The organism is Streptomyces sp. XY006 (genome assembly GCF_002237655.1).
Lineage (GTDB): Bacteria > Actinomycetota > Actinomycetes > Streptomycetales > Streptomycetaceae > Streptomyces > Streptomyces levis.
In genome coordinates, this window is record NZ_NOKT01000005.1 from 229,113 (window position 1) to 285,118 (window position 56,006).

The following is a 56,006-nucleotide window of genomic DNA, read 5'->3' on the forward strand; positions in this document are numbered from 1 at the left end:
CGGCCGGGTCCTGCCGCACCTGGAGGTCAAGGTCGTCGACCCGGCGACCGGAGTGACACAACCCCGGGGCACGGCCGGCGAGTTGTGCACGCGCGGCTACAGCGTGATGCTCGGCTACTGGGAGGAGCCGGAGAAGACCGCCGAGGCGATCGACGCCGGGCGCTGGATGCACACCGGCGACCTCGCCGTGATGCGCGAGGACGGCTATGTCGAGATCGTCGGCCGCATCAAGGACATGATCATCCGGGGCGGGGAGAACATCTACCCCCGCGAGATCGAGGAGTTCCTCTACGCCCACCCCAAGATCCGGGACGTCCAGGTCGTGGGCGTCCCGCACGAGCACTACGGCGAGGAGGTCCTGGCCTGCGTCATCGCCAGGGACCCCGGCGACCCGCCGACCCTGGAGGAGCTGCGGGCCTTCTGCGCGGGGCGGCTCGCGCACTACAAGGTCCCCAGCCGGCTCCAGGTCCTGGACGCCTTCCCGATGACGGTGTCCGGAAAGGTGCGCAAGGTGGAACTGCGCGAGCGCTACACCGGCTGAACGACCGCGGGGGCGTTCGGTCGTGCGGGAACAGGGCCCGTAGGATCGACGCCCTTGGGGGGTGACACATGGTCAAGCGGCGGCCCGGTACGACGCCCACGCTGGAGCAGGTGGCCGCGCTCGCCGGCGTCGGACGGGGCACGGTCTCGCGCGTCGTCAACAACGAGGCGGGCGTCCGGGAGTCCACCCGCCGTGCCGTGCAGCGGGCCATCGCCGAACTCGGCTACGTGCCCAACCTGGCGGCGCGGTCGCTGGCCGGGCGGCGGGCCGACGCCGTGGCGCTGGTCATGACGGAACGCGACTGGCGGCTGTTCGGCGAGCCGTTCTTCTCGGAGACGGTCACCGCCGTCGGCGACGCGCTCGCCGAGACATCCGTGCAGCTGCTGCTCACCCTGGTCCGCACCGACGCCGAGCGGCAGCGGTTCGTCGAGTACGCGCGCGGCGGCCGGGTCGACGGCGTGCTGCTGATGTCGGTGCGCGCCGAGGACCGGCTGCCGGACATGCTCGCCGACGCGGGCCTGCCCACCGTGCTGCTGGGCCGCCGCTCGGGCGACGAGCAGATCACCTACGTCGACGCGGACAACGTCGGCGGCGCCCGTGAGGCGGTGGCCCATCTGGTGGCCGGCGGCCGGCGGGCGATCGCGGCGATCACCGGGCCGCTGGACATGTACGTGGCCCGCTGCCGGCTGCGCGGTTACCGGCAGGCCCTGGAGCAGGCGGGGCTGCCCGCGCCCGCCTCCCGGACCGTCGAGGGCGACTTCACCGAGGCGAGCGGACGCCGGGCCATGGCCGAACTCCTGGAGCGTCATCCGGAGGTGGACGCGGTCCTCGCCGCCTCCGACACCATGGCCTCCGGAGCCCTGGCCGTGCTGCGCGCGGCGGGGCGGCGGGTGCCCGACGACGTGGCGGTCATCGGCTTCGACGACTTCGAGCTCGCCCGGCACACCGACCCGCCGCTGACCACCGTCCGCCAGCCGCTGGAGCAGATCGGCCGGACGATGGTGCGGCTGCTGCTGGAGGAGATGGAGCAGCCGGAAGTGGCGTGGCGGCACGTGATCCTGCGGACGCAGCTGGTGGTCCGGGACTCGGCCTGAGGCCGTCCGGGAGCGCTCCCAACTCCTGGCTCTCATACAGCCGTTGAGTGCAGGAGTCGACACACCTCGCTGACCTGCGGCTTCGAAATACATTCGACGGATTCCCGTCTAACGGGTTGTCAGGGACATGGGGCGGCTCCTACAGTCGCGACCGAAACCGGTGAGGTGGGAGCGCTCCCATCAGTGGGGAGGTGGGAGCGCTCCCGAATCCCCCCAACCGCAGCACCCTCTGTCGAACCCGGTTACCCCCGCAGAGAGGCACCCGCATGCGATCGTCACCGCACCGCCTCCGCACCGTCCGCGCCCTGTTCGGCGCGCTGCTCACCACGCTCGTCACCGTCGCGGCGCTCCTCGCCGCCACCGCGCCCGCCCGGGCGGACACGGTCGTCTGCGAGCAGTTCGGATCGACCGTGATCCAGGGCCGCTACGTCGTCCAGAACAACCGCTGGGGCACCAGTGCCCCGCAGTGCGTCACCGCGACCGACACCGGCTTCCGGCTCACCCAGGCCGACGGCTCCGTGCCCACCAACGGCGCGCCGAAGTCGTACCCGTCGGTCTTCAACGGCTGCCACTACACCAACTGTTCGCCCGGGACCAACCTGCCGGCGCAGCTCAGCACCATCTCCAGCGCGCCCAGCAGCATCTCCTACGGCTACGTCTCCGGCGCGGTGTACAACGCCTCGTACGACATCTGGCTGGACCCGACGCCCCGCACCGACGGCGTCAACCGCACCGAGATCATGATCTGGTTCAACCGGGTCGGCCCCATCCAGCCGATCGGCTCCCAGGCCGGCACCGCCTCCGTCGGCGGACGCAGCTGGGAGGTGTGGACCGGCAGCAACGGGTCCAACGACGTGATCTCCTTCGTGGCCCCCTCGGCGATCTCCAGCTGGAGCTTCGACGTCATGGACTTCGTCGACCAGACCGTGGCCCGGGGCATGGCGCAGAGCAACTGGTATCTGACCAGCGTCCAGGCCGGCTTCGAGCCGTGGCAGAACGGCGCCGGGCTCGCCGTGAACTCCTTCTCCTCCACGGTCAACACCGGTGGCGGCGGCGACCCGGGCGGTCCCGGCAACCCGGCGGCGGCCTGCCAGGTGACGTACGGGACCAGCGTCTGGCAGGGCGGCTTCACCGCCGACGTGACCGTGAAGAACACCGGATCGGCCGCGGTCGACAACTGGCGGCTCGGCTTCACGCTGCCGTCCGGACAGCGGGTCACGAGCGCCTGGAACGCGACCCTGTCCGGCACCTCCGGCGCGGTCACGGCGAGCCCCGTCGCGCACAACGCCCGGATCGCGGCCGGCGGCACCCAGAGCTTCGGCTTCCAGGGCAGCTACAGCGGCACCTTCGCCGAGCCGGCCGGCTTCACCCTGAACGGCACCCCCTGCTCCGTCGCCTGACCCGCGGCGCACCGACCCGCTCCGGGCTCCGCCCTGCGCCGAACGGGCGGACCCCGGAGCGTTCCACCCCGTCCCGGGCCGTCGCCCGGGGCAGCACCACCCGGCCACCGGCGAGCCCCGTCCGGTGAACCGCCCTGCCCCGTCCCGGGCGGTCGCACGACCGGGCCGCCCGGAATCCCGCTCGCCTCACCCTGCCGGAGGCCCGCTCCACGGCCCACCGGCACGTCCCGTCCGCCGCACCTCCCCGTGTCCGGCACCGCGCCCCGTCCCCCCGGCCGCACCGCGCCGGCGGCGCCGCAGGACCCCGCCTCGCCCCGCCCCTCCGGCCCGCATCCGGAAAGGCTCCGTCATGACCCCGTCCCCGACCGAAGCCGCCGTCCCCCGTTCCGTGCGGCGGTGTGCCCGCCGGCCCGCGTTCGTAGCCGCCCTGTGCGCCGCCGTGCTCGCCGTGACCGGGCTCACCGCCGCCGCCCCGCCCGAGCAGGACGTCCCGGGGGCCGCCGCCGCGCTGCCCTACCAGGATCCGTCCCTGCCCGTGCCGCAGCGGGTCGAGGACCTGCTGGGCCGGATGACGCTCGACGACAAGCTCGGCCAGATGACCCAGGTCGAGAAGGACGCCCTGGTCCCGAGCTCCGACCTCGCCACCTACCGCATCGGCTCGGTGCTCTCCGGCGGCGACTCCACGGTCAGCCCCAACAACGCGCAGACCTGGGCCGACACCTACGACTCCCTCCAGCGCACCGCGCTGACCACCCCGCTCGGCATCCCGATGATCTACGGCATCGACGCGGTGCACGGCCACAACGCGGTGCGCGGCGCCACGCTCTTCCCGCACAACATCGGCCTGGGCGCCACCCGGGATCCCGCCCTGGTGCAGCGCGTGGGCCGCGCGGTTGCCGAGGAGGTCGCCGGCACCGGCATCGACTGGTCGTTCGCCCCGTGTCTGTGCGTGGCCCGCAACGACCGCTGGGGGCGCACCTACGAGTCGTTCGGCGAGACGCCCGAACTGCCCACGGCCATGACCTCGTTCATCACCGGCCTGCAGGGCGGCACCCTCGGCGGCGACCCGGCCTCCGTGCTCGCCACCGCCAAGCACTACCTCGGCGACGGCGGCACCACCGGCGGCGTCGACCAGGGCGACACCCGGCTCTCCGAGACGGAGTTGCGCGCCGTCCACCTGCCGCCGTTCAAGGAGGCGATCAAGCGGGGCGTGGGCTCGGTGATGCTCTCCTACAGCAGCTGGAACGGGGTGCGCTCGCACGCCCACAAGTACCTGGTCACCGACGTCCTCAAGGGCGAACTGGGCTTCACGGGCTTCGTCGTCTCCGACTGGGCGGCGGTCGACCAGCTCGACGGGCAGACCGGCTTCACCGGCGCCGAGATCGCCACCGCCGTCGAGGCGGGCGTCGACATGGTGATGGTCCCGCACGACTACAAGAGGTTCCTGAGCCTGTTGCGCGGCGAGGTCACCGCGGGCCGGATCCCTCAGGCCCGGATCGACGACGCCAACCGGCGCATCCTGACGAAGAAGTTCCAACTCGGGCTGTTCGAGCGGCCCTTGACCGACCGCGCGTACACCGCCACGGTCGGCTCGGCGGCCCATCGCACCCTCGCCCGGCAGGCGGTGCGCGCCTCACAGGTGCTGCTGAAGAACGACGGCGGCGTGCTGCCGCTGCCGAAGACCGGCCGCCTCTTCGTCGCCGGGAAGTCCGCCGACGACATCGGCAACCAGAGCGGCGGCTGGACCCTGGGCTGGCAGGGCCGCAGCGGCCCCGTCACCGAGGGCACCACCGTCCTCCAGGGCATCCGCGCCGCCGTCGCCGACCCCTCCAGGGTCACCTACGACCGCTACGGCAACGGCATCGACGGCGGCTACACGGCCGCCGTGGCCGTCGTCGGCGAGACCCCGTACGCCGAGATGCGCGGCGACCGGCCGGACGGCATGGGCCTCGACCAGGAGGACCTGCAGACCCTGGCCCGGCTGAAGGCGAGCGGCGTACCCGTCGTGGTGGTGCTGGTCTCCGGCCGTCCCCTGGACATCGCGGACCGGCTGCCCGACTGGAAGGCCCTGCTCGCGGCCTGGCTGCCCGGCACCGAGGGCGGCGGGGTCGCGGACGTGCTGTTCGGCGACCACGCGCCGACCGGCAAACTGCCCATGACCTGGATGCGCAGCGCCTCCCAGCAGCCGATCAACGACGGCGACGGCAAGAGCCCGCTCTTCCCCTACGGCCACGGCCTGACCTACGGCACGGACCCGGACCCCGATCCGGATCCCGACCCCGACCCCACCCCGGCCAAGGCCTGCACCGCCACCCACAAGCCGGTCAACTCCTGGCCGGGCGGCCACCAGGCGGAGGTCACCGTCAAGAACACCGGCACCGGCCCGATCACGGGCTGGACGGTCGACTGGGACCTGGGCGGCGCGACCGTCACCAGCCTCTGGAACGGCACCCACACGGTCGCGAACGGCCGGATCACGGTCCGCGGCACCGGCTCGGGCGGCACCCTCGCCGCCGGTGCCACCACCTCGTTCGGCTACACGGCGAACGGCCCCGCGGGCACCCCCGCCCCGCGCTGCACCCCCGCCTGACCGGACCCACGGTTCTCCCCACCGGTTGATCCCGCGGACGTCCCCACACCCGAAGCCCGCACCCCCGCACCGAGGAGAGCACATGACAGACCGGACCAGACGCGCGGACACCCGCCCGCGCAGGCCGCACCGCAGGCGGACGGCGGCCCTGGCCACGGCGGTGAGCACGCTGCTGCTGGGCGCGGCGGCCCAGCTGACCGCATCCGAGGCGTCCGCCGCGGAGGCGCACGTCGACAACCCGTTCGCGGACGCCTCGTTCTACGTCAACCCGGACTACGCACGCCTGGTCGACGGATCCATCGCCCAGACCAGCGACGCGACCCTCAAGGCCAGGATGGAGCAGGTCAAGACCTATCCGACGGCCGTCTGGCTGGACCGCATCGCCGCCATCCACGGCGGTGAGGCCAACGCGGGCCGCAAGAGCCTCGCCGACCACCTGGACCTGGCGCTCGCCCAGAAGAAGCCCGGCCGGCCGCTCGTCGCCACGTTCGTCGTGTACGACCTGCCGGGCCGCGACTGCTCCGCCCTGGCCTCCAACGGCGAACTGCCCCTCACCGCGGCGGGTCTGGCCCGCTACAAGAGCGAGTACATCGACGAGATCGCCGAGGTCTTCGCCAACCCGAAGTACCAGGACATCCGCATCACCACGGTCATCGAGCCGGACGGCCTGCCGAACCTGGTCACCAACCTCTCCGACCCCGAGTGCGCCCAGGCCAAGAGCAGCGGCATCCAGGTCGACGCCATCCGGTACGCCCTGAACAAGCTGCACGCCATCCCGAACGTGTACACGTACATGGACTTCGCCCACTCGGGCTGGCTCGGCTGGGACACCAACCTCACCCCGACCACCCAGCTGTACACGGACGTCGTCAAGGGCACCACGGACGGTCTGCGCAGCGTGGACGGCCTGATCACCAACGTCTCCAACTACACGCCGCTCGCCGAACCGTTCCTCCCCGACCCGAACAAGACGGTCGGCGGCAACCAGATCCGGTCCGGCAAGTACTACGAGTGGAACCCGAACTTCGACGAGTCGGACTTCACCAAGGCCGTGCACGCCGCGCTGGTGGCGCAGGGCTGGCCCGCCTCGACCGGCATGGTCGTCGACACCTCCCGCAACGGCTGGGGAGGCGCGGCCCGGCCGGCCGCCGAGTCCACCAGCACCGTCCTCGACACCTACGTCAGCCAGTCCAAGGTCGACCGCCGCACCCACCGCGGCCTGTGGTGCAACGTCGACGGCGCCGGCCTCGGAGCGCCCCCGCAGGCCTCACCCGCCGGCTACCCGGACTCGCACCTGGACGCCTTCCTGTGGATCAAGCCGCCGGGGGAGTCGGACGGGGCCAGCAAGGACATCCCGAACGACGAGGGCAAGCGTCCGGACCCGATGTGCAACCCGGACTACACGGCACCCAACGCGGGCGGCAACAAGACCGGCGCCCTGCCGGACGCGCCGCTGGCCGGCCACTGGTTCCACAACCAGTTCTCGATGCTGGTGCGCAACGCGTACCCGGCCGTGCCCACCGACGGCGGCGGCGGGCCCGACCCGGCCGACACCACCGCTCCCACCGCGCCGACCGGTCTGCGGTCCACCGCGAAGACCGCGACCAGTGTCTCCCTGTCGTGGACGGCGGCCACCGACAACGTGGGCGTCACCGGTTACGACGTGTACCGCGACGGCACCAAGGTCAACGCCTCGCCGGTCACCGGCACGTCCTTCACCGACTCCGGGCTGAGCGCGGCCACGGCGTACGGCTACACCGTCCGGGCCCGGGACGCCGCCGGGAACGTCTCCGCGGCCTCCACCGCGCTGAGCGTCACCACGGAGGCGGGCGGCGGCGGACCCGACCCGGCCGGAGGCCTGAAGGTCACGTACCGGAACAACGACTCCTCGGCCACCGACAACGCCATCCGTCCCGGCCTGCGGATCGCCAACACCGGCAGTACGTCCGTGGACCTGAGCCAGGTCACCGCCCGTTACTACTTCACCCGGGACGGCGGCGCGTCCACCGTGAACGCGTTCTGCGACCACGCGGCCGTCGGCTGCTCGAAGGTGACCCTGCGGGTCGTGCCGCTGAGCACCCCGGTCGCGGGCGCCGACGCCTACCTGGAGGTCGGCTTCACAAGCGGCACCCTGGCCGCCGGCCAGGACACCGGCGACCTCCAGCTGCGCCTGGCCAAGTCCGACTGGTCCGCCTTCGACGAGAGCGGCGACTACAGCCGTACCACCGCCGCCTCCTACGCCGAGGCCCCGAGGATCCCCGCCTACCGGAGCGGCGCCCTCGCGTGGGGCGCCCCGCCGGCCTGATCCGCCCCAAAACCCCGGGGAGACACCCGACCCCACAACCCCCATGGAGAAACGATGGCTCGAAGCACCAGACGCCCCCTGTCCTTACTGGCGGTCCTGGCCACCCTGCTCGGCGGGCTCGGTCTGGTCCTGGTCGGCCAGAACAGCGCCCAGGCGCACGGCGTGACGATGACGCCCGGCTCGCGGACCTACCTGTGCTGGCTGGACGCCAAGACCGGCACCGGCGCCTTGGACCCGACGAACCCCGCGTGCAAGGCCGCGCTCGCCGAGAGCGGCGCGTCGTCGCTGTACAACTGGTTCGCCGTACTGGACTCCACCGCGGGCGGACGCGGCCCGGGTTACGTCCCGGACGGCAAGCTGTGCAGTGCCGGCGACCGCTCCCCGTACAACTTCACCGGCTACAACGCCGCCCGCGCCGACTGGCCCCGCACGCACCTGACCTCCGGGGCGACCATCCGCGTCAAGCACAGCAACTGGGCGGCGCACCCGGGCGACTTCCGGGTGTACGTCTCCAAGCCCGGCTACTCGCCCACCAAGCCGCTGGGCTGGGGCGACCTGGAGCTGATCCAGACCGTCACCAACCCGCCGCAGTCCGGCTCGGTGGGCAGCGAGTCCGGCCACTACTACTGGGACCTGAAGCTGCCCTCGGGCCGCTCGGGTGACGCGATGATGTTCATCCAGTGGGTGCGTTCGGACAGCCAGGAGAACTTCTTCTCCTGCTCCGACATCGTCTTCGACGGCGGCAACGGCGAGGTGACCGGCATCCGCGGCTCGGGCGGCACCCCGGACCCGACGCCCACGCCGACGCCGACCCCGACGCCCACCGATCCGCACACCGGGTGCATGGCCATCTACAAGGTGACCAACTCCTGGGGCGGTGGCTTCCAGGGGTCCGTCGAGGTGATGAACCACAACACCACCGCGCGTGACGGCTGGGCCGTGCGCTGGCAGCCGGGCGCCGGAACCCGGATCAGCCAGGTCTGGAACGGCAGCCTGAGCACGGGCACCGACGGCACGGTCACGGTCAGGCACGCGGACCACAACCGCACCATCCCGCCGGACGGCACCGTCACGTTCGGCTTCACCGCCACCTCGACCGGCAACAACCTGCCGGCCGGCTCGATCACCTGCGTCAACCCGTAACACCGCGCACGACGGCGCCGGCTCCCCGAGCGGGGGCCGGCGCCGTCCCGCGCCCGCACGTCAGGCGGCGAACGCCTCGGCCGGCCCGTTCACGGGCTGCGGGGTGCCGGTCAGGTCGAGCACGAACAGCGGCACGCCCAGCGCGTCGGCGCGGGCGCGGGCCTCGTCGCCGTATCCGGCCAGGGAGAAGTAGACGCAGGCCGCGGACTCCGTCATCGCGGTCAGCCACAGGCACTCCACGTCCCGCGCGTCCGCCGGGCGGACGGTGGGATCCACCTGGGCCAGCACGCCGGGGGCGGCGAGCCCTATGCCGGAGGGCGGGCGCCGGTCGGCGCGCCGCACGTCCCGGTGGCCGAGCCAGCGCAGATAGAGGGCGGCGGCGGTGACGGCGTCCCGGGCGGTGCGGATGGTCACCGGCCGGAAGGCGGGGCGCACCGGCCGCGGCGGGATGTCGCGCAGGGCGTCGCGCGCGCCCGCCACCGGGAAGCGCAGCACCGTGCCGCAGGCACAGCCCAGCTCCGGCTGCGGCCACGCGGCGGGACGGTCGCAGGCCGCGCAGTGCACGGTCACCCACTCCTCCTCCCAGGAGCGGTGGGTGACGGCGGCCGGTTCCGCGCGCGGATCGAGCGGTGGCGCGACGGGCGCTCCGCAGACGCACGGGTACGACGGCACGGCGAACAGATGGGCGCGCCCACAGACCGGACAGCGCACCGACACGCTCTCGGACATGCCCCCCATCGTCCACCCGCGGGAGGGCGCTTGTCCGTTGCTCCGCCCATTGCCCGGACGTCTCTTGACGGCTTGTCCGCACCCCCCTACATTGCTTCCAGATAGTAGAAGTTAATTTCCGTAATGCGGAAGGTGCTCACGGCGGGGCGCGACGGGAGTGCGTATCCGACAGCCGAACCAGGAGTAGTTCCATGGCTCGTATGACCGCTGCCCGCGCGGCAGTCGAGATCCTCAGGCGCGAGGGCGTCACCGACGCGTTCGGTGTCCCGGGCGCGGCGATCAACCCCTTCTACGCGGCGCTCAAGGCCTCCGGAGGCATCGCCCACACGCTCGCCCGGCACGTCGAGGGCGCCTCCCACATGGCCGAGGGCTACACGCGGACCCACCCGGGCAACATCGGCGTCTGCATCGGCACCTCCGGCCCGGCCGGCACCGACATGATCACGGGCCTGTACTCGGCGATCGGCGACTCCATCCCGATCCTGTGCATCACGGGCCAGGCCCCGACCGCCGTGATCCACAAGGAGGACTTCCAGGCCGTCGACATCGCCTCCATCGCCAAACCGGTCACCAAGATGGCCGTGACCGTGCTGGAGGCCGCACAGGTCCCGGGCGTCTTCCAGCAGGCGTTCCACCTGATGCGCTCCGGCCGCCCGGGCCCGGTCCTCATCGACCTGCCGATCGACGTGCAGCTGACGGAGATCGAGTTCGACCCGGAGACGTACGAGCCGCTGCCGGTCTACAAGCCCGCCGCGACCCGCGCCCAGGTCGAGAAGGCCATCGGGATGCTGAACGCCGCCGAGCGGCCGCTGATCGTCGCCGGCGGCGGTGTCATCAACGCCGACGCCTGCGAACTGCTCGTCGAATTCGCCGAGTTGACCGGCACACCCGTCGTGCCCACGCTGATGGGCTGGGGCGTCCTGCCCGACGACCACGAGCTGAACGCCGGCATGGTCGGCCTGCAGACCTCGCACCGCTACGGCAACGCGACCTTCCTGGAGTCCGACTTCGTCCTCGGCATCGGCAACCGCTGGGCCAACCGCCACACCGGCAAGCTGGACGTCTACACCGCCGGCCGCACGTTCGTCCACGTCGACGTCGAGCCGACCCAGATCGGCAGGATCTTCGCCCCCGACTACGGCATCGCCTCCGACGCCAAGGCGGCCCTGCAGCTGTTCGTCGAGGTGGCGCGCGAACTGAAGGCGGCCGGCCGGCTGCCCGACCGCTCCGCCTGGGCCGCCTCGGCGCAGGAGCGCAAGGCCACCCTGCAGCGCCGTACGCACTTCGACGACATCCCCATCAAGCCGCAGCGCGTCTACGAGGAGATGAACAAGGCCTTCGGGCCGGAGACCCGGTACGTCTCCACCATCGGCCTCTCGCAGATCGCCGGCGCCCAGATGCTGCACGTCTACCGGCCCCGGCACTGGATCAACTGCGGCCAGGCCGGTCCGCTCGGCTGGACCATCCCGGCCGCCCTCGGCGTCGCCAAGGCCGACCCGGAGGCCACCGTCGTCGCGCTCTCCGGCGACTACGACTTCCAGTTCATGATCGAGGAGCTGGCCGTCGGCGCCCAGCACCGGATCCCGTACGTCCACGTCCTCGTGAACAACTCCTATCTGGGGCTGATCCGCCAGGCGCAGCGGGCCTTCGACATCGACTTCCAGGTCAAGCTGGAGTTCGAGAACATCAACGCGCCCGAGCTCGGTGTCTACGGCGTCGACCACGTCAAGGTGGCCGAGGGACTGGGCTGCAAGGCGATCCGGGTGACCGACCCGGCCGAACTGGGCGCGGCGTTCGAGCAGGCCAGGAAGCTCGCCGCGCAGTACCGGGTCCCGGTCGTCGTCGAGGCGATCCTGGAGCGCGTCACCAACATCTCCATGTCCACGACCAACGACATCGGCAACGTCGTGGAGTTCGAGGAGATCGCCACGGAGCCGGGCCACGCCCCGACCTCCATCAAGACGCTGAAGGTCTGAAAGACGCGGCAGGTCTGAAGACGCCGCAGGTCCGACACCCGTGTAAGAGGGGGGCGGTCCGTCCGGGAGGACGGGCCGCCCCCTCACGCATGCGCGGACGCGCGCCTCACTCCCCGCCTCCGCCGCCACCGCCCCCGCCGCAGTAGGAGTAGCCCCCGTAGCCGCCGCCGGTGCCGCGTGGCGAGTGCTTCAGCAGGTCCTTGCCGCCCACCTCGGCGCGGCGGACCAGGCCCGCGCGCAGGGCGAAGCGGGGGACCAGCAGCCGCAGGGCCGGCTCGCCGTGCAGGACCACGGCCAGCAGCCGGTCGTCATGGCTCAGCCCGTGCCTGCCCGCGGGCAGCGGCCGGGTCCGCCGCAGGTCCCGGATGTGGCGGCGGGCGGCGCGCGTCGGACCGAGCAGCGGGTAGCGCAGCAGGCCCGCCTCCGCGAGCGGGATGCGCATCAGCGCGAGGGCCAGCCGGATGTCGGGGTCCTTCACCAGGGTCCCCGGCCCGGCGGGCTCCCGCAGGCGCGCGTGCACCGCCTCGGCCAGGGGCGACAGCGGCCGCGGGCCGTCCACGGCGTCCCCGATGCCCCTGCGCACCGTCCCGGGCCGATCGGCCTCGGCCAGGCCCCTCAGGTGCAGGTCCACCACGGCGACGGTGACGGCGGCCCGCGGGCCGTCCCCCAGCAGCGCGATCTCGTGCGGCTCCAGCCGGACGGCGTCGCTCATGACTCACCCCCGTACCGGGAGCCCGCCGCCCCCGTGCCGGCGGGCCCCGTGTGCCGAGAATGTGCCCGGCCCCGGGGGCCGTTGAAGCCCCCGGGGCCGGGTTCAGAGGTTCATTTGAGGGTGTCGTACGCGGTGTACGGCCGGTGCCGTACGCGCTCAGGCGTCGTGGTGTTCCGAGAGCCCGGGCCAGTCGTCCGGGCCGCCGCCCTGCCACTCGACGAGGTCGTTCTCCTCGATGTCGGTGACGTAGAGGTCGGCCAGCCGCAGGATCTCCGCCACGTCGTCGACGTGGGTGGCGATGCCCAGGGGTTCGTCGCCCAGGGTGACCCGTCGCGAGCCGTCCAGGGCGGGAGCGTGGACCACGACGTGCGGATGCTCGGTCGGATGTGCCATGCCTTCAGGCTGCCGCCGCGAAGGCGGTCGCGCACCCCGGGGCGGGCTGGCCGTCCGACGGCGCGAGGCTGGGCGCGACAGGACGTTCGCGCCGCCGGACGGGGTCGGGGGGGAGGAGGAGCGTGTACTGGGACCGCGGCGGGTGCGACGGGATCCGGAGCGGGCCTCCCTCAGGTCGAGAAGCCGGTCCTGACCCCTTCACCACCGCACTGGCTCGCGCCCGCCGCGGTCCGCGCCCTGCCCGTGTCCCTGTCCGGGACGGCCACCCCTCATCCGGGCCGCCCCGGGCGGTCGGACACGGGCAGGGAGTCTCAGTCCTCGCGCAGCGCGCGGACCGCCTCCTCCACGCGCCGGCCGTACTCCGGGTCGGCGGCGTGGAAGTGCGCGAGGTTCTTGTCGATCACGTCGTCGCGGGAGACCCGGGACAGGCCGCCGGCGATGTTCGCGACCAGGCGGGACTTCTCCTCCGCCGACATCAGCCGGTACAGCTCGCCCGCCTGGAAGAAGTCGTCGTCCTTGGTGTGCGCGGGTGCCGCGTGGGTGCCGGTGTGGCCGTGCACCGCGAGCGGGGCCGACAGCGGCCGGCCGGTCTCGACCGGGCCGTCGTAGGAGTTCGGCTCGTAGTTCTTCGCGTACCGGCCCTGCGGGTTGGACGCCATGAGGCCGTCCCGGCCGTAGTTCTCGGCGGTCGTGGCCCGGGGCGCGTTGACGGCCAGCCGGGTGTGGTTGACGCCCAGGCGGTAGCGGTGGGCGTCCGCGTAGGCGAACAGCCGGCCCTGGAGCATCTTGTCGGGCGAGGGGCCGATGCCCGGCACGAAGTTGTTCGGGGAGAACGCGGCCTGCTCGACCTCGGCGAAGACGTTGTCCGGGTTGCGGTCCAGCACCAGCCGGCCCACGCGCCGCAGCGGGTGGTCGGCGTGCGGCCAGACCTTGGTGAGGTCGAACGGGTTGAAGCGGTACTCCGCCGCCTCGGCCGCCGGCATGATCTGCACGTACAGCGTCCAGGACGGGTGCACGCCCCGCTCGATGGCCTGGAGCAGGTCCGTCTGGTGCGAGTCGGGGTCCTTGCCCGCGAGCTCGGCGGCCTGCTCGCTGCTCAGGCAGCGGATGCCCTGGTTCGTCTTGAAGTGGTACTTGACGAAGAAGGCCTCGCCCCGGGCGTTGGTCCACTGGTAGGTGTGCGAGCCGTAGCCGTTCATGTGCCGGTACGAGGCCGGGATGCCGCGGTCGCCCATCAGCCAGGTCACCTGGTGCGTGGCCTCGGGGGAGTGCGCCCAGAAGTCCCAGACGTTGTCCGGCTCCTGACGGCCCGTGAACGGGTCGCGCTTCTGGGAGTGGATGAAGTCCGGGAACTTGATCGGGTCCCTGATGAAGAAGACCGGGGTGTTGTTCCCGACGAGGTCGTAATTGCCCTCGGCCGTGTAGAACTTGACGGCGAAACCGCGCGGGTCGCGCACGGCGTCCGCGCCGCCGAGGCTGTCGGCCACGGTCGAGAAGCGCAGGAACACCTCGGTGCGCCGGCCCACCTCGCCGAGGAAGTCGGCGTGGGTGAAGTCCGTGACGTCGTCGGTCACTTCGAAGTGGCCGTAGGCGCCCGAGCCGCGGGCGTGCACCACGCGCTCCGGGATGCGCTCGCGGTTGAAGCGCGCGAGCTTCTCCAGCAGGTGCTGGTCCTGGAGCAGGAGCGGGCCGCCGACGCCGGCGGTGGCGGAGTTCTGGTTGTCGGCGACGGGGGCGCCGGACTCGGTGGTGAGCACGCGCTGCGACATCGTGACCTTCCGTACGAGAGGGCAGCGGAAAAATGTTTCCGCTTTGTGGAGCCTAGGGTCGGGGCGATCGGAGCGTCAACAGTTTGTTGAAGCGGTGGGCATGGGTGGACCGGGCGGTGCCGCCCCTTTGGGCGCGACAGGACAGGTGTCAGCGGCGGCACCGCCCGGAGCAGGGGGAACCCTCTGCGGGGCGAGGGTCAGAGCTGTGCGCCGGAGAGCCGCTCCACGGCCCGCAGCAGCGCGGAGTGGTCCAGGCCGCCGTCGCCCTGCGCGCGCAGGGACGCGACCAGCTGGGCGACCACGGCGCCGACGGGCAGGGCCGCGCCGACGGTGCGGGCGGCGTCCGTGACGATGCCCATGTCCTTGTGGTGCAGGTCGATCCGGAAGCCCGGCTTGAAGTCGCGGGCGAGGAAGTTGTCCTTCTTGCGGGTCAGCACGGTCGAGCCGGCCAGGCCGCCGCCCAGGACGTCGAGGGCCGCCTTGAGGTCCACGCCGGACTTCTCCAGGAAGACCACGGCCTCCGCGCACGCCTGGATGTTCACGGCGACGATCAGCTGGTTGGCGGCCTTCACCGTCTGGCCGGAGCCGTGCGGGCCGCACAGCACGATCGTCTTGCCCAGCGCCTCGAAGACCGGCTTGGCCTCGTCGAAGTCGGCCTGCTCGCCGCCGACCATGATGGACAGCACCGCCTCGATCGCTCCGGCCTCACCGCCGGACACCGGGGCGTCCAGGACGCGGATGCCCTTGTCCGCCGCGGCCTGGGCGAGGTCGATCGAGGTCTGCGGGGTGATCGAGGACATGTCGATCAGCAGCGCCCCGGACCGGGCGTTCTCCAGGATGCCGTCGGGGCCGTAGGCGATGGCCTCGACCTGCGGGGAGGCGGGCACCATCGTGATGACGACGTCCGCGTCCCGCACGGCCTCGGCGATGGAGGAGGCGGCCGTTCCGCCGGCCGCGGCGAGCCGGTCCAGCTTGTCCCGCTCCAGGGTGTAGCCGGTGACCTGGTAACCCGCCTTGATCAGGTTCTCGGACATGGGGGAGCCCATGATGCCGAGGCCGATCCAGGCGACCTTGGGGAGAGTGCTGCTCATGATGGGGTGCCTTTCGGTGCAGGGGGTCAGCGGGGCAGCCAGTCGAAGGCCTCGGCGCTCGGGCGGTCGCCCGGCTTGTACTCGAGGCCGACCCAGCCGTCGTAGCCCGCCTTCTTCAGCCGGTCGAGGAGGTCTTCGAGGGGGAGCGAGCCCGTGCCGGGCGCGCCGCGGCCGGGGTTGTCGGCGATCTGGACGTGGCCGGTCTTCGCGGCGAACCGCTCGATCACGGCCGGCAGGTCCTCGCCGTTCATGGACAGGTGGTAGAGGTCCATGAGGAAGCGCGCGTTGCCCAGCCCGGTGGCCGCGTTGACCCGGTCGACGACCTCGACGGCGGCGGGCGCGGACACCAGCGGGTACAGCGGGGACTCCGGCTTGTTCAGCGCCTCGATCAGCAGCACGGCCCCGATCCGGTCGGCGGCCCGGGCCGCGAGGGCCAGGTTCTCCAGTGCCAGCGCGTCCTGCTCGGCCGGGTCCACGCCCTCGACGCGGTTGCCGTACAGGGCGTTGAGGGCCGTGCAGCCGAGCGAGGCGGCGAAGCCCGCGGCCACGTCGATGTTGGCGCGGAACCGCTCCGACTCCGTGCCGGGCACCGACAGGGCGCCGCGGTCCGGGCCCGGCAGCTGCCCGGCGTAGAAGTTCAGCCCGGTGAGCTGGACGCCCGCGTCCTCGATCGCCCGCTTCAGGGCGTCGAGCTCGGACTGCTCGGGGGTGGGTGTGCCGGTCCAGGGCCACCACAGCTCGACCGCGGTGAAGCCGGCCGCGGCGGCGGCCGCGGGGCGCTCCAGGAGCGGGAGTTCCGTGAAGAGGATCGACAGGTTGACGTTGAAGCGCTGGTCTGCGAATCCCATCGGGGCCGCGCTCCCTTCCGCTGTATTTCGTATTGTGGAAGTTGCTTTCTGCTTAACGGAAGACTGCCGTCGGGTCTCCCCGCTTGTCAAGAGGGCGTGTCGGCTAGGGTCGCCTCGTGGCGGGCCCGGCGGGTCCGAGTCATCACAGTCAGGGGGCACTATGCGCTTGAGGGTGGAGTTCACGACCGAGCCCTTCGACCTGGACGAGGCGCCCGCGCACGCGCTGGTCGCCCGGGAGGTCGTGGAGGGCGCCGAGCTGGACGCCGTGGACGTCGGCCCGTTCGGCAACACCGCGCAGGGCGGCGCCGACGCGGTGCTCGCCGCCGTGGACGCCCTGCTGCGCAGGACCCTGGAGGCCGGCGCCACCCGGATCTCGCTCCAGGTCAACGTGGTCGAGGAGGGCGAGGCATGACCGGCACGGGGGACGAGCCGTTCATCGCGGCCGTCAAGCCCCTGGTCGACGCCATGGGCGGCGAGATGATGCCCCCCGACGAGGCCGGCCCCGACGACGTCGTGCTGTCCTGGGAGGGCCGCGACGCCGTCGCCGTACGGCTGCCGCAGCTCGCCGACTCCCTCGATCACATCCTGGCCGCCATGGAGCGCCGCAAGGGCATGCCGCTGGCCGATCTGGACCGCAAGGCCAAGCAGGAGGTCGTGCGCATACTGGAGGCGCGCGGCGCCTTCTCCGTGCGGCACGGCGTGGAGACGGTGGCGAGCGCCCTCGGCGTCAGCCGCTTCACCGTGTACAACTACCTCAACCGCGAGAAGGGGTCCTGACCGGGCCGTTCCCGGCCGCCGACCGGCTCCTGACCGGGGCCCTGACCGGCTCCTGACCGGGGCCCTGACCGGCTCCTGACCGGGCCTCTGACCGGCCCCTTCCCGTCCTCGGCCGTCCCCCGCCGCCGCCCCCCGGTTTCCGCGTCGTTTCCCCACCGCGAATTTTCAACAAACTGTTGACGCGCTGTCGCGGGAGGGCGTTAGCTATCGGCACGCCCGTTCAGCACGACGGCCGCATCCGGCCACGGAGGCTCCCGTGACTTCCACTTCCACGCCGCCGGGCCTGGCCCGGTTCAACACCCTGGAGGAGCACGCGGCCCGCACCGCGCTCCACGAGGCGTGCGCCTCCACGGCGTGGGCGCGACGCCTGCTCGCCGGCCGCCCCTACGCCACCGTCGAGGACCTGTACGCCGCGAGCGACGCCGCCACGGCGGAGCTGACCGCCCCGGACCTCGACGAGGCGATGGCCGGCCACCCGCCCATCGGCCGCCCCAAGCCCGGCGACCCCACCTCGGCCCGCGAACAGCGCGGCATGGCCGGCGCCTCCGACGAGCTCAAGGCGGAGATGCTGGAACTGAACCTCGCCTATCAGGAGAGGTTCGGCCATGTCTTCCTGATCTGCGCGACCGGCCGTACCGGCGAGCAGATGCGCGACGCGGTCAAGGAGCGGATCGGCAACACGCCGGAGCGGGAGCGGGAGATCGTCCGCACCGAACTGGGGAAGATCAACCGCATCCGCCTGGCCCGACTCGTCGAAGAGGACTGACAGCACCATGAGCACCTCCGCCACCGCGTCCGTGTCCACGCACATCCTGGACACCAGCGCCGGCCGCCCGGCCGAGGGCGTCGCCGTCCACCTGTCCGCCCGGTCCGGGCGCGCGGCCGACTGGCGGGCGCTCGGCGGCTCCGCGACCGACGCGGACGGCCGGTGCAAGGACCTCCCGGCCCTGCCGGAGGGAACCACCCACGTACGGCTCGACTTCGCCGTCGAGCCGTACTTCGAGAAGAAGCAAGCCGATGCGCAGCAGGACGCCCCCGCGAATCGGGACAGCGGCGCCGGTGTGTTCTTCCCGGAGGTGGCGATCACGTTCGCCGTCGTCCCGGGCGAGCACTACCACGTACCGCTGCTGCTCAACCCGTTCGGCTACTCCGTATACCGAGGGAGCTAGCTAAATGACCGTCAATTCCCGCCCTGGCCGCCCTGTCCTGCTGGGACAGAACCAGTACGGCAAGGCCGAGAACCGAGTCGTGAAGATCACGCGGGACGGCGCCACCCACCACATCAAGGACCTGAACGTGTCCGTGGCGCTGAGCGGCGACATGGACGACGTCCACTACTCCGGCTCGAACGCCAACGTCCTGCCGACCGACACCACCAAGAACACGGTGTTCGCGTTCGCCAAGGAGCACGGCATCGAGTCCGCCGAGCAGTTCGGCATCCACCTCGCCCGGCACTTCGTCACCAGCCAGGAGCCGATCCACCGGGCCCGGATCCGCATCGAGGAGTTCGCCTGGGAGCGGATCGAGGCCTCCGACGCCAACTCGCAGTTCATCGGCGCCGACGAGGTCAAGCACTCCTTCGTCCGCAAGGGCCAGGAGACCCGCCTCACGCAGATCACCTACGACGGTGAGCGCTGGGAGGTGATCTCGGGCCTGAAGGACCTGGTCGTGATGAACTCGACCAACTCCGAGTTCTGGGGCTACGTCAAGGACAAGTACACGACCCTGAAGGAGGCCTACGACCGCATCCTGGCCACCGAGGTCTCCGGCCGCTGGCGGTTCAACTGGACCGACGACGAGGAGCGCATGCCGAACTGGGAGAAGTCCTACGAGCAGGTGAAGAAGCACATGCTCCAGGCCTTCGCCGAGACGTACTCGCTCTCGCTGCAGCAGACGCTGTACCAGATGGGCGCGCGGATCATCAACCACCGCAGCGAGATCGACGAGGTCCGCTTCTCGCTCCCGAACAAGCACCACTTCCTGGTCGACCTGGAGCCGTTCGGGCTGAAGAACGACAACGAGGTCTACTACGCCGCCGACCGGCCCTACGGCCTGATCGAGGCGACGATCCTGCGGGAGGGCTGCGAGCCGCGCATCCCGGTGGACCTCACCAACCTCTGACGTTCCCTTTTTCGGCACCCGTGGCCGGGGGAACCCGTCTCCCGGCCACGGCACTCAAAACTCCCGGGGTCCTGCCGTGCCCTCTCCACATCAGCGCAAAGGACGAACCATGGCAGCAGACCGGCGCATCGTCATCGAGAACTGTGCGATCGCGACCGTCGACGCGCACGACACCGAGTACGCCTCCGGACACGTCGTCATCGCCGGCAACCGCGTCGAATCCCTCGGCGCGGGCCCCGCCCCCGAGGGCCTGGAGAACGTGGCCCGCCGCATCGACGCCTCCGGCCACCTCGTGACCCCCGGCCTGGTCAACACGCATCACCACTTCTACCAGTGGATCACCCGCGGCCTGGCCACGGACCACAACCTCTTCGACTGGCTCGTCGCGCTCTACCCCACCTGGGCGCGCATCGACGAGCCGATGGTCCGCGCGGCGGCCCAGGGCTCGCTCGCGATGATGGCCCGCGGCGGCGTCACCACCGCCATGGACCACCACTACGTCTTCCCGCGGGGCTCCGGCGACCTCTCCGGCGCGATCATCGGCGCCGCCCGCGACATGGGCGTCCGCTTCACCCTCGCCCGCGGCTCCATGGACCGCAGCGAGAAGGACGGCGGCCTGCCCCCGGACTTCGCCGTGGAGACCCTTGACGGCGCGCTCGCGGCCACCGAGGAGACCGTGCGCCGCCACCACGACTCCTCCTTCGACGCCATGACCCAGGTCGCCGTCGCGCCCTGCTCGCCCTTCTCCGTCTCCACCGAGCTGCTGCGCGACGGCGCCCAGCTGGCCCGCCGCCTCGGCGTGCGCCTGCACACCCACGGCTCGGAGACCGTGGAGGAGGAGAAGTTCTGCCACGAGCTGTTCGGCATGGGCCCGACCGACTACTTCGAGTCCACCGGCTGGCTCGGCGAGGACGTGTGGATGGCGCACTGCGTCCACATGAACGACTCCGACATCGCCGCCTTCGCCCGCACCAGGACCGGCGTCGCGCACTGCCCCTCCTCCAACGCCCGCCTCGCGGCCGGCATCGCCCGCGTCCCCGACATGCTCGCCGCCGGCGTCCCCGTCGGCCTCGGCGTCGACGGCACCGCCTCGAACGAGTCCGGCGAACTCCACACCGAGCTGCGCAACGCCCTGCTCATCAACCGCCTCGGGGGCCACAGGGAGGCCGCGCTCAACGCCCGCCAGGCGCTGCGCCTGGGCACCCACGGCGGCGCCCAGGTCCTCGGGCGGGCGGCGGAGGTCGGCTCCCTGGAGCCCGGCAAGCTCGCCGACCTGGTGCTGTGGCGGATGGACACCCTCGCCCACGCCTCCATCGCCGACCCGGTGACCGCGCTGGTCTTCGGCGCGGCGGCCCCGGTCACCGCCTCCTTCGTGAACGGCCGGCAGATCGTCGAGGACGGGCGCCTGCTCACCGCCGACGAGGACGCCATCGCCCGCGCCACGCGCGACGAGGCCCGGCGCCTGGCGCGGATCGCCGCGCAGGCCTGACCACCCGGATACTCCGGCCGGGAGGGACGGCTCCCGGCCGGTGGCCGTGGACCCGAGCGGGGTCCGCGGCGACCGTCTCCGGGGCGTGCGCGTCGATCGCTCGCGCCCCGGAACGGTCACCCCACCGTCCCCTCGCATGTCCGGTCCCGCACGACCACCCCGCACCACCTCCCTGACACCCACGGCGGCCCCCGGGCACAGCCGTGTAACCGACCGGAGGGACGCCGCAGTGGCCGACCACCCCGTTGACGAAAAACTCCCCGCGCTCAAGATGGCGACGACCGGCCTGCAGCACGTGGCCGCCATGTACGCCGGAGTCGTCGCCCCACCCCTGATCGTCGGCGCGGCCATCGGCCTCTCCGCCACCGACCTGACCTTCCTCACCGGCGCCTGCCTGTTCACCGCGGGCCTCGCCACCTTCCTGCAGACCCTCGGCATCTGGAAGATCGGCGCCCGGCTGCCGTTCGTCAACGGCGTCACCTTCGCCGGTGTCGCCCCGATGACCGCGATCGTCGCCTCCACCGAGGACAAGTCCGACGCCCTGCCGATCATCTTCGGCGCGGTCATCGTCGCCGGACTCCTGGGCTTCCTCGCCGCCCCCGTCTTCTGCAAGGCGATCCGCTTCTTCCCGCCGGTCGTCACCGGCTCCGTGATCACCCTCATCGGCACATCGCTGCTGCCCGTCGCCTTCGGCTGGGCACAGGGACCGAACCCGGCCGCCGACGACTTCGGCTCCGCGACGAACCTGGGCCTCGCGGGCGTGACCCTGCTGATCGTGCTGCTGCTGCGCCGGTTCACCCGGGGTTTCGTCAAGCAGATCGCCGTGCTGCTGGGCCTGGTCGCCGGCACCCTGATCGCGATCCCGTTCGGCGTCACGGACTTCGGCCCGGTCGCGGACGCGGACGTCGTCGGCTTCCCGACGCCGTTCCACTTCGGTGCCCCGCAGTTCCAGCTCGCCGCGATCCTGTCGATGTGCGTGGTGATGGTGGTGTCGATGACCGAGTCGACCGCCGACATGCTGGCCCTCGGTGAGATCGTCGACCGCCCGGCCGACGAGAAGACCATCGCCGCCGGCCTGCGCGCCGACACCCTCGGCTCGGCGATCAGCCCCCTGTTCAACGGCTTCATGTGCAGCGCCTTCGCACAGAACATCGGCCTGGTCGCGATGACGAGGATCCGCAGCCGGTACGTCGTCGCCGCGGGCGGCGGCTTCCTGGTGCTGATGGGCCTGTGCCCGATGGCCGCCTCGCTGATCGCCGTCGTACCGCGCCCGGTGCTCGGCGGGGCGGGCGTGGTGCTGTTCGGCTCGGTCGCGGCCAGCGGCATCCAGACCCTGGTCCGGGCGGGCCTGGACAAGGACAACAACGTCCTGATCGTCGCCGTCTCCCTGGCCGTTGGCATCATCCCCATCACGGCGCCGGAGTTCTACCACGCCTTCCCCGAGACGGCCCGGATCGTCCTGGACTCCGGCATCTCCACCGGCTGCGTGGCGGCGGTGCTGCTGAACCTGGTCTTCAACCACCTGGGCAGGAGCGGCCGGGACGCCCACGACGTGACCCACCCGATGGAGGCGGGGGAGGAGCTCACGGGCGCGCCCAAGGCGGCGACCGCGTCCTGAGCCCCCGGACTCCGCTCGGGCTTGCGGCCCCGGCCGGCCATCGGCCGCTCGGGGCCGGCCGGTCCGCGTCAGAGCCCGAACAGGGCCGGGTCGGAGGCCAGCTTGCGGAAGACCTCGGCGGGGTCGGCGACCAGCTTGCGCTTCTCCAGGTCGAGGACCCCGCCGACCGCCGAGATCTCGGCGGCCACCGTGCCGTCGGTCTTCACCACGCTCTGCTCGATCCGGAAGGTCTTGCCGCCGCTCCAGAAGAAGGCGCAGGTCACCTCGGCCTCGTCGCCCGCGAGGAGCTCGCGCAGGTAGCGGATGGTCGTCTCCAGGGCGACCGGGCCGACGCCGCTGCCGATGAGGGCGGACTGGCTGATCCCGGCCGCCCGCAGCAGCGACCAGCGGGCGTGCTCCGCGTAGTTCAGATAGACCGCCTGGTTGAGGTGGCCCTGCACGTCCGTCTCGTATCCGCGGACGGTCACAGGGACGGAAAACGGCTCGCTCACGGCTTTCCCTTCTCGCGCCGGACCCTCCGCACGAGAGTCCCGTGCACTGCTCAACGACCCCCCGATCCTGGCATGTTCATCACGCCCGGCGGGGTGAAGCCAGCAGATACCGGGTTCCGGTGCGCGGCTCGCGGTGCTCGCTCACCTGCCAGCCTGCCCCTTCGAGCGTGGCCGCGCAGGTCCGCAGCGCCTCGCCGTCCGGCTGGTACACGGCGACGGCCTCCGGCTGCGGTGTCTCCCGCACCCGGTAGCCCTCGCCGTCCGGGCCGGCCGGGTGATGGCCGGCCGCCTCCAGCGCGAGCGCGGCGGCCGCCACCAGATGCGAGCGCTCCCACCCGCACGGCCGGTCCGCCGCCGCGTCCGCATTGGTCATCCGGCGCAGCTCCAGCAGCCCCTGCCAGGCGCTGTGCACCTCGCGGCGCCGGGCGGGCCCGGGCGGCGGCGGATCCGGCTCGCCTCCCGTGCGGGCCGCGAACACGCCCGCCGGGGCGGCGCGCTCCCCGGACCCGGCGGGCTCGGGCTCCCGGGTGATGCCCTGGCGGATCCGGTGCCCCTCCGGCGTCAGGAAGTGCTCGTGCGGCGGACGGGGGTGGCGGAAGGCGAGCCCCCGCTTCACCAGCGCGGCCAGCTGCTCCTGCGTACCCCGCAGGCGCCCGGTCACGGGGTCGGCGGCGTCGATGACACGCCGCTGCGCGGCGGTCGGCGGTCGGGTCACGGCGTGCTCCTCTCCGGCCGGTCTCGGGCACTGGCCCACCTGTTCGAAGGCTACGGCCCGCCACTGACAACCGCGCCTACTGGCGGTAGCCGCCGAGGAACCGCCCGATCCGCCCGATCGCCGCCTCCAGGTCGTCGGCGTGGGGCAGCGTGAGGATGCGGAAGTGGTCGGGGGACGGCCAGTTGAAGCCGGTGCCCTGCACCACCTGGATCTTCTCCCGCAGCAGCAGGTCCAGGACGAACTTCTCGTCGTCGTGGATCCGGTGCACCTTGGGGTCGAGACGCGGGAAGGCGTACAGGGCGCCCTTCGGCTTCACGCAGGTCACGCCGGGGATCTCGTTGAGCTTCCGCCAGGCCGTGTCCCGCTGCTCCAGCAGCCGCCCGCCGGGCCCGGTCAGCTCGGTGATGGACTGCCGGCCGCCGAGCGCGGCCTGGATGGCGTACTGGGCGGGCGCGTTGGCGCACAGCCGCATGGAGGCCAGCATGGTCAGCCCCTCCAGGTAGTCCCGGGCGTGCTGTTTCGGGCCCGTGACCACCAGCCAGCCGGAGCGGAAGCCCGCCACGCGGTAGGTCTTGGACAGGCCGCAGAAGGTCAGGACGACCAGGTCGGGGGCGAGTGCGGCGGCCGAGTGGTGCACGGCGTCGTCGTAGAGGATCTGGTCGTAGATCTCGTCGGCGAGGACCATCAGGCCGTGGCGGCGGGCGAGGTCGAGGATGCCCTCGACGATCTCCCTGGGGTAGACCGCGCCGGTGGGGTTGTTCGGGTTGATGATCACCACCGCCCTGGTGCGGTCGGTGATCTTCGCGGCCATGTCGTCGAGGTCGGGGTACCAGTCGGCCTGCTCGTCGCAGAGGTAGTGGACGGCCTTGCCGCCGGCGAGGGTCGTCACCGCCGTCCACAGGGGGAAGTCCGGCGCGGGGATCAGCACTTCGTCGCCGTCCTCGACGAGGGCCTGCACGGCCATCGACACCAGCTCGGACACGCCGTTGCCGAGGAAGACGTCGTCGACGCCGACCTCCAGGCCCAGGGTCTGGTAGCGCTGGGCGACCGCGCGGCGGGCGGAGAGGATGCCGCGCGAGTCGGTGTAGCCGTGCGCCCGCGGCAGCATCCGGATCATGTCCTGGAGGATCTCCTCCGGCGCCTCGAACCCGAAGAGCGCGGGGTTGCCGGTGTTCAGGCGCAGCACGCTGTGGCCGGCCTCCTCCAGCGCGTTGGCGTGCTCGATCACCGGGCCGCGGATCTCGTAACAGACCTCGCTGAGCTTGCTCGACTGCCGGAACTCCATGCGCCGCTTCTCCTCTGCCGACTGTGTCGCTTGGTTTTACCAAGTGCGAGCTTGGAAAGTCCAACAACTTGTCTAGACTGCGTCGCATGCCACCTCGCCGAAGCTACGACCAGTACTGCTCCGCCGCCCGCGCGCTCGACGTCGTCGGCGACCGCTGGACCCTGCTGATCGTCCGGGAACTGCTCGCCGGTCCCCGCCGCTACACCGACCTGCACGCGGACCTGCCCGGCGTCAGCACGGACGTACTCGCCTCGCGGCTGCGGGACATGGAACGCGACGGCCTCGCGACCCGGCGCCGGCTCCCGCCGCCCGGCGCGGCGAACGTCTACGAACTCACCGCCCGGGGGCGGGAGTTGCTGCCGGTGCTGCAGGCCCTGGGGGAGTGGGGGCAGGCCGAACTCGGCGAGCGCCGGCCGACGGACGCCGTACGGGCGCACTGGTTCGCGCTGCCCCTGCTGCGCCTGCTGGACGGGGAGGGACTGGTCGAAGTGCACCTGGAGGAAGGGCGGTTCCACCTGCACGTGGGTGCCGAGGAGGGCCCGGTGTACGGCGACGGACCCGCCCCCACGGAGCCGGACGCCCTGCTGGTCCTGGACACCGCCACGTGCACCGCGCTCGGCCGCGGGGAGCTGGACCTGGTGCGGGCGGTCCGGGAGGGCCGGGTCGAGGTGACCGGCGAGGGCGCCCTGGCGAAGACCCTGCGCGAGGCATAGAGAAGGCCCGCACGGAGCGGGCCTTCCCCAAGGGCGTCGGGCGCCGGGTCAGGCGCCCGGCGGAACACGGGCCGGGCGGCCCGCGCCGCGGGTCAGCGCGTATCCGGCGATCCCCGCCAGCGCGGCCAGTGCGCCGCCCAGGGCGGTCCACACCCACCGGTCCGACCACCAGCCGGACGTCCAGCCGTCCTCGGGTTCGAGTCCGGCCAGCACCGCCGCGTCCTCACGATCCTCCTCGGGACGCGTCGCGATCCCCGGCACCAGCGGCTCGGCCAGGGAGCCGTCCACCGCTGCCGCGCCGCCGACGTCCACGGACTCCACCCGGACCCGGGTGTCCACCGGGAGGCCGAGGTCGGAGGTGGCGACGCCGGTGGCCGTCAGCCGGATGTAGTACGTGCCGGGCAGCGGGTCGTTCGCCCACGGCTCCGACCAGGCACGGACCGTGCGCAGCGCGCAGGCCAGCTCCACCGAGGCCGCGTCCGCCGCCGCGGTGCGCGTCTGGGCCCCGTACCGGCAGGCCTGGCGGCGGCGCAGACCGTCGTAGACGTCGACCTGCCAGGTCTGCGAGGCGTGGGTGTCCGGCAGCTTCACCGTGGCCCGGACCGTGGGGCGCTGCCCGGTGTCCACGGGGACCGACCAGTACAGGTAGTCGCCGGTGGAGCCGCCGGCCGTGGCCTCCTGCCCCGGCTCGATCTCCGTCGCGGTACGGAACGAGGTGCCCGCCCGCGTGGGGCCCGACGAGCCGTCCTGCGACGGAGAGGGTGAGGCGTCGGCGGCGGCCGGAGCGGCCGCCAGGCCCAGGGTCAGCAACGCGGCGCTCACCGCGCGTACCACTCGCATCAGTTGGTCCTCCAGACGGCGACCCGCCAGCGCGACAGCCAGCCCCAGACGAGACCGGCCAGGAAACCGGTGAGAATCAGCACACCCAGCAGCCACCAGCCGCGGCCCAGGCCGAAGGCGGCCACGTCGGCCGCCTCGCCGGGCCCGTCCACGACGTCGACGGTCAGCTCCAGCGGCAGGCCGGGCGTGGTCCGCACACCGGAGGCCGCCGAGAAGGAGTGCGCGACGGCCAGGCAGACCGCCTCGGCGGGAGCGTCCTCCTCGTCGCTGCCGGCCTTGGGGTGGCGCAGGCCCGTCGAGATCACGTCCGTCCGGCCGGTGCCCGCCGCCTCGCCGCGTACGATCTCGCGGCCCTTGACGGTGACGGCCCGCAGCAGCACGCCGTAGCCGGGGTTCACGGCCCGGTCGGCCGCCACGCTCACCGAGGCGCGCAGCTCCTTGCCCGGCGGGACGTCCACCCGGTACCAGCGCTGCTGTCCGAACCCCACGCGGTCCGTGTACAGGCCCGACTTCAGCGCCGGTGCCCCGGCGCACCGGTCCGCGCCCTCGGCCGGCACCGGCGTCACCACCGGGTCGGCCGCCCGGTCCACCAACTCGTTCACCCGGTCGGTGAGTTCGTCCTGGTGCTCCACCGAGGTGTAGGTGCCGCCGGTGGCCTCGGCAATGCAGCTCAGCTGCCGGCTCAGCTTCGCGGTCGGCACCAGCCCGAGCGTGTCGATGGTCAGGCCGATACCCTTGGCGGCGATCTCGCGGGCGACCTCGCACGGGTCGAGCGGGGCGCAGGTGTCCTCGCCGTCGCTGATCAGCACGATGCGCTTGGAGCCGGCACCGCCGTCCAGGTCGTCGGCCGCCTTCAGCAGGGCCGGCCCGATCGGCGTCCAGCCGGTCGGGGTGAGGGTGGCGACGGCCGTCTTCGCCTCGGTGCGGTCGAGCGGCCCGACCGGGTAGAGCTGCGCGGTGTCCTTGCAGCCGGTCCTGCGGTCGTCGCCGGGGTAGTTCGCGCCGAGGGTGCGGATGCCCAGCTCGACCTCCTCGGGCGTCGCGTCCAGCACCTCGTTGAACGCCTGTTTCGCGGCGGCCATCCGCGACTGTCCGTCGATGTCCCGGGCCCGCATCGAGCCGCTCACATCGAGGACGAGGTCGACCTTGGGGGCGTCCCGGCCCGTGGGTTCACCGGCGGCCGCCCCGGCCGGGACGGCGATCCCGGCGGTCAGGGCGGCGAGCAGGGCACAGGCGCCCGCCGCCAGCCGTGTACGTGTGATCATCGGCGGATCCTATTGATCACTCGTGCCGTCCTCCAAAACGGCGTTCAGCGCAGCGGATTGGGCAACTGCGCCCACTGGTCCCCGGGCGTCCGCGGCGAGAGCCGCATCAGCGTCAGCGCCTTGGCGGGCACGGGCTCCGCCCGCAGGGCCGCGAGGTCCGCGGTGTCCGGGAGGTCCCCGGCGGCCGTCCGCAGCGCCGCAGCGAGCGCCTCGCCCGACCCGGCCGTCCCGGCCAGCGCGCCCGCCACCAGGGAGCCGAACAGCTTGCGGCGCAGGACGCGTTCGTCGTCCGTGACCATGCGGGCCGGCAGGTCCGGCACCGCGATGCCGTGCCGCGCCAGGCGCGCCGGGCTGACCCGGATGTCGGCCAGGTCGCGGTAGACCAGCCGCAGCGGCTCGCCCGCCGCCGAGAGGACGACCAGCAGGTTCTGGCCGTGCGCCTCCAGGGCCACCCCCAGCTCCAGCAGCCGCAGGCCGGCCGTGAGGGCGAGCCGGGCGAAACCGGCCAGCCAGGCGGGGGACCGGGGCAGGTCGGTGGTGGCGAGGGCCGCGACCGGCAGCACCCGCTCGCCGCCGCCCGCGTACGTCCGCGGCGACTCCCGCAGCACGGCCGCGAAGTCGGAGGAGCCGGCCGCGGCCGCGCCCAGGGTGCGGGTGACGTGCAGCAGCCCGTCCGTGCGCGCGGCCGGGACCTCGGCGAAGTCCGACAGCAGCGCGGAGGCGGCCACCGAGGGCAGCGAGATGTCCCGCACCGAGGACGTCAGCCGGGCGCTCAGCGAGGTCTTCACATGCGGCCCGCCGGGCAGGGCGAGCGTCCGCAGGGACATCAGCGGATGCCCGGGCCGGTGTTCCTCGCACACCCGCTTCAGCACATGCGCCGCCTGCCAGGGGTGCACCGGCAGCACCAGATGCCCGCCGTCCCGCAGTTCGTCCGGCCACCCGCCGGTGACCAGGCACTCCGCCGCCGGCACCGGCACCAGCCCCAGCCGCACCACCGGCCGGTGCTCGGGCCCGTAGGCGAGCTGCTCGGCGACCGAGAAACCGGGCCGGGAGCGGCAGGCCGGGTGGAACGGGTGCCCGTCGACGATGCGCTGCTCCCACTCCCAGTCCCGCTCCGGCCACGCCTCCCGGCCGTCCTCCTGCCCCGCCCGCGACAGCGCCAAGGAGGCGACGCTGTGCCCGAGTTCGGCGGCGAAGGAGGCGGAGTGCGGCACCCCGAGCCCGGTCACCAGCCGCGCCGGATCGTCGTACTCGGTCCCGTCGAGCCGTACGGCGGTGACGTACGCCCCGGTCGCGTACGGGTCCGGCAGCGGACCGTGCAGCCGGCGGCCGTCGGCGAGGAACAGCGTCAGCCCGTCCCGGCCCCGCTCACCGCCCCGCACCCAGGGCAGTGGATCATGGGTCAGGCCGCGCCACAGGCGGGACAGCACGGCCGCCCGGGCGCCGGGCAGTTCGGCCTCGTACCGCGGCAGCAGCCCGGGCCGCACGACGGACAGCTCGTCGGCGACCTCGGTCTCGGCGCTGGGGGGACGGTGCACGGGCGGACTCCTCGGGTACGAATAGGGCGTCACAGCGGAATGGCGACGACCGACATACTGATCATCTCCGCCCGGAACGCTGGAAGGACCGTAGGGACGAGTGGAACGCGTGGACCTCATGCCCCCGGCCGCCGACGACGACTCGGCCCGCGGTGACGCCCCGGCCATCGGCGATCTCGCCGACGCCTACGCCGCCGTGCCCCTGCTCAACTGCCTGCTGCGCGAGGTCGCCCGGCCGGTGCGCGAGGAGGACGGACACCGCGTCCACCACCTGCCCGGCGAGGACCGGCTGCTGCGCGTACGCGGAACCCGGCGGCCCGCCCGGCCCGAGATCCGGGTGGCGGGCGCCTGGCGGCGCCTCGGCCACGCCGAGCTGGTCGCCCTGGTCGCCGCGGAACTGCGCCGGCACACCGGCCTGGACAACCCCGGCCTGCCCGCCGAGATGACCGACAGCCGGGACGTGGTGGCCGCGCTGCTCGCCGCCCGCGCCTTGGCCACCCCGCCGAAGGACCTCTACCGGCGGTCCGAGCAGTGCCTGCTCACCGGCCACACCCACCACCCCGCGCCCAAGGCCCGCGGCGGCGGTCCCGCGGCGGACTGGCTGCCCTATGCGCCCGAGGCGTACGCCCGCTTCCCGCTGGTCCTGCTCGGCCTGCGCGAGGACACCGTCGTCGAGGACGGCGACCCCTCCGCCCTGGACGCCCTCGGCACGGCCCCGCCCGGCTACCGGCTGCTGCCCGCCCACCCCTGGCAGCTCGGCCTGGCCGCCCGGGAGCTGGCCCCCGCCTTCGCGGACGGCAGACTCATCCGGCTCGGCACCACGGCCTTCGACACCTGGCCGACGGCCGCGATCCGCACGCTCTACGCCCCCGAGCGGGACCTGTTCCTGAAGTTCAGCCTGGACGTGCGCATCACCAACGACATCCGCCGGCTGTGGCGCCACGACCTGCTCGCCCTGCACCGGACCGACACCGCCGCCGCCACGGCCTTCGCGGCGTACGACGGCCCGCCCGGCTGGCTCGGCGACCGCGGGTACCGCACCGCCGACTTCGCCTTCGAGGCCCTCGCCGTCCTGGTCCGGGACGGCTTCGGCGGCCGCCTCGTGCCCGGGGCGACCCCGCTGCTCGCGGCCGGTCTCGTCGAGGGCTTCGACGGCAATCCGCTCGACCGGGTCACCGACCCCGAGGCCTGGTGGACGGCCTATCTGTCCCGCGCGGTGCCGCCGGTCCTGGCGGCCTTCGCCGGGCACGGCGTCGTCGTAGAGGCCCATCTGCAGAACACGCTGGTCGCCGTGGACGCCGACGGCCTGCCCGTGCAGGTGCTGTACCGGGACGCCGAGGGCGTGAAGCTGCTGCCGGACGTGGAGCGCGCGGCCGGCTGGGAACGGCTGGTGTACTGCCTGGTCGTCAACCACCTCACCGAGATCGCGGGCGCCCTCGCCGAACGCCGGCCCGGCTACGACCCCTGGCCCGCGCTCCGCCGTGAACTCGCCCGGCACGACCTCCCGGAGATCCCCGCCCTGCTCGCCTCCCCGACGCTCCCCGCCAAGACGAACCTGCTGCTGCGCTGGACGGGAGCGGACGGCGCCGACGCGCGCTACCTGCCGCTGCCGAACCCGTTCAGGCGGTCCTGACCCCGGCGCGGCCCCGTGGAATGATGACCGGCGACAAAGGCGAGCGCGGACGAGGAAGCCGGTGTGAATCCGGTGCGGTCCCGCCACTGTGATCGGTGAGCCGGTCCCGACAGGCCACTGCCCGCGAGCGGGTGGGAAGGCCGGGACCGGCGGCGACCCGAGAGCCAGGAGACTCACGCGGTCGCCTCCTCCACGGACCACCGGGGCGGATCTCCCCGGAGAGAGGGCAGGTGCGGCATGCCCGCGACGCCGGCCGGCGAACCCCTGGACGACACCGGCGAACCCCTGGACGACACCCCGGGCGATGCCCCGCCGTGCCGTGTCGTCGTCTGCCGGGACTGCTGCTGCGGCAGCCCCAAGGTGACCGGGGTCGACCACGCCGCCCAGACCGCGCGCCTGCGCGCGGCGGCGCCGGTGCGGATCTCCGACTGCCTTGACGTGTGCGACCAGGCCAACGTGGTCGTCGTGCAGCCGTCCGCCGCGGGCCGGGCCGCCGGTGCCCGGCCCGTCTGGCTCGGCCTGGTCAACGACCCGGCCGCCACCGAGGACGTGGTCTCCTGGGTCCGCGCCGGCGGCCCCGGAGTGGCCCCGCTGCCCGACATCCTCGGCCTGTACGTCTTCAGCCCCCGGGCGCGACGGGACGGGGACCGCCCCTGACACCGGCCTAGGCCGCCCTCCGGCCGCGGACCAGCAGCCACAGGAAGTACGGCGTGCCGATCACGGCCGTCATCAGGCCGGCGCCCAGCTGGGCCGGGGCGATCACGGTCCGGCCCAGCAGGTCGGCGGTGCCGACGAGCGCGGCGCCGAGCAGGACGGCGACCGGCACCACCCGCACGTGCCGGCGGCCCACCAGGGCCCGGGCCGCGTGCGGCGCGACGAGGCCCACGAAGCCGATGGTGCCGGCCGAGGCCACGGCGGTCCCCGCCAGCAGCACGCCCACCACCAGGAAACCGAGCCGGGCCCGGGGCAGCCCGAGCCCGAGCAGGCGCGGGGTGTCCCCGTCCAGGGAGACGAGGTCCAGTTCGGTGCGCCGGGCGACCGCGACGGCCACCCCCAGGGCCAGTACGAGCGCGACGGGCACGACGTCCGCCGTGGTCCGCCCGTACGTCGAACCGGACAGCCAGGTCAGCGCCTTCGTGGCGTTGAACGGGTCGGTGAGCACGATGAGCAGGCTGATCAGGGCCGTCGACCCGGCCGCCATGCCGATGCCGACGAGGACCAGCCGGCTCTGCTGGTAGCCGCCGCGGGCGGCGAGTCCGAAGACCACGGCGGAGGCCAGCGCCGCACCCGCGAACGCGGCCCCGGCGATGCCCCAGGAACCGGCGGCGGGCACGGTGGTCACCAGCAGCACGGCCCCGAGGGCGGCACCGCCCGAGACGCCCAGCACCCCGGGCTCCGCGAGCGGGTTGCGCGTCACGGCCTGCACCAGCGTGCCGGCCAGGGCGAGCGCGGCGCCCGCGCACAGCGCCGCGAGTACGCGCGGCACCCGGGTGTCCAGGACGAAGGAGACGGCCTGACCGGCCCGCCCCTGCGCCCAGTTGGCGACGTCGCCGAGCAGGAGCTTGCTGTCGCCCAGCAGGACACCGGCCAGGGCGACCCCGACGACCACCGCGGCCAGGGCGGCCACCGTGGCCAGGAACGCCGTCCGGCCGGGGATGCGCAGCCGGTCCGGAGCCTCCACCCCGGCGGTGTCCTTCAGGCGCAGCGCCGTCGCCACCAGGAACACGGCGCCGACCAGGCTGGTGACGATGCCGGTGGGCACGCCGACGGCCGTGTCCGCGGGGATCAGGGCCCGCAGCAGCACGTCCGAGCCGAGCACCAGCGCGGCCCCGGCCAGCCCGGCCACCGGCAGCGCGGCCCGCGCGCGGACGAAGCCCCGGAACCGGCGGGCGAGCGGACGGACCAGGGCGGGCGCGCAGAGCCCGACGTAGCCGAGAGGGCCGGCGAGCGTGACGGCCGCCGCGGACAGCAGCGCCGCCAGCACCACCACCGTGACGCGGGTGGCGTGCACCGGGACGCCGAGACCGCGCGCCGCGTCGTCGCCGAGGGCGAGCGCGTCGACCCGGCGGGCGACCAGCAGCAGCCCGGCGAGCCCGACGAGCGCGACGGGGAGCATCTGCAGGACACCGTCGAAGCCGTTCTGGCCGATGCTGCCCTGGTTCCACTGGTAGAGGCCCTCCGTCTGCTGCGGGAACAGCAGCAACAGGCCTTCCGTCAGGGAGTTCAGGCCCAGCGCGAGCGCGGTGCCGGCGAGGACCAGCCGTACCGTGCCCGTGCCCAGGCCGGACAGGGCGAGCACCACGGCCGCGGCCACCAGACCGCCCGCGAAGGCGACGCCCGAGGAGGCGAGCAGGGGCAGGGAGACGCCGGTCGCGCCGACGAGGCCGAGCGCCAGGTAGGAACCGGCGTTCACGGCGAGGGTGTCGGGCGAGGCGAGCACGTTGCGGCTGACGGCCTGGAGCACGGCGCCCGCGATGCCGAGGACGACGCCGACCAGGACGCCCGCGGTCATCCGCGGCAGCCGGGAGGCGATCACCACGGACGCGTCGGCCGGATCGGCCTGCCCGGTCAGGGCCTTGAACACCTGGGCCGGCCCGACGGCGGCGGTGCCCTGGGTGATGTCGACGACCGCGAGGGCGGCGACGAGGAGGACGAGCCCGGCCGTCACCGCGGCCGCGCCCGACCGGGACGGGGCCGCGGGGGGACGGACGGCGGGGGGCGCTTCGGTGACGGCCATGACGGGCGTTACTTCGTCAGCGCGCCGACGAGGGCGTCGATGTACGCCTCCATCGAACCGGGGCCGCCGAACATCCAGATGCCGTCGGGCAGGCGGTGCACCTCGCCCGCCTTCACGAACGGCAGGGAGGTCCACACGGCGTTCTTCTTCAGCTGCCCGGCGAACGGGTTGCTGGCCTTGTCGCCGTCGTTGCCGATGTAGGCGAAGGCGGTGTCCTCGGGCAGGGCGGTGAGGCCCTCGACGTCGGTGGTGCCGAGGCCGTAGGCCGGGTCGCCCTTGACCTTCCAGGCGTTCTTCAGGCCGAGCTCCTCGTTGACGGAGCCGATGAGGGAGCCGCTGGTGTACGGACGGATGGAGACCTGGTTGGACGTCACGTAGCCGTCGGCGAAGGCGATGCCGGTGCCGTCGAGCTCGGCGTCGGCGAGGGTCTTGCGGCCCTCGGCGACCTTGGCCTCGAAGCTCGTGCGGGCGGCCTCGGCCTTGTCGGTGGTGCCGGTGGCCTTGGCGATCAGGTCGAGGTTCTTGAACATCTGCCCGATCTGGTCGGCGGCGTCGGCCGACTTGATCTCCAGCACCGGGGCGATCTTCCGCAGCTGCTTCACGGCCGCGTCCGGCAGGTCGGAGCCGGCCACGATCAGGTCGGGGGAGAGGGAGGCGATGGTGTCCATGCTCGGCTCGCCGCGCGTGCCGATGTCCTTGGGCTCGTTCTTCAGCGGGACGGCGGTGTCCCAGGTCTTGTAGCCCTTGACGTCGGCGACGCCCACGGGGTCGACGCCGAGGGTGATCAGGCTCTCGACCTCGTTCCACTCGGTGGCGACGACCTTCTTCGCCGGGCCGTCCAGCTTCACCTTGGCGCCGGTGGCGTCGGTGAGGGTGATGCCCTTGGAGGCCTTGGCCTCGGAGGTGTCGGCGGCCGGCTCGGTGGTGCCGCAGGCGGCGAGGGCGAGCGCCGCGGCGGTGGTGGTGGCAGCGGTGAGCAGGAGACGTCTCATGAGGTGGTGCCGAGCCTTTCGCTTCGGGTGGTGCGGGTGTGGTGGCGGCCGATCGGACGGGTCCGCAGCCGGCCGGTGAGGGGGTCGGTGTCGACGTCGATCCGGATGCCGTAGACGGCCGTGAGGCGCTCCGGCGTCAGGACGTCCTCGGGCGGTCCGTCGGCGACGATCCGGCCCGCTTCGAGCAGCGTGATCCGGTCGGCGATCGCCGCCGCCTGGTCGAGGTCGTGCAGGACGACGCCGACGGCGATGCCGTGGTCGTCCGCCAGGTCGCGGACGAGGTCGAGGAGTTCGATCTGGTAGCGCAGGTCGAGATAGGTCGTGGGCTCGTCCAGCAGCAGCACCCCGGTCTCCTGCGCGAGGCAGCTCGCCAGCCAGACGCGCTGCAGCTGCCCGCCGGAGAGGTGGTCGGCGCCGCGCTCGGCGAGGTCCGTGACCCCGGTCAGCGCCAGCGCCCGCTCCACCGCGGCGGCGGCGTCGGCGTCCGGGCGGCCGAAGCGGCCCCGGTAGGGGTAGCGGCCGAACTCCACGAGGTCGCGCACGGTCAGCCCGCTGGGCGTGGGCCGGCCCTGGGTCAGCAGGGCCACGTGCCGGGCGAACTCCCGGGCGGACAGGGCCAGGCCGTCGATGTCGCCGTCGATCCGCAGCCCGGCCCGGCGGGCCCGCTGCAGCCGGGCGACGGTCCGCAGCAGCGTCGACTTCCCGCTGCCGTTGGGGCCGACCAGGACGGTGACCTCCCCGGGCCGCAGCGCGATCGACGCGTCGTGCACGACGTCGACGCCGTCGTACGACACGGTCACGTCCGTGGCCGACAGTTCATGCCCGCGCAGACGCTGTCCGCCGGGTGCTTCACCAGATCTCACGTGGCGAAGGTTAGCCTAACCTAACCGCAGGTCGGGAGGGGGGTGCCCGCTCAGCCGGCGGCCGGCCAGGACGCGGGGTCCCACACGCCCGAGCGGCGCAGCGAAGCGGGGCAGTGCAGATAGATCTCGTCGATCTCCAACAGCAGGGCGAGGGCGGGACGTTGGCCGCCGTGGCTCATCGCGTCGAAGAACGGGGCGTCGGTGAGGATGCGGGCCCGGCCGTTGACGCGCAGGACCTCCTTGCCGCCGGGTATCAGGTACAGCAGCCCGGCGTGCGGGTTGTCGAGGATGTTGTGCAGGCTGTCGCCGCGCCGGTTGCCCGGCCGCTCGGGCAGGGCGATCGTGCCGGGGTCGACGACGTGCGTGAAGCCGGCCGCGTCCCCGCGGGGCGAGACGTCGCAGTTGCCTCCCGCGCCGGAGGTGGCCAGCAGGCAGAAGGAGGAGCGGGCGAGGATGCCGAGGTCCTGCTCGGTGAGCCGGTCGTGGACCTTCTCGATCACCACGGGCCAGGGCTCGCCCAGCAGTTCGCGCAGTTCGCTGCGGGAGGTCAGCTCGGTCCAGCCCTCCCCGGGCGCTGCGTCCGGCCGGCTCCCGGCGGCGTCGAAGGTGTGCGGCATGGCCGGCTCCCGTGCTCGGAATGATCGACTTAGGCTTGGCTAACCTTAACGGGCCCGCAGCTGCTGATCGCTGCCCCGGCCCTGCCGCCCGGTACGGTGGGGGAATGCTGTCCGAGGTCACCGCCACCCGCTACATCGAGCCCCTGCGCTCCGGCGGTTCCGTCCCCGGGATCGTCGAGGCGGACGACCTGGGCACCTACGTCGTGAAGTTCACCGGCTCCGCGCAGGGCCGCAAGGCGCTGGTCGCCGAGGTGATCGTGGGCGAGCTGGCCCGGGCGCTCGGGCTGCGGTTCCCGGAGCTGGTCCTGGTGCACTTCGACCCGGCGATCGCCGACGAGGAGCCGCACCAGGAGGTGCGCGGCCTGCACGAGGCCAGCGCCGGCGTCAACCTCGGCATGGACTACCTGCCGGGCGCCCGCGACTTCACCCCCGAGGTCGCCCGGGCCTTCCCCGTCGATCCGCTGGAGGCCGGGCGGATCGTCTGGCTGGACGCCCTGACCGTGAACGTCGACCGCACGGTCCACAGCTCCAACCTCATGGTCTGGCCCACCCTGGGCGTGGCACCCCCGCGCCTGTGGCTCATCGACCACGGCGCCGCCCTCGTCTTCCACCACCGCTGGGACGGCACCGACCCCGCCAAGTCCTACGACTTCCGCCACCACGCCCTCGGCCACTACGTGCCCGACGTCCGGGCCGCCGACGCCGAGCTCGCCCCGAAGGTCACCGAGGAACTGCTGCGCCGGATCCTCGCGGAGGTCCCGGACGCCTGGCTCGCCGACGACCCGGCCTTCGGCACCCCGGACGCGGCCCGCGAGGCGTACGTGGCGTATCTGCACGCGCGCGTGCGGGCCTCCGGGGCGTGGCTGCCCACCGACTTCCCCAGCCGGGAGGAGCTCGCCGCCGAGGAGGCCCTGCGGGCGGCGCGGAATCAGCAAGGACGCCCCGCGTGGCTCAAGCAGGTCCCCGACCTGCACGGCAAGCCCGCGGCCCACCAGGATTGGTCGGTGCACCTCGGATGAGTGGCCGTGTCGAGATCGAGTACTGCACCCAGTGCCGCTGGCTGCCCCGCGCGGCCTGGCTGGCACAGGAGTTGCTGACCACCTTCGAGACCGAACTGACGGAACTGGCCCTGAAGCCCGGCACGGGCGGGGTGTTCGTGGTCCGCGTCGGCGACGAGGTCGTCTGGGACCGCCGGGAGCAGGGCTTCCCCGAGCCGACGGCCGTGAAGAGGGCCGTACGCGACCGAGTGGCCCCGGGCAGGACCCTGGGCCACTCGGAGCGGTAGGGGCTCCTTCGGGCGGTGGCGGCTGCTCAGCCCTTGAGCTGCTCGTACGCCGGCAGTGTGAGGAAGTCGGCGTAGTCCTCGTCGAGGGAGACCTTCAGCAGCAGGTCGTGCGCCTGCTGCCAGGTGCCGGCCGCGAAGGCCTCCTCGCCGATCTCGGCCCTGATGTTCGCCAGTTCCTCCGCGGCGACCTTGCGGGCCAGTTCGGAGGTGACCCGCTCGCCGTTGTCCAGGACGACGCCCGCGTTGATCCACTGCCAGATCTGCGAGCGGGAGATCTCGGCGGTGGCCGCGTCCTCCATCAGGTTGAAGATGGCGACGGCGCCCAGGCCGCGCAGCCAGGCCTCGATGTAACGGATGCCGACCTGCACGGCGTTGACCAGGCCCGCGTACGTCGGCTTGGCGTCGAGCGAGTCGACGGCGATGAGGTCGGCCGCCTTGACGTCGACGTCCTCGCGCAGCCGGTCCTTCTGGTGGGGCTTGTCGCCGAGGACCTTGTCGAAGGACTCCATGGCGATCGGCACCAGGTCGGGGTGGGCGACCCAGGAGCCGTCGAAGCCGTCGTTCGCCTCGCGGTCCTTGTCGGCGCGGACCTTCTCGAAGGCGACCTTGTTGACCTCGGCGTCCCGGCGGGAGGGGATGAAGGCCGCCATGCCGCCGATGGCGTGCGCCCCGCGCTTGTGGCAGGTGCGGACGAGGAGTTCGGTGTAGGCGCGCATGAACGGGGCCGTCATCGTGACCGCGTTGCGGTCCGGCAGCACGAACCTGGCTCCGCCGTCACGGAAGTTCTTGACGATGGAGAACAGGTAGTCCCAGCGGCCCGCGTTCAGCCCGGAGGCGTGGTCGCGCAGTTCGTAGAGGATCTCCTCCATCTCGTACGCGGCCGTGATGGTCTCGATCAGGACGGTGGCGCGGACGGTGCCCTGGGGGATGCCGCAGTACTCCTGGGCGAAGACGAAGACGTCGTTCCAGAGGCGGGCCTCCAGGTGCGACTCCGTCTTGGGCAGGTAGAAGTACGGGCCCTTGCCGAGGTCGAGCAGACGCTGCGCGTTGTGGAAGAAGTACAGGCCGAAGTCGACCAGGGCGCCCGGAACCGGGGTGCCGTCGGCGTCGGTGAGGTGACGCTCGTTCAGGTGCCAGCCGCGGGGGCGCATGACGACCGTGGCGAGCTCCTCGTTCGCCTTCAGCGCGTAGGACTTGCCCGACCCCGGGTCCGTGAAGTCGATGTTCCGGGTGTAGGCGTCGATCAGGTTGAGCTGGCCCGTGACGACGTTCTCCCAGGTGGGCGCGGAGGCGTCCTCGAAGTCCGCGAGCCACACCTTCGCGCCCGAGTTGAGGGCGTTGATGGTCATCTTGCGGTCGGTGGGGCCGGTGATCTCGACCCGGCGGTCGTTCAGGGCGTCCGGGGCCGGGGCGACCTTCCAGGAGTCGTCGGCGCGGATCCCGGCCGTCTCCGGGAGGAAGTCGAGCGTGGAGGTGCGGGCGATCTCGGCGCGGCGCTCGGCGCGGCGGGCGAGGAGTTCGTCACGCCGGGGCGTGAACCGCCGGTGCAGCTCGGCCACGAAGGCGAGCGCCGCTTCGGTGAGGACCTCCTCCTGCCGGGGCAGGGGCTCGGCGTCGACGATGGCCAGCGGGGACGGCGCTGGAGCGGACATGAACGGTCACTTCCTTCAGCGAACTGTGAAGACGAGCCGGCGGTGGCACCCGGTGTCAGTCTTCCCGGATACGGCGTCAGGCGCCCGGGGAGCCTTCGGGCGCTTCTGATCTGTGGATAGTAGTTTCCTCATGGTGGAAGTTCAATGGTCTGTTGATGTCGAGATTCTCCGAGTCGAGGCAAGGTGGCGCTCCGTGCCACCCCGTTCACTCCAGGTGGACCAGGTCGGCCTCGGTGTCGATGTCGAAGGGCCGGGCCACGTCGGCGCACTCCACGAGCGTGAGCGCCTGCGCGTGGTCCCTCAGGTAGGCGCGTGCCCCCCGGTCGCCGGTCGCAGTCGCGGCGATGCCCGCCCAGTGCGCGGCGCCGAACAGCACCGGATGGCCGCGCACCCCGTCGTAGGCGGCCGAGACCAGGGACTGCTCGCCCGCGTACGCCCCGAGCACCCGGGCCACCGCTTCGGGGCCGATGCCGGGCTGGTCGACGAGCGAGACCAGGGCGGCCCCGGCGTCCGAACCGGCGAGCGACTCCAGTCCGGCCCGCAGGGACGTCCCCATGCCCTGCTCCCACTCGGGGTTGTCGACGAGGACGCAGTCCGTCAGATCGGCCCGGGCGCGCACCTCGTCGGCCTGTGCGCCCAGCACCACGTGCACACGGGCGCACCCGCCCTCGCGCAGGACCCGCACCGCGTGCTCCACCAGCGGGCGACCTCGATGGCGCAGCAGGGCCTTGGGGCGCCCGCCCAGCCGCCGCCCGCCCCCGGCGGCGAGCAGCAGGGCGACCACGCCCGCCCCGCCCGTCGTCTCATGAGTCGTCATGGACCCTGCATACCGCACGATCCCGGGCCAGGTCGTCACGCAGCGGAGCAAGTCGATGACGCAATGGACTGGCGCCCGGTGCTCCGCGTCGTTTACTGTCGCCCGCACCGACCGGCCGGGTGTGCGGGCCGTGCCGGGTGCGGAGGGCTTCGTGCCGGGAGGCACGCGCACGACGAGGTGCGAGGGGGAGGACTGTGTTGCGGAGCGTGGAGCGGAAGCGGCAGGGGCCTGTGACCGGCAGCGACGAGGATCCGCGGGTGACGGAGCTGCGCGTCGCCGTGGCCCGGCTGCGGCGTCGTCTCGCCGCCCATCCCGGCGAGTTCGCCGACCGGAGCATCGCCGAGGAGGAACTGGCCGCCCTCGCGGCCATGGCTGCCGGCGGCACCCCCGAGATCCCGCGGCTGCGCCGCTCGCTGCTGCTCATCGCGGGCGCGATCGGCTCGGTGAGCGCGCTCTCCTCAGGCCTGGCGGAGGTCCGCCGGGCGGTGGACCTCTTCGGCGGACCGGTGCGCGGGCAGGGCTAGCAGCGGCCGGCCGGTCGCTACGCGCCGACCCGCCGACAGCCGCCGCCCGCACCGCAGGGCCCGACTTCCCCGCACGGCGAGGTCCCCTGCGCGAATTTGGTGAGCGCGGGCCGGGACGCGAGGGTGCCGCGCGGGCCTGGCAGGCGCACGACGACGCCCCGTGAGCGCGGGGCGGGGCGCGACGCTGCCCGGTGGCTCGGGCCGGGGTGCGGCGATGCCGCATGGGCTCGGCGGGCGGGTGACGACGCCCCCGTGGCCCGGCAGGTGCGCGAGGGTGCCCGGTGGGCCCGGCAGGTGCGCGGCGAACCCCCGGGGGCCCGCAGGCGCGGCGATGCCCTGCGGACCCGGCAGGCGCGTGACGATGCCCCCGCGGCCCCCGCAGGCGCGTGACGATGCCCCCGCGGCCCCCGCAGACGCGTGACGATGCCCCCGCGGACCCGGCAGGGGCGTGCTGCAACGCCCCGTGGGCCCGGTCGGGGTGGTAAGTCGCTTACGCGGGGTTCTGGCTGGCGAGTGCTCGGGAGAGTTCGGCGGCGACCTGCTGGAGCACCGGCACGATCTTCTCCGTCGCCGCCTCCGTGACCCGGCCCGCCGGGCCGGAGATGGAGATGGCGGCGGCGGTGGGGGAGTCGGGCACCGGGACCGCGAGGCAGCGGACCCCGATCTCCTGCTCGTTGTCGTCGATGGCGTAGCCCTGCCGGCGGACGTCCTCCAGGGCCGCGAGGAACCCGTCGGCCGTCGTGATCGTCTTCTCCGTGGCGGCGGGCATGCCCGTACGGGCCAGCAGCGCGCGCACCTCCTCCGGCGGGAAACCGGCCAGCAGGGCCTTGCCCACACCCGTGGAGTGCGGCAGCACGCGCCGGCCGACCTCCGTGAACATGCGCATCGAGTGCTTCGAGGGCACCTGCGCCACGTAGACGATCTCGTCCCCGTCCAGCAGCGCCATGTTCGCCGTCTCGCCCGTCTCCTCGACCAGGCGCGCCAGATACGGCCGCGCCCAGGTGCCCAGCAGCCGGGAGGCCGACTCGCCGAGACGGATCAGGCGGGGGCCGAGCGCGTACCGCCGGTTGGGCTGCTGCCGTACGTATCCGCAGGCCACCAGCGTGCGCATCAGGCGGTGGATGGTCGGCAGGGGCAGCCCGCTGCTCGCGGACAGCTCGCTCAGGCCGACCTCGCCGCCCGCGTCCGCCATCCGTTCGAGCAGGTCGAAGGCGCGCTCCAGGGACTGGACCCCGCCGTTGGACGAGGACCGGGCGGAGTCGGTGGAGCTGGCGCTGGACGTCGGCACGGGGCGTTCCTTTCGGGTAGCATTTCGCTTCCCGGTATGTTAATTCCGCTTCGTGGAAAAGTCCAGGGGGTGGCCGCCGGCGCCGTCCTGTAGCAGTGTGCCCTTGACGGGGCCGGAGCGGGAGTGAAGACTCTTTCAACAGATTGTTGAAGAAAGGGGTTCGGGTGTCCGACGCTGAACTGGTGCTCCGCTCGACGCGCGTCATCACTCCCGAGGGGACCCGCGCCGCGTCGGTCGCGGTCTCCGGCGGGACGATCACGGCCGTCCTCCCGTACGACGCCCCGGTGCCCGGCGGCGCCCGCCTGGAGGACCTGGGCGACCACGTCCTGCTGCCCGGCCTGGTCGACACCCACGTGCACGTCAACGACCCCGGCCGCACCGAGTGGGAGGGCTTCTGGACCGCCACCCGCGCCGCCGCGGCCGGCGGCATCACGACCCTCGTCGACATGCCGCTCAACTCCCTGCCGCCCACCACCACCGTCGCCCACCTGCGCACCAAGCAGCAGGTCGCCGCCGACAAGGCGCACATCGACGTCGGCTTCTGGGGCGGCGCCCTGCCCGACAACCTCAAGGACCTGCGCCCGCTGCACGAGGCCGGCGTGTTCGGCTTCAAGGCGTTCCTGTCACCGTCCGGCGTGGACGAGTTCCCGCACCTGGAGCGGGACCCGCTCGCGCGCACCATGGCCGAGATCGCCTCCTTCGGCGGCCTGCTCATCGTGCACGCCGAGGACCCCCGCCTCCTCGCCTCCGCCCCGCAGCAGCCCGGCCCCCGATACGCCGACTTCCTCGCCTCCCGCCCCCGGGACGCCGAGGACAGCGCCATCGCCCAGCTCATCCGCGAGGCCAAGGCCCTGGACGCCCGGGTGCACGTCCTGCACCTGTCCTCCAGTGACGCCCTGCCGATGATCGCCGAGGCGCGCGCGGACGGCGTCCGCATCACCGTCGAGACCTGCCCCCACTACCTGACGCTCACCGCCGAGGAAGTCCCCGACGGCGCCAGCGAGTTCAAGTGCTGCCCGCCGATCCGCGAGGCCGCCAACCAGGACCTGCTCTGGCAGGCGCTGGCCGACGGCACCATCGACTGCGTCGTCACCGACCACTCCCCGTCCACCGCCGACCTCAAGACCGACGACTTCGCGACGGCCTGGGGCGGCATCTCCGGGCTCCAGCTGAGCCTCGCGGCGGTGTGGACCGAGGCCCGCAGGCGCGGTCACGGCCTGGAGGACGTGGTCCGCTGGATGTCGGCGCGCACCGCCGCACTCGTCGGGCTCGACGGCCGCAAGGGCGCCATCGCCGCCGGGCACGACGCCGACTTCGCCGTCCTCGCCCCCGACGAGACCTTCACCGTCGACCCGGCCTCCCTGCAGCACCGCAACCGCGTCACGGCGTATGCCGGCAAGACCCTGTACGGCGTCGTGAAGTCCACCTGGCTGCGCGGGCAGCGCATCGTCGCGGACGGCGGGTTCACCGAACCGAAGGGGCGGCTCCTCACCCGGACCCACTGACTCCCATCCCGGACACCCGAAAGGAAGACCTGATCATCGTGACGGCGATCCCCAGCTTCACCGGCGACGCGAACCCCTACGGAGGCGGCGACCCCTACGCGGACTACCGCACCGCCGACTTCCCCTTCACCCAGTACGCCGACCTCGCCGACCGGCGCCTCGGGGCCGGAGTCATCGCCGCCAACGACGAGTTCTTCGCCCAGCGCGAGAACCTGCTGGTGCCGGAGCGGGCCGAGTTCGACCCGGAGCACTTCGGGCACAAGGGCAAGATCATGGACGGCTGGGAGACGCGCCGCCGCCGGGGCGCCTCCGCCGAGCACCCGTGGCCGACCGCCGACGACCACGACTGGGCCCTGGTCCGCCTCGGCGCCCCGGGCGTCATCCGCGGGATCGTCGTCGACACCGCCCACTTCCGCGGCAACTACCCGCAGGCCGTGTCCGTCGAGGGCACCTGCGTCGAGGGCTCCCCGGCGCCGGAGGAGCTCCTCGGGGACGACGTGAAGTGGACGACCCTGGTGCCGCGCACCGCGGTCGGCGGCCACGCGGCGAACGGATTCGCCGTCGCCGTCGAGCAGCGCTTCACGCACCTGCGGGTCAACCAGCATCCCGACGGCGGCATCGCCCGCCTGCGCGTGTACGGCGAGGTCGTCCCGGACCCCGCGTGGCTGGCGGTCCTGGGCGCCTTCGACGTCGTCGCCCTGGAGAACGGCGGCCAGGTCGAGGACGCGTCCGACCGTTTCTACTCGCCCGCCACCAACACCATCCAGCCCGGCCGTTCCCGGAAGATGGACGACGGCTGGGAGACGCGCCGCCGCCGCGACCAGGGCAACGACTGGATCCGCTACCGGCTGGCCGCGCAGGCGCAGATCCGCGCCCTGGAGATCGACACCGCCTACCTCAAGGGCAACAGCGCCGGCTGGGCGTCCGTGTCCGTCAGGGACGGCGAGGACGGGCAGTGGCGGGAGATCCTGCCCCGCACCCGCCTGCAGCCCGACACCAACCACCGCTTCGTCCTCCCGGAGCCGGCCGTCGGCACGCACGCGCGCGTCGACATCTTCCCGGACGGCGGCATCTCCCGCCTGCGCCTGTTCGGCTCCCTCACCCAGGAGGGCACGGCCCGCCTGACGGCACGCCACCAGGAACTGGGCGGCTGAGCCGCCCCGCCGACCCGGGGGGCGCACCACCTGGACAGCAACGGTGCGCCCCACCGGTGTCCGGCGGGTTTCCCGCACCGCACGCGCTGCCCCTTCCGGAGGCCGGGTTTCCGCGCTGCGCGCTGCTCACGCCGCGTGGCCGCCGTCCACGGTGAATTCCGCTCCTGTCACGAACGTCGCCCCGGCCAGGTGCGCGACCGTCGACGCCACCTCCCCGGCCGTGCCGAAGCGGCCCAGGGCCGTCAGCGCCGCCTGCCCGGCCGCGTAGGGGCCGTCCGCCGGGTTCATGTCCGTGTCGATCGGGCCGGGATGGACGAGGTTCGCCGTGATGCCCCGCCCGCCCAGCTCCCTGGCCAGCGCCTTCGTCAGGCCGGTCAGCGCGGACTTGCTCATCGCGTAGAGCGTGCCGCCCGGCCCCGGCACCCGCTGGACCATGCAACTGCCGATCGTGATGATCCGCCCGCCCTCGCCCATCAGCGCGGCGGCCGCCTGCGAGGCCAGGAACACGGCGCGCACGTTCACCGCGAGGACCCGGTCCACCTCCGTCAGGGACAGGGTCTCCAGCGGCCCGATCACCCCCACGCCCGCGTTGTTCACCAGGACGTCGAGGCCGCCCAGCGCCTCGGCCGCCGCGTGCACGACACCGGCGGCCTCCGCCGGATCCGCCGCGTCCGCGCGCACCGCCACCGCCCGGCGCCCGCGCGCCTCCACCGCCCGGACGACCTCCTCGGCCGCCTCCTTGCCGTGCGCGTACCCGACCGCCACGTCCGCGCCCTCCAGGGCCAGCTGCAGAGCCGTCGCCGCGCCGATGCCACGGCTCCCGCCGGTCACGAGAGCCACCTTGCCGTCAAGAATTCCTGCAGAAGTCATGCCTCCCATCCCAGCGGCGCCACCCCGGCGGCGCTGGCGGCCAACGGACGTCGAACTCGCGGGCCGCGGCGCGCCGGACGGCCCAGCGACGAGTTGCGGCCACCGGCGGGGTCTGAACCGATGACACCAGGGCCTCGGCCCCCCCCGCTCGATCAGGAAGGAAGGCACCCGCCATGGGCAAGCTCGTCTCCACCCTCTTCATCACCCTCGACGGGGTCTACCAGGCCCCCGGCGGCCCGCAGGAGGACACCCGCGGCGGCTTCACCCACGGCGGCTGGAGCTTCCCGTACGCCGACGAGGACTTCGGCCGGTTCATCAACGAGGTCTTCGCCCGCCCGGCCGCCTTCCTGCTGGGCCGCCGGACCTACGACATCTTCGCCACCTACTGGCCGAAGGTGACCGACCCCGCCGACCCGGTCGCCACCAAGCTCAACTCCCTGCCGAAGTACGTCCCCTCCTCGACCCTCACGGACCCGCAGTGGTCCGGCACCACCGTCCTCTCCGGCGATCTCGCCGAGGAGGTCACCGCCCTGAAGGAGCGCACCGACGGCGAGATCCAGGTGCACGGCAGCGGGGCGCTCGTGCGCCGGCTGGTGGCGCTCGGCCTCGTCGACACCCTCCATCTGCTGACCTTCCCGGTCGTGCTCGGCTCGGGCTTCCGGCTGTTCCCCGACGGTGCCGCGCCGACCGCCTTCGAGCACGCCGGAGGCAGCGTCACCGGCGCGGGCGTCTCGGTGCAGACGTACGACGTGGCGGGCCGCCCGCAGTACGGCGAGTTCGGACTGCCGGAGGGCGCCTAAGGCGGGCACGGCGCCGCCGGACGGTGGGTTAACTTCCCGCGAACTCATCGGACTTCACGGGAAAATCTCTCGTCTTGTCATTGACATGCCACTGTCTACGCGCGTCATCATGAGCGCATGATTTTCCCCCCACGCGCCTCGCGGCTCGGCGCAGCAGCCGCCCTCGTGTCCGCCCTCCTCGTCGGCGGCACCGTCACCGCCACCACCGCCCACGCGGCCCCCACCGCCGTCGGTGACATCTGCTACAGCGCCCTGCCGTCCCAGGCCCACGACACGCTCGACCTGATCGAGCAGGGCGGCCCCTACCCGTTCGACCAGGACGGCACCGTCTTCCAGAACCGGGAGGGCATCCTGCCCAGCCAGTCGTCCGGCTACTACCACGAGTACACGGTCATCACCCCGGGCTCCTCCACCCGCGGCGCCCGGCGCATCGTCACCGGTGAGCGGAGCCAGGAGGACTACTACACGGCCGACCACTACGCGTCGTTCGACCTGGTCGACTACGGCTGCTGACCGGGACCCCACCCCGGCGCGCACCGGCCGGAAGTCCGCCGCGTCCCGCGGACGTCACACGGACTTCCGGCTCCCGGCCGCCGCGAACAGCGCGACGCCCAGCACCAGCAGGGCGACGCTCGCGTAGATCTCGTGGCCGTCCAGGAACCCAAGGCGCTGCACGAGGCCCCAGTCCCAGTCGGTGAACTCGTGCACCAGGCCCGCCACGCCCTGCACCAGGGCGAGGAAGCCGAGAATCTCCAGAACCTGCTTCATGTCTCCCGACCCTCGCCCCGCGGACCCCCCACGCACATCGGCCGCGGGGCGAGCACTTCCGGACGGAAGTCGCCGTTCCGGCCGGGCCGGCCGCGACGAAAGTCTGCGGTGGGACGACTTCGGTCGACGATCCCGCCCAGGGCGCCGTGGAACGGGCCGGAGCTGCGTAGATTTGTCGACCGTGAATGGTGAGAACGCGGGGCGGACTGCGCCGGTGCCGGCCGAGGAGACACCGGCGCTGTTCACCGGACCCCGGTGGTTCATCCCCTCCGCCCTGCTCCACGAACTCGACCCCGCTGCAACGGGGAACGGGCGGCGGCCCCGGCGCACCGCCCGCGACTGGATCGTGGACTTCTCCTGCTTCCTGCTCGCCGTGATCGTGGGCCTCACGGCACTCGACGCGCTCCGCGGGAACCCGAACGTCCCGCCCGGGCTCGCCGTCCTCGACCAGGTGGTGGGGGCGCTGGCCTGTGCGGCGGTCTGGCTGCGGCGCCGCTGGCCGCTGGGGCTGGCCGTGGCGATGGTCCCCGTCACCTTCGTCTCGGACACCGCGGGCGGCGCCGGCATCATCGCGCTGTTCACCCTGGCCGTGCACCGCCCGTTCCGGTACGCGGCCTGGGTCGGCGGCGTCAACACCGCGCTGATCCCGCTCTACTACTGGCTGCGCCCCGACCTGGACATCCCCTACCTGGTCAGCGTGCCGTTCGCCATGCTGCTCACCGTGGCGATCATCGGCTGGGGCATGTTCGTGCGGGCCAAACGGCAGCTCATGGTCAGCCTCAGGGACCGCGCCCGGCGGGCCGAGACGGAGGCCCGGCTGCGGGCCGAACAGGCGCAGCGGCTCGCCCGCGAGGCCATCGCCCGTGAGATGCACGACGTGCTCGCCCACCGGCTGACGCTGCTCAGCGTGCACGCGGGCGCCCTGGAGTTCCGGCCGGACGCGCCCCCGGCGGAGACCGCGCGCGCGGCGGGCGTGATCCGGGAGAGCGCCCACGAGGCGCTGCAGGACCTGCGGGAGATCATCGGCGTCCTGCGGGCGGCCGAGCCGGACGACACCGGCCGGCCCCAGCCCACACTCGGCGCGCTGGACACGCTGGTCGCCGAGTCCCGGGAGGCGGGCATGAAGGTCTCCCTCGACCTCCGGGTCGACGACCCGGCCGCCGTCCCGTCCTCCGTCGGCCGCACCGCCTACCGGATCGCCCAGGAGGGCCTGACCAACGCCCGCAAGCACGCCCCCGGCACGGAGGTCACGGTCTCGGTCACCGGCGCGCCCGGCGACGGCCTCACCGTCTGCGTGCGCAACCCGGCCCCCGAAGGGGAGGTGCCCCCCGTCCCCGGCTCCGGACAGGGCCTGATCGGCCTGACGGAACGGGCGACCCTGGCGGGCGGCAGCCTGGAGCACGGCCCCACCCCGCAGGGCGGGTTCGCCGTACGGGCGTGGCTGCCGTGGGGGCCGTGATTACGTAAGGGCCATGACTGCGATCAGACTCCTCCTCGTCGACGACGATCCGCTGGTGCGGGCGGGGCTGTCCCTCATGCTGGGCGGGGCCGACGACATCGAGATCGTCGGCGAGGCCGCCGACGGTGACGAGGTGGAGTCCCTCGTCGACCGCACCCGCCCCGACGTCGTGCTCATGGACATCCGGATGCCGACGGTGGACGGCCTCACCGCCACCGAGCGGCTGCGCGCCCGCGAGGAGGGCCCGCAGGTCGTCGTCCTCACCACGTTCCACGCCGACGAACAGGTGCTGCGGGCCCTGCGCGCGGGCGCCGCCGGGTTCGTCCTGAAGGACACCCCGCCCGCCGAGATCCTCGCGGCGGTGCGCCGGGTCGCGGCCGGCGACCCGGTCCTGTCGCCCACCGTCACCCGCCAGCTGGTGCGGCACGCCGTCGGCACCGCCGCCGACACCCGCCGCACGCGCGCCCGCACGCGCATGGCCGGTCTCAACGACCGCGAGCGCGAGGTCGCCGTCGCGGTCGGCCGGGGACTGTCGAACGCCGAGATCGCCACCGGCCTGTACATGAGCGTCGCCACCGTCAAGACGCACGTCTCCCGCATCCTGGCCAGGCTCGGCCTCAACAACCGCGTGCAGATCGCCCTGCTCGCCTACGACGCCGGACTGCTGGACGAGGAGCAGGAGGAGGCCTGAGCGGCGGGGTCCTCAGGAGAACGAGGATGCCTGAGCGGCGGGGTCCTCAGGCGAACGTGGCTGCGGGCCCGCCGGGGATTTCCGCGAGCCGTACGGGCCTGCGCTCCCGGCGCGACACCTCGCACGCCTCGGCGACCCGCAGCGCCTGCAGGGCCTCCCGCCCGTCACAGGGGTTGGCCCGCTCGCCCCGGACGACCTCCACGAACGCGTTCAGCTCGGCCTCGTAGGCCGGGCCGAAGCGCTCCAGGAAGCCCGCCCAGGGCTTGTCCGCGGCCGGCGGCCCCGTCGGCTCGGTGGACGCGATCGGCGTGCGGTCGTCCAGACCCACCACGATCTGGTCGCGCTCCCCGGCCAGCTCCATGCGCACGTCGTAGCCCGCCCCGTTCATCCGGGCACCGGTGACCGTGGCGAGCGTGCCGTCGTCGAGGGTGAGCAGCGCCGCGCCGGTGTCGACGTCCCCGGCCTCGCGGAACATCGCGGGCCCGGCGTCCGAGCCGGTCGCGTACACGTCCGTCACCTCCCGGCCCGTCACCCAGCGCAGCACGTCGAAGTCGTGGATCAGCGTGTCCCGGTACAGCCCGCCGGACACCGGCAGCCACGCGGCCGGCGGCGGCGCCTGGTCGCTGGTCAGCGCCCGCACGGTGTGCAGCCGCCCCAGCCGGCCCGCGCGCACGGCCTCGCGCGCACCGGCGTAGCCCGTGTCGAAGCGGCGCTGGAAGCCCATCTGCAGCACCGTCCCGGCCGTCTCGACCTCGGCGATCGCGCTCAGCGTCCCCGGCAGGTCCAGGGCGATGGGTTTCTCGCAGAACACCGGCAGGCCCGAGCGTGCTGCCCGACCGATCAGTTCGGCGTGGGCGGACGTGGCCGTCGTGATCACCACGGCGTCGACTCCCCAGCGGAAGATCTCCTCCACGCCGGGCGCCGCCGTCTCGCCCAGACGATGCGCCAGGTCCTGGGCCCGTGCGGGGTCCGCGTCCGTGAGGATCAAGGACCCCACGTCGCGGTGCCTGCTGAGGGTGTTCGCATGGATCGTGCCGATGCGGCCCGTCCCGATGACGCCGATGCGCATGGAAACAAAGTGCGTGCCCGGCCCGCCGCTGTCAATCTGTATGTCCGGACAATCTGACTACACAACTTCCCGTCAACAACGCGCGGGGCTACGCTCAGCGCGTGCCGAAACCAGAAGTGGACCCGACCGTGCAGCTCGAGCTCAGCGTGGACCGCAGTTCCCCCGTGCCGTTGTACTTCCAGCTGTCCCAGCAGCTGGAGGCCGCGATCGAGCACGGCACGCTGACGCCCGGCAGCCTCCTGGGCAACGAGATCGAGCTCGCCGCCCGGCTCGGGCTGTCCCGGCCGACCGTCCGCCAGGCCATCCAGTCGCTCGTCGACAAGGGCCTGCTCGTCCGCCGCCGCGGCGTCGGCACCCAGGTCGTGCACAGCCAGGTCAAGCGCCCGCTGGAGCTCAGCAGCCTCTACGACGACCTGGAGGCGGCGGGCCAGCGCCCCGCCACCAAGGTGCTCGTCAACACGGTCGTGCCCGCGTCCGCCGAGGTCGCCGCCGCCCTCGGGGTCGCCGAGGACAGCGACGTCCACCGCGTGGAACGGCTCCGCCTCGCCCACGGCGAGCCCATGGCCCACCTGTGCAACTACCTGCCGCCCGGCCTGATCGACCTCGACACCGACCAGCTGGAGACGACCGGCCTCTACCGTCTGATGCGGTCGGCGGGCATCACCCTGCACAGCGCCCGCCAGTCCATCGGCGCCCGGGCGGCGACGACGGAGGAGGCGGAGCGACTGGCGGAGGAGACGGGGGCCCCGCTGCTGACCATGCAGCGGGTGACGTTCGACGACACCGGCCGGGCAGTGGAATACGGCACACACACCTACCGCCCGACGCGCTATTCGTTCGAGTTCCAGTTGCTCGTCCGGACGTGACGGTCATGCTGTTGAGGGGCGCGGGGAACCGCGCGACGAGCCCCCGGCGGCCGGCACGCGGCGATGATCCGCACCACCCCTGTGCTCCGCACCGTCGCCTCCCGTGAGGCAGAATCGGGCGCGATGAGCACCTACCGCGACTTCACCGCCCCCATCGGTTCCCGCCGTGCCACCGTGCTCCGCACCGTCGGCACCCGGGAGCGCCGCTCGCACCTCACGGCACCCCGCGTGCCCACGGTCGGCATCGACATCGGCGGTACGAAGGTGATGGCGGGCGTCGTCGACGCCGACGGCAACATCCTGGAGAAGCTCCGCACGGAGACCCCGGACAAGTCCAAGAGCCCCAAGGTCGTCGAGGACACGATCGCCGAGCTGGTCCTGGACCTCTCCGACCGGCACGACGTGCACGCCGTCGGCATCGGCGCGGCCGGCTGGGTCGACGCCGACCGCAACCGCGTGCTGTTCGCCCCCCACCTGTCCTGGCGCAACGAGCCCCTCAGGGACCGCCTCGCCAGCCGCCTGTCCGTGCCGGTGCTCGTCGACAACGACGCCAACACCGCAGCCTGGGCCGAGTGGCGCTTCGGCGCCGGCCGCGGCGAGGACCACCTGGTCATGATCACCCTCGGCACCGGCATCGGCGGCGCGATCCTGGAGGACGGCCAGGTCAAGCGCGGCAAGTACGGCGTCGCAGGCGAGTTCGGCCATATGCAGGTCGTGCCCGGCGGCCACCGCTGCCCGTGCGGCAACCGCGGCTGCTGGGAGCAGTACAGCTCCGGCAACGCCCTGGTCCGCGAGGCCCGCGAACTGGCCGCCGCCGACTCCCCGGTCGCGTACGGGATCATCGAGCACGTCAAGGGCAGCATCGGCGACATCACCGGCCCGATGATCACCGAGCTGGCCCGGGACGGCGACGCCATGTGCATCGAGCTGCTCCAGGACATCGGCCAGTGGCTCGGCGTGGGCATCGCCAACCTCGCCGCCGCCCTCGACCCGTCCTGCTTCGTCATCGGCGGCGGCGTCTCGGCCGCCGACGACCTGCTGATCGGCCCGGCCCGCGACGCCTTCAAGCGGCACCTCACCGGCCGCGGCTACCGGCCCGAGGCCCGTATCGTCCGCGCCCAGCTCGGCCCCGAGGCCGGCATGGTCGGCGCCGCCGACCTCGCGCGCCTGGTCGCCCGCCGCTTCCGCCGCGCCAAGCGCCGCCGCGTGGAGCGCTACGAGCGCTACGAGCGGTACACGCAGTCGCTGCGCAGCAGCCAGGAGACCCTGTGACCGCCTCGCTGCCCCACCAGGGTCCCTGGCCCGGCGAACCGGACCGCCCCGCCGAGGACCGCCGGCACATGATCCGCCGCAGGGCGCTCACCCTGCTGATCATCGTGCTGCTCATCGGCATCCCGGCCGGCTATCTGGTGATCTCCGCCAACCAGAGCCGGGACAGCGGCAAGGACAAGGAGGCCAAGTACTCGGCCACCGGCCTCACCGAGGGCTGGCCCTCCAAGCTCCAGCGCCGCATCTACCAGGTGCCGATCCCGCACCCGGCCTGGCACGTGGCGTACTACGAGACCAACAACTGGAAGACCAGCCGCCTGTACGCCCAGTTCGAGACCAACACGGCCGGCCTGGACGCCTATCTGACCGGCCTGGGCATGACCCGCGCGGACCTGAAGAAGGGCGACATCACCATCGGCGCCCGCGACCGCAGGATCACCGGCTGGAAGTTCCCCCAGGGCGACGGCTGGTACGGCTTCGTCCACCGGCAGAAGAACCCGGCCCCGACACACGACGTGGTCGTCGACCTGTCCAACCCGGCGTACCCCTGGGTGTACGTCGTGTCCCGCACCGTGCCCTGACCCTGCTCCCGGGGCCGATTGTCGGACCCCGCCCGTAGAGTCGGAGACGACTGATCCGGCGGACGGGCGGGAGGTGGCAGGACGTATGAGCGACACGGCGACGGTGACCGGGCGGGCGGGCGACGCGACGGCGGTGACCGGGCGGGCGGGCGACGCGACGGCGGTGACCGGGCGGGCGGGCGACGCGACGGCGGTGACCGGGCGGGCGGGCGACGCGACGGTCCCGCTCCGGCTCGCGGCCGTCTTCCTGCCCGCGCCGCTCCCACGCGAGGGCCGCATCGCGTTCTGGGACCCCGAAGGCGGACCGCTGCCCGTCGGCGCCACGGAGCCGGGCGGGGCCGGGGAGCCGGCCGGTGCGCGTGGACCGGCCGGTGCGCGTGGACCGGCCGGCGACCGGGAGCCCGCCGGTGACGCCGGGCCGGCCGACGCCCGGGAAGCGGCCGACGCCCGGGAAGTGAGCGGTGATGCCGAAGCGAGCGGTGTCACGGAGCTGACCGTCGTGCGGCGGCGCGGGGCGGCCGTTCGCCGGCATACCGCCCCGGCGCTGTCCCTGCCGCTGGAGACGGCCCTGCCGCTGCTGGTGCGTGCCCGGCACGACCCGGCGGCCCACCCCGCCACCGCCTGCTGGGGCGCGGCCGCCCTGCACGCCCTGCGGCTGACCGCGCGCGGCCGGCTGCTGCCCGGCCTCACCGCCACGGGACACGACGCCTGGCGCGCCGGCCCCCTCGACCCCGACGACATCGCGCACCTGCGCGCGGTGGCCGCCGCCCTGCCGTACGAGGGGCACGCGGTCCCGCTGCCCGGCCCGGGCCCGATCCGCCTGCCCGAGCCGGAAGCGCTCGTGCGCGCCTTCCTGGACGCGGTCGCCGACACGCTGCCGCGCACCCCGGCCGCGCCCCACGCCACCGGCCGTCCCTTCGCCGCCCGCCAGGCCACCCGGCTGCCCGGCGCCCACGACTGGGCCGCCGAGGTCGCCGCCGGCATGGACGCGGGCGTGCGGATCTCGCTCCGCCTGGACCTCTCGGCCTACGACCTGTTCGACGACACCCCCGACGGCGGCGCGCGCAGCGCCGGCGCGGCCGTCGTACAGGTGCACAGCCTCGCCGACCCCACCCTCGTGGCCGACGCGGCGGCCCTGTGGGCGGGCGAGGCCGACGACGCCTTCGGCCCCCGCGCGCGCGTCGACGCGGCCCTCGCCGTCCGCCGCGCCGCCCGCGTCTGGCCGCCGCTCGACCGGCTCTCCGAGCAGGACGTGCCCGATGTGCTGGCCCTGACGGAGGAGGAGCTGACCGACCTGCTCGGGATCGCCGCCACCCGGCTCGCCGCGGCAGGCGTCGCCGTGCACTGGCCGCGGGACCTCGCCCAGGACCTGTCCGCCACGGCGGTGGTCCGTCCCGCGCCCGGCTCGGCGACCGACGGCACCGGCTTCTTCGAGAGCGAGGACCTCCTCGGCTTCCGCTGGCAGCTCGCGCTCGGCGGCGACCCGCTCACGGACGCCGAGATGGACGCCCTCGCCGAGGCGCACCGGCCGGTCGTCCGGCTGCGGGACCGCTGGGTGCTGGTCGATCCGGCCCTCGTCCGCAAGGCCCGCAAGCGGGACCTCGGACTGCTCGACCCGGTGGACGCCCTGTCCGTCGCGCTCACCGGCACGGCCGAGGTGGACGGCGAGACCGTCGAGGCCGTGCCGGTCGGCGCCCTGGCCGCCCTGCGCGACCGCCTGACCGCCGGGATCCGCCCGGCCGACCCGCCGCCCGGCCTGCACGCCACCCTGCGCGACTACCAGCTCCGCGGCCTGGCCTGGCTGGACCTGATGACCTCCCTCGGTCTCGGCGGCTGCCTCGCCGACGACATGGGCCTCGGCAAGACCGTCACGCTCATCGCGCTGCACCTCAAGCGGGCCCGCCGCGAACCGACCCTGGTGGTCTGCCCGGCCTCGCTCCTCGGCAACTGGCAGCGTGAGATCAACCGCTTCGCCCCCGGCGTCCCCGTCCGCCGCTTCCACGGCCCGGACCGCAGCCTGACCGGCCTGGACGGCGGTTTCGTCCTCACCACCTACGGCACGATGCGCTCGGCCGCGTCCGCCCTGGCCGAGCAGGCCTGGGGCATGGTCGTCGCCGACGAGGCGCAGCACGTCAAGAACCCCTACTCGGCCACGGCCAAGGCGCTGCGCACGCTCCCCGCCCCCGCGCGGGTCGCCCTCACGGGCACGCCGGTCGAGAACAACCTCTCGGAGCTGTGGGCCCTGCTCGACTGGACGACCCCGGGCCTCCTCGGCCCGCTGAAGTCCTTCCGCGCCCGGCACGCCCGGGCCGTGGAGTCCGGCGAGGACGAGCAGGCGGTGGAGCGCCTGGCCCGTCTGGTCCGTCCCTTCCTGCTGCGCCGCAGGAAGTCCGACCCGGGCATCGTCCCCGAACTGCCGCCCAAGACCGAGACCGACCACCCCGTCCCGCTCACGCGCGAACAGGCCGCGCTGTACGAGGCGGTGGTGCGCGAGTCGATGCTCGCCATCGAGACGGCCGAGGGCATGGCGCGCCGGGGCCTGGTGCTGAAGCTGCTGACGTCGCTGAAGCAGATCTGCGACCACCCGGCGCTGTACCTGAAGGAGCAGCACGCGGGGCCGAGCGACCGGCTCGCCGCCCGCTCCGGCAAGCTCGCCCTGCTGGACGAGCTGCTGGACACGCTGCTGGCGGAGGACGGCTCCGCCCTGGTCTTCACGCAGTACGTCGGCATGGCCCGCCTGATCACCTCCCACCTGGCCGGCCGTGCCGTCCCGGTCGACCTCCTGCACGGCGGCACCCCGGTCCCGGAGCGGGAGCGTATGGTCGACCGTTTCCAGGCGGGTTCGACCCCGGTGCTGGTGCTGTCCCTCAAGGCGGCGGGCACCGGCCTGAACCTCACCCGCGCGGGCCACGTCGTGCACTTCGACCGCTGGTGGAACCCGGCCGTCGAGGAGCAGGCCACCGACCGTGCCTACCGCATCGGCCAGACCCAGCCGGTCCAGGTCCACCGCCTCATCACCGAGGGCACGGTCGAGGACCGCATCGCCGAGATGCTCCAGGCCAAGCGTGCCCTCGCCGACGCGATCCTCGGCTCCGGCGAGTCGGCCCTCACCGAACTGACCGA

General features: G+C 73.2%; 52 protein-coding genes and 1 riboswitch (2 of these 53 cut by a window edge). Of the genes, 30 read left to right on the plus strand and 22 right to left on the minus strand.

The features are described from left to right. From CHR28_RS08620 to CHR28_RS08645, 6 genes are all read left to right on the plus strand, one after another. A protein-coding gene (locus CHR28_RS08620) for an AMP-binding protein (RefSeq protein WP_094052904.1) crosses the window boundary here: on the plus strand, positions 1-541 show its final stretch. 1,043 nt of this gene lie to the left of the window's left edge; 541 of the gene's 1,584 nt are visible here — the last part of the coding sequence; its start codon lies off the left edge, out of view; it ends in the stop codon at positions 539-541. A 68-nt stretch (positions 542-609) separates the two neighbouring features. Then, complete coding sequence (locus tag CHR28_RS08625; RefSeq protein WP_094052905.1) at positions 610-1,635, plus strand: LacI family DNA-binding transcriptional regulator; 1,026 nt, start codon at positions 610-612, stop codon at positions 1,633-1,635. Positions 1,636-1,901: 266 nt separating this feature from the next. Then, the gene (locus tag CHR28_RS08630) at positions 1,902-3,035 is read left to right on the plus strand and encodes a GH12 family glycosyl hydrolase domain-containing protein (RefSeq protein ID WP_094052906.1); all 1,134 of its coding nucleotides are present in this window, start codon (positions 1,902-1,904) and stop codon (positions 3,033-3,035) included. 349 nt (positions 3,036-3,384) lie between these two features. Next, positions 3,385-5,625: a glycoside hydrolase family 3 N-terminal domain-containing protein gene (locus CHR28_RS08635; protein WP_094052907.1), complete on the plus strand. Its 2,241-nt coding sequence runs from the start codon at positions 3,385-3,387 to the stop codon at positions 5,623-5,625. Positions 5,626-5,707: 82 nt separating this feature from the next. Continuing rightward, a complete protein-coding gene (locus tag CHR28_RS08640) occupies positions 5,708-7,930 on the plus strand; it encodes a glycoside hydrolase family 6 protein (protein ID WP_094052908.1) in 2,223 nt (740 codons plus the stop codon). 54 nt (positions 7,931-7,984) lie between these two features. Then, entirely contained in the window at positions 7,985-9,073 is a 1,089-nt protein-coding gene (locus tag CHR28_RS08645) for a lytic polysaccharide monooxygenase (protein ID WP_094052909.1), read from the plus strand. Between the two features lie 60 nt (positions 9,074-9,133). Here CHR28_RS08645 and CHR28_RS08650 read toward each other — a convergent pair whose 3' ends face one another. Next, positions 9,134-9,811 (minus strand): hypothetical protein, encoded by a 678-nt coding sequence (locus CHR28_RS08650; protein ID WP_094052910.1) that lies wholly within the window; start codon positions 9,809-9,811, stop codon positions 9,134-9,136. 182 nt (positions 9,812-9,993) lie between these two features. On the opposite strand from CHR28_RS08650, the gene gcl reads away from it, so the two are divergent. Then, entirely contained in the window at positions 9,994-11,778 is a 1,785-nt protein-coding gene (gcl, locus tag CHR28_RS08655) for a glyoxylate carboligase (RefSeq protein ID WP_094052911.1), read from the plus strand. Positions 11,779-11,884: 106 nt separating this feature from the next. Here the strand turns inward: gcl and CHR28_RS08660 are convergent, their stop codons facing one another. The 5 genes from CHR28_RS08660 to CHR28_RS08680 form a co-directional block, all read right to left on the minus strand. After that, positions 11,885-12,490: a TIGR04222 domain-containing membrane protein gene (locus CHR28_RS08660; protein ID WP_094052912.1), complete on the minus strand. Its 606-nt coding sequence runs from the start codon at positions 12,488-12,490 to the stop codon at positions 11,885-11,887. Positions 12,491-12,646: 156 nt separating this feature from the next. Continuing rightward, positions 12,647-12,883 carry a hypothetical protein gene (locus tag CHR28_RS08665; RefSeq protein WP_094052913.1) on the minus strand — a complete coding sequence of 79 codons (237 nt, stop codon included), beginning with the start codon at positions 12,881-12,883 and terminating at the stop codon, positions 12,647-12,649. A gap of 311 nt (positions 12,884-13,194) precedes the next feature. Then, complete coding sequence (locus CHR28_RS08670; RefSeq protein WP_094052914.1) at positions 13,195-14,652, minus strand: catalase; 1,458 nt, start codon at positions 14,650-14,652, stop codon at positions 13,195-13,197. Between the two features lie 197 nt (positions 14,653-14,849). Beyond that, on the minus strand, positions 14,850-15,743 hold the full coding sequence (locus tag CHR28_RS08675; RefSeq protein WP_094052915.1) for a 2-hydroxy-3-oxopropionate reductase: 894 nt from the start codon (positions 15,741-15,743) through the stop codon (positions 14,850-14,852). 26 nt (positions 15,744-15,769) lie between these two features. Then, entirely contained in the window at positions 15,770-16,591 is an 822-nt protein-coding gene (locus tag CHR28_RS08680; protein ID WP_094052916.1) for a TIM barrel protein, read from the minus strand. A gap of 160 nt (positions 16,592-16,751) precedes the next feature. Here CHR28_RS08680 and CHR28_RS08685 point away from each other — a divergent pair, with 160 nt between their 5' ends. The 7 genes from CHR28_RS08685 (at position 16,752) to CHR28_RS08715 (ending at position 22,596) form a co-directional block, all read left to right on the plus strand. Further along, positions 16,752-17,003, plus strand: coding sequence for a hypothetical protein (locus tag CHR28_RS08685; RefSeq protein ID WP_094052917.1), 252 nt, complete (start codon positions 16,752-16,754; stop codon positions 17,001-17,003). Further along, positions 17,000-17,368 (plus strand): helix-turn-helix domain-containing protein, encoded by a 369-nt coding sequence (locus CHR28_RS08690; protein WP_094052918.1) that lies wholly within the window; start codon positions 17,000-17,002, stop codon positions 17,366-17,368. Before CHR28_RS08685 ends, CHR28_RS08690 begins: the two co-directional genes overlap by 4 nt. Positions 17,369-17,624: 256 nt before the next feature. After that, positions 17,625-18,134 (plus strand): 2-oxo-4-hydroxy-4-carboxy-5-ureidoimidazoline decarboxylase, encoded by a 510-nt coding sequence (uraD, locus tag CHR28_RS08695; protein WP_094052919.1) that lies wholly within the window; start codon positions 17,625-17,627, stop codon positions 18,132-18,134. Positions 18,135-18,141: 7 nt separating this feature from the next. Beyond that, on the plus strand, positions 18,142-18,537 hold the full coding sequence (gene uraH / locus CHR28_RS08700; protein ID WP_094052920.1) for a hydroxyisourate hydrolase: 396 nt from the start codon (positions 18,142-18,144) through the stop codon (positions 18,535-18,537). A gap of 4 nt (positions 18,538-18,541) precedes the next feature. Then, positions 18,542-19,489 carry a factor-independent urate hydroxylase gene (gene pucL, locus CHR28_RS08705; RefSeq protein ID WP_094052921.1) on the plus strand — a complete coding sequence of 316 codons (948 nt, stop codon included), beginning with the start codon at positions 18,542-18,544 and terminating at the stop codon, positions 19,487-19,489. A gap of 109 nt (positions 19,490-19,598) precedes the next feature. Then, the gene (locus CHR28_RS08710) at positions 19,599-20,978 is read left to right on the plus strand and encodes an 8-oxoguanine deaminase (RefSeq protein ID WP_094052922.1); all 1,380 of its coding nucleotides are present in this window, start codon (positions 19,599-19,601) and stop codon (positions 20,976-20,978) included. A gap of 229 nt (positions 20,979-21,207) precedes the next feature. After that, entirely contained in the window at positions 21,208-22,596 is a 1,389-nt protein-coding gene (locus CHR28_RS08715; RefSeq protein WP_094052923.1) for a nucleobase:cation symporter-2 family protein, read from the plus strand. Between the two features lie 68 nt (positions 22,597-22,664). Here CHR28_RS08715 and CHR28_RS08720 read toward each other — a convergent pair whose 3' ends face one another. The 3 genes from CHR28_RS08720 to CHR28_RS08730 all read right to left on the minus strand — a co-directional run bounded on the left by CHR28_RS08720 (position 22,665) and on the right by CHR28_RS08730 (position 25,087). Further along, positions 22,665-23,087 carry an acyl-CoA thioesterase gene (locus CHR28_RS08720; RefSeq protein ID WP_094052924.1) on the minus strand — a complete coding sequence of 141 codons (423 nt, stop codon included), beginning with the start codon at positions 23,085-23,087 and terminating at the stop codon, positions 22,665-22,667. A 79-nt stretch (positions 23,088-23,166) separates the two neighbouring features. Next, on the minus strand, positions 23,167-23,802 hold the full coding sequence (locus tag CHR28_RS08725; protein WP_094052925.1) for a hypothetical protein: 636 nt from the start codon (positions 23,800-23,802) through the stop codon (positions 23,167-23,169). 76 nt (positions 23,803-23,878) lie between these two features. Beyond that, positions 23,879-25,087 carry a pyridoxal phosphate-dependent aminotransferase gene (locus CHR28_RS08730; protein ID WP_094052926.1) on the minus strand — a complete coding sequence of 403 codons (1,209 nt, stop codon included), beginning with the start codon at positions 25,085-25,087 and terminating at the stop codon, positions 23,879-23,881. A gap of 86 nt (positions 25,088-25,173) precedes the next feature. Between CHR28_RS08730 and CHR28_RS08735 the strand changes: the two genes are divergently transcribed. Further along, positions 25,174-25,800 (plus strand): winged helix-turn-helix transcriptional regulator, encoded by a 627-nt coding sequence (locus tag CHR28_RS08735; RefSeq protein WP_094052927.1) that lies wholly within the window; start codon positions 25,174-25,176, stop codon positions 25,798-25,800. Between the two features lie 48 nt (positions 25,801-25,848). On the opposite strand, the gene CHR28_RS08740 is transcribed toward CHR28_RS08735, so the two are convergent. The 3 genes from CHR28_RS08740 to CHR28_RS08750 are packed head-to-tail and all read right to left on the minus strand — an operon-like array spanning position 25,849 to position 29,443. Beyond that, positions 25,849-26,640 (minus strand): hypothetical protein, encoded by a 792-nt coding sequence (locus tag CHR28_RS08740; protein WP_094052928.1) that lies wholly within the window; start codon positions 26,638-26,640, stop codon positions 25,849-25,851. After that, positions 26,640-27,905, minus strand: coding sequence for a VWA domain-containing protein (locus CHR28_RS08745; protein ID WP_094052929.1), 1,266 nt, complete (start codon positions 27,903-27,905; stop codon positions 26,640-26,642). The genes CHR28_RS08740 and CHR28_RS08745 overlap by 1 nt, the downstream gene beginning before the upstream one ends. A gap of 44 nt (positions 27,906-27,949) precedes the next feature. Further along, a complete protein-coding gene (locus CHR28_RS08750) occupies positions 27,950-29,443 on the minus strand; it encodes an IucA/IucC family protein (protein ID WP_094052930.1) in 1,494 nt (497 codons plus the stop codon). A 100-nt stretch (positions 29,444-29,543) separates the two neighbouring features. Here CHR28_RS08750 and CHR28_RS08755 point away from each other — a divergent pair, with 100 nt between their 5' ends. After that, on the plus strand, positions 29,544-31,076 hold the full coding sequence (locus CHR28_RS08755) for an IucA/IucC family protein (protein ID WP_373453337.1): 1,533 nt from the start codon (positions 29,544-29,546) through the stop codon (positions 31,074-31,076). A 51-nt stretch (positions 31,077-31,127) separates the two neighbouring features. Further along, a riboswitch (cobalamin riboswitch) is annotated at positions 31,128-31,251 on the plus strand. A 62-nt stretch (positions 31,252-31,313) separates the two neighbouring features. Beyond that, positions 31,314-31,733 (plus strand): (2Fe-2S) ferredoxin domain-containing protein, encoded by a 420-nt coding sequence (locus CHR28_RS08760; RefSeq protein WP_256984166.1) that lies wholly within the window; start codon positions 31,314-31,316, stop codon positions 31,731-31,733. Positions 31,734-31,740: 7 nt separating this feature from the next. Here the strand turns inward: CHR28_RS08760 and CHR28_RS08765 are convergent, their stop codons facing one another. From CHR28_RS08765 to CHR28_RS08780, 4 genes are read right to left on the minus strand one after another with little or no spacing between them, the layout of a single operon-like run. Next, the gene (locus tag CHR28_RS08765; RefSeq protein ID WP_094052931.1) at positions 31,741-33,813 is read right to left on the minus strand and encodes an iron ABC transporter permease; all 2,073 of its coding nucleotides are present in this window, start codon (positions 33,811-33,813) and stop codon (positions 31,741-31,743) included. An 8-nt stretch (positions 33,814-33,821) separates the two neighbouring features. Then, a complete protein-coding gene (locus CHR28_RS08770; RefSeq protein ID WP_094052932.1) occupies positions 33,822-34,805 on the minus strand; it encodes an ABC transporter substrate-binding protein in 984 nt (327 codons plus the stop codon). Continuing rightward, positions 34,802-35,668 (minus strand): ABC transporter ATP-binding protein, encoded by an 867-nt coding sequence (locus tag CHR28_RS08775; protein ID WP_094052933.1) that lies wholly within the window; start codon positions 35,666-35,668, stop codon positions 34,802-34,804. Before CHR28_RS08775 ends, CHR28_RS08770 begins: the two co-directional genes overlap by 4 nt. A 50-nt stretch (positions 35,669-35,718) precedes the next feature. Further along, entirely contained in the window at positions 35,719-36,285 is a 567-nt protein-coding gene (locus CHR28_RS08780) for an MSMEG_1061 family FMN-dependent PPOX-type flavoprotein (protein ID WP_094052934.1), read from the minus strand. A 104-nt stretch (positions 36,286-36,389) separates the two neighbouring features. On the opposite strand from CHR28_RS08780, the gene CHR28_RS08785 reads away from it, so the two are divergent. Both CHR28_RS08785 and CHR28_RS08790 read left to right on the plus strand, forming a co-directional pair. Then, positions 36,390-37,304, plus strand: coding sequence for a HipA family kinase (locus CHR28_RS08785; RefSeq protein WP_094052935.1), 915 nt, complete (start codon positions 36,390-36,392; stop codon positions 37,302-37,304). Beyond that, positions 37,301-37,570 (plus strand): SelT/SelW/SelH family protein, encoded by a 270-nt coding sequence (locus CHR28_RS08790; protein WP_094052936.1) that lies wholly within the window; start codon positions 37,301-37,303, stop codon positions 37,568-37,570. The genes CHR28_RS08785 and CHR28_RS08790 overlap by 4 nt, the downstream gene beginning before the upstream one ends. A 26-nt stretch (positions 37,571-37,596) precedes the next feature. Here the strand turns inward: CHR28_RS08790 and aceB are convergent, their stop codons facing one another. Then, positions 37,597-39,222 (minus strand): malate synthase A, encoded by a 1,626-nt coding sequence (gene aceB, locus CHR28_RS08795; RefSeq protein ID WP_094052937.1) that lies wholly within the window; start codon positions 39,220-39,222, stop codon positions 37,597-37,599. Positions 39,223-39,427: 205 nt separating this feature from the next. Next, positions 39,428-40,039, minus strand: a complete 612-nt coding sequence (locus tag CHR28_RS08800) for a nucleotidyltransferase family protein (protein WP_094052938.1) — start codon at positions 40,037-40,039, stop codon at positions 39,428-39,430. A gap of 230 nt (positions 40,040-40,269) precedes the next feature. Between CHR28_RS08800 and CHR28_RS08805 the strand changes: the two genes are divergently transcribed. After that, positions 40,270-40,563 (plus strand): DUF5955 family protein, encoded by a 294-nt coding sequence (locus CHR28_RS08805; RefSeq protein ID WP_373453338.1) that lies wholly within the window; start codon positions 40,270-40,272, stop codon positions 40,561-40,563. A 490-nt stretch (positions 40,564-41,053) separates the two neighbouring features. Here the strand turns inward: CHR28_RS08805 and CHR28_RS08810 are convergent, their stop codons facing one another. Then, on the minus strand, positions 41,054-41,851 hold the full coding sequence (locus CHR28_RS08810) for an IclR family transcriptional regulator (protein ID WP_094052940.1): 798 nt from the start codon (positions 41,849-41,851) through the stop codon (positions 41,054-41,056). A 164-nt stretch (positions 41,852-42,015) separates the two neighbouring features. On the opposite strand from CHR28_RS08810, the gene allB reads away from it, so the two are divergent. Both allB and alc read left to right on the plus strand, forming a co-directional pair. Continuing rightward, positions 42,016-43,356, plus strand: a complete 1,341-nt coding sequence (gene allB, locus CHR28_RS08815; RefSeq protein ID WP_094052941.1) for an allantoinase AllB — start codon at positions 42,016-42,018, stop codon at positions 43,354-43,356. 38 nt (positions 43,357-43,394) lie between these two features. Continuing rightward, on the plus strand, positions 43,395-44,510 hold the full coding sequence (alc, locus tag CHR28_RS08820; RefSeq protein ID WP_094052942.1) for an allantoicase: 1,116 nt from the start codon (positions 43,395-43,397) through the stop codon (positions 44,508-44,510). A 126-nt stretch (positions 44,511-44,636) separates the two neighbouring features. Here the strand turns inward: alc and CHR28_RS08825 are convergent, their stop codons facing one another. Beyond that, positions 44,637-45,389 carry an SDR family oxidoreductase gene (locus tag CHR28_RS08825; RefSeq protein WP_094052943.1) on the minus strand — a complete coding sequence of 251 codons (753 nt, stop codon included), beginning with the start codon at positions 45,387-45,389 and terminating at the stop codon, positions 44,637-44,639. A gap of 164 nt (positions 45,390-45,553) precedes the next feature. On the opposite strand from CHR28_RS08825, the gene CHR28_RS08830 reads away from it, so the two are divergent. Both CHR28_RS08830 and CHR28_RS08835 read left to right on the plus strand, forming a co-directional pair. Continuing rightward, positions 45,554-46,180 (plus strand): dihydrofolate reductase family protein, encoded by a 627-nt coding sequence (locus tag CHR28_RS08830; protein WP_094052944.1) that lies wholly within the window; start codon positions 45,554-45,556, stop codon positions 46,178-46,180. Between the two features lie 117 nt (positions 46,181-46,297). Beyond that, positions 46,298-46,693 (plus strand): ribonuclease domain-containing protein, encoded by a 396-nt coding sequence (locus CHR28_RS08835; RefSeq protein WP_094052945.1) that lies wholly within the window; start codon positions 46,298-46,300, stop codon positions 46,691-46,693. A gap of 54 nt (positions 46,694-46,747) precedes the next feature. On the opposite strand, the gene CHR28_RS08840 is transcribed toward CHR28_RS08835, so the two are convergent. Further along, complete coding sequence (locus CHR28_RS08840; protein ID WP_094052946.1) at positions 46,748-46,948, minus strand: hypothetical protein; 201 nt, start codon at positions 46,946-46,948, stop codon at positions 46,748-46,750. 181 nt (positions 46,949-47,129) lie between these two features. Here CHR28_RS08840 and CHR28_RS08845 point away from each other — a divergent pair, with 181 nt between their 5' ends. Together CHR28_RS08845 and CHR28_RS08850 are read left to right on the plus strand one after the other, a co-directional pair. Further along, complete coding sequence (locus CHR28_RS08845; RefSeq protein ID WP_256984167.1) at positions 47,130-48,407, plus strand: sensor histidine kinase; 1,278 nt, start codon at positions 47,130-47,132, stop codon at positions 48,405-48,407. Positions 48,408-48,420: 13 nt separating this feature from the next. Further along, a complete protein-coding gene (locus CHR28_RS08850) occupies positions 48,421-49,098 on the plus strand; it encodes a response regulator transcription factor (RefSeq protein WP_094052948.1) in 678 nt (225 codons plus the stop codon). 46 nt (positions 49,099-49,144) lie between these two features. Here CHR28_RS08850 and CHR28_RS08855 read toward each other — a convergent pair whose 3' ends face one another. After that, the gene (locus CHR28_RS08855; protein WP_094052949.1) at positions 49,145-50,167 is read right to left on the minus strand and encodes a Gfo/Idh/MocA family protein; all 1,023 of its coding nucleotides are present in this window, start codon (positions 50,165-50,167) and stop codon (positions 49,145-49,147) included. Positions 50,168-50,295: 128 nt separating this feature from the next. Here CHR28_RS08855 and CHR28_RS08860 point away from each other — a divergent pair, with 128 nt between their 5' ends. The 4 genes from CHR28_RS08860 to CHR28_RS08875 form a co-directional block, all read left to right on the plus strand. Next, positions 50,296-51,033 carry a GntR family transcriptional regulator gene (locus tag CHR28_RS08860; RefSeq protein WP_179272358.1) on the plus strand — a complete coding sequence of 246 codons (738 nt, stop codon included), beginning with the start codon at positions 50,296-50,298 and terminating at the stop codon, positions 51,031-51,033. A 123-nt stretch (positions 51,034-51,156) separates the two neighbouring features. After that, positions 51,157-52,305, plus strand: coding sequence for an ROK family glucokinase (locus CHR28_RS08865; protein ID WP_037759848.1), 1,149 nt, complete (start codon positions 51,157-51,159; stop codon positions 52,303-52,305). Continuing rightward, positions 52,302-52,883, plus strand: a complete 582-nt coding sequence (locus CHR28_RS08870) for a sugar kinase (RefSeq protein WP_094052951.1) — start codon at positions 52,302-52,304, stop codon at positions 52,881-52,883. Before CHR28_RS08865 ends, CHR28_RS08870 begins: the two co-directional genes overlap by 4 nt. A gap of 85 nt (positions 52,884-52,968) precedes the next feature. Continuing rightward, positions 52,969-56,006, plus strand: partial view of a DEAD/DEAH box helicase gene (locus CHR28_RS08875; protein WP_256984168.1) — the 5' portion only. It continues 43 nt past the right edge of the window; the window shows 3,038 of its 3,081 coding nt (coding positions 1-3,038); the start codon lies at positions 52,969-52,971; its stop codon lies beyond the right edge, outside the window.

What these genes read in the sequence shown, in the direction of transcription:
- CHR28_RS08640 (WP_094052908.1), top strand. Translation starts at nt 5,708, where the DNA reads ATGACAGACCGGACCAGACGCGCGGACACCCGCCCGCGCAGGCCGCAC.
- pucL (WP_094052921.1), top strand. Translation starts at nt 18,542, where the DNA reads ATGACCGTCAATTCCCGCCCTGGCCGCCCTGTCCTGCTGGGACAGAAC.
- CHR28_RS08770 (WP_094052932.1), bottom strand. Translation starts at nt 34,805, where the DNA reads ATGAGACGTCTCCTGCTCACCGCTGCCACCACCACCGCCGCGGCGCTC.
- CHR28_RS08865 (WP_037759848.1), top strand. Translation starts at nt 51,157, where the DNA reads ATGAGCACCTACCGCGACTTCACCGCCCCCATCGGTTCCCGCCGTGCC.
- CHR28_RS08685 (WP_094052917.1), top strand. Translation starts at nt 16,752, where the DNA reads ATGCGCTTGAGGGTGGAGTTCACGACCGAGCCCTTCGACCTGGACGAG.
- CHR28_RS08630 (WP_094052906.1), top strand. Translation starts at nt 1,902, where the DNA reads ATGCGATCGTCACCGCACCGCCTCCGCACCGTCCGCGCCCTGTTCGGC.
- CHR28_RS08740 (WP_094052928.1), bottom strand. Translation starts at nt 26,640, where the DNA reads ATGCGAGTGGTACGCGCGGTGAGCGCCGCGTTGCTGACCCTGGGCCTG.
- CHR28_RS08675 (WP_094052915.1), bottom strand. Translation starts at nt 15,743, where the DNA reads ATGAGCAGCACTCTCCCCAAGGTCGCCTGGATCGGCCTCGGCATCATG.
- CHR28_RS08730 (WP_094052926.1), bottom strand. Translation starts at nt 25,087, where the DNA reads ATGGAGTTCCGGCAGTCGAGCAAGCTCAGCGAGGTCTGTTACGAGATC.
- CHR28_RS08765 (WP_094052931.1), bottom strand. Translation starts at nt 33,813, where the DNA reads ATGGCCGTCACCGAAGCGCCCCCCGCCGTCCGTCCCCCCGCGGCCCCG.
- CHR28_RS08850 (WP_094052948.1), top strand. Translation starts at nt 48,421, where the DNA reads ATGACTGCGATCAGACTCCTCCTCGTCGACGACGATCCGCTGGTGCGG.
- CHR28_RS08855 (WP_094052949.1), bottom strand. Translation starts at nt 50,167, where the DNA reads ATGCGCATCGGCGTCATCGGGACGGGCCGCATCGGCACGATCCATGCG.
- CHR28_RS08660 (WP_094052912.1), bottom strand. Translation starts at nt 12,490, where the DNA reads ATGAGCGACGCCGTCCGGCTGGAGCCGCACGAGATCGCGCTGCTGGGG.
- CHR28_RS08790 (WP_094052936.1), top strand. Translation starts at nt 37,301, where the DNA reads ATGAGTGGCCGTGTCGAGATCGAGTACTGCACCCAGTGCCGCTGGCTG.
- CHR28_RS08735 (WP_094052927.1), top strand. Translation starts at nt 25,174, where the DNA reads ATGCCACCTCGCCGAAGCTACGACCAGTACTGCTCCGCCGCCCGCGCG.
- CHR28_RS08635 (WP_094052907.1), top strand. Translation starts at nt 3,385, where the DNA reads ATGACCCCGTCCCCGACCGAAGCCGCCGTCCCCCGTTCCGTGCGGCGG.
- CHR28_RS08785 (WP_094052935.1), top strand. Translation starts at nt 36,390, where the DNA reads ATGCTGTCCGAGGTCACCGCCACCCGCTACATCGAGCCCCTGCGCTCC.
- CHR28_RS08670 (WP_094052914.1), bottom strand. Translation starts at nt 14,652, where the DNA reads ATGTCGCAGCGCGTGCTCACCACCGAGTCCGGCGCCCCCGTCGCCGAC.
- CHR28_RS08840 (WP_094052946.1), bottom strand. Translation starts at nt 46,948, where the DNA reads ATGAAGCAGGTTCTGGAGATTCTCGGCTTCCTCGCCCTGGTGCAGGGC.
- CHR28_RS08665 (WP_094052913.1), bottom strand. Translation starts at nt 12,883, where the DNA reads ATGGCACATCCGACCGAGCATCCGCACGTCGTGGTCCACGCTCCCGCC.
- CHR28_RS08690 (WP_094052918.1), top strand. Translation starts at nt 17,000, where the DNA reads ATGACCGGCACGGGGGACGAGCCGTTCATCGCGGCCGTCAAGCCCCTG.
- aceB (WP_094052937.1), bottom strand. Translation starts at nt 39,222, where the DNA reads ATGTCCGCTCCAGCGCCGTCCCCGCTGGCCATCGTCGACGCCGAGCCC.
- CHR28_RS08680 (WP_094052916.1), bottom strand. Translation starts at nt 16,591, where the DNA reads ATGGGATTCGCAGACCAGCGCTTCAACGTCAACCTGTCGATCCTCTTC.
- CHR28_RS08830 (WP_094052944.1), top strand. Translation starts at nt 45,554, where the DNA reads ATGGGCAAGCTCGTCTCCACCCTCTTCATCACCCTCGACGGGGTCTAC.
- CHR28_RS08825 (WP_094052943.1), bottom strand. Translation starts at nt 45,389, where the DNA reads ATGGGAGGCATGACTTCTGCAGGAATTCTTGACGGCAAGGTGGCTCTC.
- CHR28_RS08760 (WP_256984166.1), top strand. Translation starts at nt 31,314, where the DNA reads ATGCCCGCGACGCCGGCCGGCGAACCCCTGGACGACACCGGCGAACCC.
- CHR28_RS08650 (WP_094052910.1), bottom strand. Translation starts at nt 9,811, where the DNA reads ATGGGGGGCATGTCCGAGAGCGTGTCGGTGCGCTGTCCGGTCTGTGGG.
- gcl (WP_094052911.1), top strand. Translation starts at nt 9,994, where the DNA reads ATGGCTCGTATGACCGCTGCCCGCGCGGCAGTCGAGATCCTCAGGCGC.
- CHR28_RS08745 (WP_094052929.1), bottom strand. Translation starts at nt 27,905, where the DNA reads ATGATCACACGTACACGGCTGGCGGCGGGCGCCTGTGCCCTGCTCGCC.
- CHR28_RS08645 (WP_094052909.1), top strand. Translation starts at nt 7,985, where the DNA reads ATGGCTCGAAGCACCAGACGCCCCCTGTCCTTACTGGCGGTCCTGGCC.
- uraH (WP_094052920.1), top strand. Translation starts at nt 18,142, where the DNA reads ATGAGCACCTCCGCCACCGCGTCCGTGTCCACGCACATCCTGGACACC.
- CHR28_RS08800 (WP_094052938.1), bottom strand. Translation starts at nt 40,039, where the DNA reads ATGACGACTCATGAGACGACGGGCGGGGCGGGCGTGGTCGCCCTGCTG.
- CHR28_RS08710 (WP_094052922.1), top strand. Translation starts at nt 19,599, where the DNA reads ATGGCAGCAGACCGGCGCATCGTCATCGAGAACTGTGCGATCGCGACC.
- CHR28_RS08625 (WP_094052905.1), top strand. Translation starts at nt 610, where the DNA reads ATGGTCAAGCGGCGGCCCGGTACGACGCCCACGCTGGAGCAGGTGGCC.
- CHR28_RS08835 (WP_094052945.1), top strand. Translation starts at nt 46,298, where the DNA reads ATGATTTTCCCCCCACGCGCCTCGCGGCTCGGCGCAGCAGCCGCCCTC.
- CHR28_RS08780 (WP_094052934.1), bottom strand. Translation starts at nt 36,285, where the DNA reads ATGCCGCACACCTTCGACGCCGCCGGGAGCCGGCCGGACGCAGCGCCC.